We start from the raw sequence: 57,671 nt of genomic DNA, 5'->3' as shown, positions 1-57,671 counted from the left end.
AAGGTTTGCTGCCAAAGAATCCTCTATGTGCAGCAAGCGGACTCGGATGCGGAGAGGCGATCACTAAATGTTTATCTGTATCGATCAGCTTCGTTTTTGCCTGGGCAGGTTTCCCCCATAAAATAAACACAATCGGCTCATCCCGTTCGCCAAGCAGCCGGATGGCTTCATCTGTTACACGCTCCCAACCTTCGCTGCGGTGCGAGTGCGCCTGTCCCTCTTTCACCGTTAACACGGTATTGAGCAGCAATACACCTTCATCCGCCCACTTTGTTAAATCACCGGACTTTGGCGGCTCAATCCCTACATCTTCTTTTAATTCCTTGAAAATATTTTGCAGTGAAGGAGGAATCTTTGTACCTTGCTGAACGGAAAAGCTTAATCCGTGCGCCTGCCCCTCACCGTGATAAGGATCCTGTCCGAGAATAACTGCTTTCACGTCATGAAAAGGCGTGCGTTTGAATGCTTCAAATATATCATTCATTGGCGGAAATACTTTTCCTGCGCCATATTCTTTTTTGAGAAATTCCCTCAGACGCTTATACTCCGGTTCATCAAAGACCGGCTGAAGCAGTTCCTGCCAATCGTTTTGAATATTGACACCCATCAGTGATCACTCCTCACTCAAAAGTAATATCCGCCTCATATCCTGCATACTCGAAGAACTCTGTCAGTGCGCTCACCGCATTTTCCTCAGCCTGTACAAGAACGCCTTGCTCAACTGCCTCTTGTTCCATCAACGCCTGTGCTTCAGCAGCAATTTCAAAGCCTTCTTCCCAGTTCACATTGCTTCTGAAGATGCCTTCTACTGAAAAGGCCTCAACTTCATCCATTCTGAGGGCAGGCTCCTGCAGTAATTCAGCACGCGGAAGCTTCAAAGAGACTGTTCCTTCTTCTTCGTTTATCTGGATATCATCTTCTGTCAGCTGATCCAGATTCACACCTGCAAGAACTGTGCCTGGCACAACCAACAGCAATGTACGCTGTGTTCCCGGGAAATTGACGTTTATATCCTGACCGAACAGCTGATTATCTGTCTGTTCAACAATCGTTTTAATAAATGCCTGTGAAGTCGCCAGCGCGTTCATATCCTTCACCTGTTCAATGAACGTTTCAGAGTTCTGCTGCTTATTATCACCTGCTATATATTGATACCCGAAAATAACTGCCCCAACAATGACCGCTAAAATTAATAGTCCGATCAATACGCTTTTTAAGCGCCAGATCAGGAATAATGACCTTCTCATTTTATCACCACGTAACAGCCCGCAGGCCGGATTTTTCATACACCGTTCATTATACGGAAATTGTCGAAGGTTGGAAACCTGTTCCTGTTTTGAAAACGCATCAGCATATGCGCATAGACAAAATCCTGTCAAAACTACTCACTATTTCCCGGGAAATGCAGGACGTTTTCAAACATTCCCTGTGCGTGCTATGATGAAGGAAATAATCTTTGGAGGGTTTTTTATGTCTTTAAATAAAACACTTACTATAGCAGGTTCAGATACAAGCGGTGGTGCCGGTATCCAGGCTGACCTTAAAACATTTCAGGAGCACGGCACATACGGGATGACTGCTTTGACGACAGTTGTAACAATGGATCCTGCCAATCACTGGTCACACAACGTCCATCCGCTTCCGATCGATACGTTAAAAGCTCAGATTGATACTGCTTTATCTACTGGTGTTCAGGCCCTCAAAACAGGCATGCTCGGATCAGTCGAAATCATCGAAACAGCAGCACAGGCAATTGACCGCGCTGAAACGGATAAGGTGGTTATTGACCCGGTTATGGTCTGTAAAGGTGAAGACGAGGTTCTGCACCCTGAGACAGTTGGTGCCATGCAGGAACACCTGCTTCCACGCGCAATGGTGGTCACACCTAACCTGTTTGAAGCATGGCAACTGTCAGGCGTTGGTCCGATCCGTACAATTGAAGATATGAAAGCAGCGGCTGCAAAAATTGTAGAAATGGGTGCAAAGTCTGTCGTTGTAAAAGGTGGGAAGCAGCTTGAGCATGATCAGGCAGTTGACCTCTTCTACGACGGTTCAACATTCACACTGCTTGAAGCTGAGAAAGCTGACACTTCTTATAATCATGGTGCCGGCTGTACATTTGCAGCGGCTATTACAGCGAACCTTGCTAACGGTCTTGAGTTAAAAGAAGCTGTAGCGAATGCAAAAGAATTCGTTACATCTGCCATTCATCACGGATGGAAGCTGAATGAATATGTTGGTCCTGTGATGCACGGGGCTCACAGCCGCTATGGAAAGATTGAGATTAAAAAAGAAACACTCAATGCGTAATTAAAAGTTTAATTTACCTTGTTTAAGGAATATACGTAAAAAACAGGATTTCTTAAATGAGGTGAAAACATGATTAACTTTATCGTTGCAATCGCAGTCGCTCTTGGCGCCTTTGGCGGTTTTTATCTGATCACCGGCTCGCTTGGTACAGCCGCAATTGCCGGTCTGATCGGCGGAATCATTGCTGCAGTCGCTGCCGGTTTCTATACCGGTCAACGAAAGCAGGAAATCAAGAAAAACAATGAAGCCCCTCTTCACACAGAACGTACACCTGAAAGAGAAAATAACTCAGGGTATAATCCTGACAGTGATAACGAGCGTAAAATAAAAGATCCAACAAATTAATGAGAGCAAACAATTTGTTAATATTTCGCAGTCAAAAGAAAGATTGAGGTGAACGGAGCGTAAGGCGGTGACTCCAGCAGGAGAAGCCGGTTAGCTGAGATCCCACAGAGCGCAGCTCGAGGAGGCTCAGCGCCGGCCCTGCGGAAAGCTTCCGCCTGAAGCGTAGTGAACCGGTTTACAGCTAAGACATCTGTCTTAGCTTTTTTTATTGTAGGAATCAAAACAGCCTTTTCGCAATCCTGAACAATTTGAAGTAAAATAGAACAAGATGATTATAGGCAAGGAGGAGCACTATGGAGCCTGTCAAAATTGAAGCAGTACAAGAATTGATTAACCGTTTTGCAAATAAAGAAGTGTATATCCATTTAGAAACAACAAACGGATCATACGCATCCCATTTTGATGAAAAGTTTTTTAATGCCGGCGCATTCATCAGAAATGCAAAAGTAGAATATGAACTTGGAAAGATTATCGGGGATCCCCCTTCAAGAGTTGGCCTGAAGCTTGGCAGCCTTGGCTGGATCTACGCTCAGGGTATCACTCACTATGAACTCGACGATCATGGCCGCCTGTTGATGGCGGGACACGATCACCAGGGTAAGCTGGCTGTATCACTACAGATCAGCGAAACGCCTTTTGAGTAAGAGAAAGGAGAAAAACATATGATTGAAAAAGAAAGCCATGTTTTAGTCGTATTCCCTCATCCGGATGATGAAGCGTTTGGTGTCTCCGGAACGATTGCATCACATATTAAAAGCGGTACAGGTGTGACTTATGCCTGCCTGACACTTGGACAGATGGGCAGAAACCTTGGTAATCCACCGTTCGCTACAAGAGAATCATTGCCTGAGATCCGTAAGAAAGAATTAAAAGCAGCAGCAAACGCGATGGGACTCACTGACCTCAGAATGATGGGTCTGCGCGATAAGACCGTTGAATTCGAAGATGATGAGAAAATGGTTGAAATGATGCAGTCACTGATTACGGAAACGAATCCTTCACTTGTGATCACATTTTATCCGGACTATTGTGTTCATCCCGACCATGAAGCGACAGCACGTGCTGTTGTAAGAGCTGTTCACCGCATGGATGAAAGCACCCGTCCAAAGCTTCACTGTGTTGCTTTTGCAAATAATACAGGCGAAGGTCTTGGCGAGCCTGATGTGATCAATGATGTGAAGGAAGTAATGGATATCAAGTTAAATGCAATGCGTGCACATATTTCACAAACTGCATGGATTCTTGAAGACCTTGAGAAAAGACTCGGTGAAAATGACCCGGAAGCCATCCAGTGGGTGACGCAAGAACGGTTTTTTAAATACCGATTTGACCAAGGGTATGAATAAACTGATACGAGAAAATGATTTTTTCCACAAAAAAGCCCATTTGGTAAATGACCTTAAGTCGTTCACCAAACGGGCTTTTTATTATGACCTTTTCAATTCCTCAATTGTCGGCAGTGCTGTCATGGCACCTTTAACAGAGGCTGCCAGTGCACCTGAGCGGCTGGCAAGCTTCACCATATCAACAGCCTTTTCAAGCTTCACATCGCGCACTTCCCCTTCATACTCATGAAGTGAATACAGCATACCGGATACAAAAGCATCTCCTGCGCCGGTTGTATCGACTGCCTGTACTATAATAGCAGGAACGTGCTGCGCCCCGTCTTGAGTAAACACCCAGCTTCCTTCCGCTCCCATGGTAATCAGCAGCAAAGGAATGCCAAACTGCTTCATCACTTCCGCACCTTTTTGAATATCTTCAGTACCTGTTAAAAATTCCAGCTCTTCTTCTGAAATTTTCACAACATCTGCCTGATCAAGCATGGAAGAAATCGTTCTGCGGGCTTCTTCTTCATTAGACCAGAGTGACATGCGCAGATTCGGATCATAGGAAATGATCATGCCCTTTTCACGGGCAATTTCTGCAGCTTTCTTCGTGGCTGATTTCGCCGGTTCACTGATCATAGAGATAGAACCGAAGTGAAGGATTCTTGCTTCTTCAAAAAGCGCTTCATTCAGTTCTTCTGCTTTATAAAATCTGTCTGCGCTCGGGTCTATGTAAAAGTCAAAGCTCCTTTCCCCCTGATCAAGCGTGACAAATACAACACCTGTGCGGTGATCATGGTCAAAATGCATATATTCAGTGTTCACACCATATTGCTTTAACGTACGTTCAAGGAACCTTCCAAGTACATCTTCACCGACTTTTCCCGCAAAATAAGACGGCAGCCCTAGACGCGCCACCCCAACAGCCACATTAGCCGGCGCACCGCCTGGACTTTTGTAGTAAAAATCATTTGTTTCATCAGTCGGGATAAAATCGATTAAAGCTTCCCCTAAAGAAATAACACCTTTTTTCATGTGAGCTCCTCCTGTGACGATATAATAGTTAAAAGTTTATCATATAAAATCAAAACAAGCCGCTCCTAATAATATAGGATACGGCTTAACTAAGAAAAGTGGATGGCGCTCGTTCAGCTCCGACAGGCATAAGACGTGGAGCGGAAAACGGGTGGTTTTCCCCGTTTACCGATGCGCGGCTTATGACCCGAGGAGCTAGCGCCTGGAGCTGGATCATAAGAAAAGCGGAAGCAGGCGTTCAGGTCCGACAAGCATAAGACGCAAAGTGAAAAAGGGCGAACTTTCCCTTTAGCACTTTGTGGCTTATGACTCGAGGACCTGCCTGCTGGAGCTGGACAACTTTACACTTTCGCTTCTGTCTCAGTCAGCTTACGAATCGCTTTTGCCACGCCTTCTTCACGGTTCGTTGATGTGACGTGACGGCAGATTTCCTGAATGTCTTTAGGGGCATTCCCCATAGCAACTGACCAGCCGGCAAGCTTCATCATAGAAACATCATTATAATTATCTCCAATAGCCATCACATCTTCTGCATCGATCCCGCGCTGATTAATAAACCATTCAAGCGCGATTCCTTTTTGTGCATCAACACTTGTGATTTCAAGATTTTCTTTACCTGATGAACTGATTGCAAGTCCGCCGAGGTTATTTAACACCTCTTTTGCTTTTTCCAGCTTTTCAGGTTTGGATGAGAAAGCAAGAAACTTATAGACCGTTTCTGATGAAGAAAATACTGCATGATAATCATCCACTACATGAACGTGGCCTTCATCATACCGGTTTTCTGCTTCTTCTTTTACGTGTGGAAGCGGTGTATCGGGATTGGACGTTAAAAAGATGTCAATCAAGAGTTGAATCCCATGTTCCCTATGATTTGTATACGTACCTTCTTCAGTATAAATTTCAAAGTAAATATCAAGCTGTTCAAGTGCATCAGCTGCTTCGTTAGCCTTTTGTGTGCTAAGACCTTCCTGGTAGAGCTGTTCACCCTTTTCATTGCGGATTTCAGCTCCATTGACAACAATGACCGGAAGTGAGAGACCGGCATTTTTGAGCGGAACGACTGCTTCTTTATAGGATCTGCCTGTTGCGATAATGACTTCAATTCCGGCATCTTTTGCTTCTTTGATTGCCTGAACGGTTTCTTTTCCGACTTCATGGCTGCCATTGAGCAGCGTACCATCCATATCGGAAGCAATTAGTTTAATCATTTTTTCACCTACTTGTTATTGATTGGACTATTGTATCATAGTGGATTTTCTGGAAGGGGTTACACTGCTCAGAATTTACAAATATCATACAAAATAAAAAACAGCAGACACCTGCTGTTATGAGCACATCTGGGCGCGGAGGCCTCTTTTTTCTACTTCTTCTTCAAGCAATTGTATAAAATCTTTTTCAAGGTTCTGCTTTTTCGCAGATTTCAGTGCTTCTAATAATTTCTCATCTGATAAATGATCAAGTGTATTCATCCAGCCCCACCTCATTATTCTTTTTTTATAAAGTTATTTTTCCCAGGCTTCACATTAAATAAACCTGCTTATAAGGGTTCAGTTCATAAATTCTACCTCTTAAAATCATGCTGTATTTGATTGTACAGCTTAAAAATGGTTAAATGAAATTGAAAGCGCTTACTGATATTTTTCAAACTAAATCATTGATTTCACTGGAGGTGTGAATTAAAATTAAGTCTGTCTTATTTTTATTCATTATTATTGAATAAAGTTCAGTCCAAAGGAGAAAAAATATGAATACTTTTACAGCAAAAGACTATTTGCGCTTTATTATCCCTTCAATTATCGGGATATTTCTATTTATGATGCCGATTCCTACTGAAGAGGCTGTTACCATTCCAATCGCTATTCTATCTGATTGGCTGCAGTTATTAATCGGCAGTGCAATTCCTGCGCTTATGACATTGCTAATCATCATTGCTGCAGTTGTTTCATTGACTGCACGTGTAGCAAAGCCTGATTTTATTACAAATTATGAATTCAGAAATAATTTATTTATGGTTTCATGGTTCTGGGTGATTGTCAGAATCCTTGCTGCTGTCTTTGCAGTGATTACACTTTTTCAGCTTGGCGGCAGTTCAACAGAGCTGATCTGGTCTGAATACACGGGCGGACTTCTGCTCGGTGAAGGCGGATTGATTACGCTATTATTCTCTTTATTCCTATTTGCAGGACTATTTCTTCCGTTGCTGCTTAACTTCGGGCTCCTGGAGTGGTTTGGTACACTGATGGCAAAAATTATGCGTCCATTATTCAGATTACCAGGCCGTGCTTCAATTGATTCTCTCGCTTCATGGCTCGGTGACGGAACAATCGGCGTTATGCTGACAAATAAGCAGTATGAAGAAGGTCATTATTCAAAACGTGAAGCTGCAGTTATCGGGACAACGTTCTCAATCGTTTCTATCACTTTCAGTATTGTCATTATAAAAGAAGTAGATCTCGAAGCTTACTTTATTCCATTTTATCTGACAATTGCATTAGCCGGATTTATCGCTGCGATTATTATGCCGCGAATTCCGCCATTATCGCTGAAGAAAAAGACGTATATTTCTGAAGCAGAGGAAGAAGAATCACTTGAGGATGTTCCTGATGGTAAATCACGCATTCAGCACGGGACCGAAATGGCGATTGAAGCTGCGAAGAAAAACAATAGCGTCAGTCACTTCTTCAAGAGCGGTATGAAAAATGTATTAGATATGTGGTTAGGCGTAGCACCAGTGGTTATGGCTTTTGGTACGATTGCGCTGATTCTCGCTGAAGAAACAAGCTTCTTCGTTATTCTTGGTACACCGTTTGTACCGATCCTTGAACTTCTTCAACTCCCAAATGCTGCTGATGCCGCTCAGACAATGGTTGTCGGTTTTGCTGATATGTTCCTGCCGGCTATCATTGGTGCTGATATCCCGTCTGAAATGACGCGCTTTGTCATTGCAGCTGTATCGGTTACTCAGCTGATCTATATGTCTGAGGTTGGTGGCGTACTGCTCGGTTCTAAGGTGCCGGTTAATTTCCTGGACCTTGTGTTAATTTTCTTACTTCGTACGATTATCACGCTGCCGATTATTGCCGGTGTCGCGCATTTACTGTTTTAGCTCTGATATAGCGGGCTATTACATAGTAAAAGTTTAATAGACAAACAAAAGACACTTACGTTTTTGTAAGTGTCTTTTCCTGTTTGTAGACTGGTAATTTGACGATGGCGTTTGTTCCGCCTTCAGAAAGGTTTTCAAAGGTTAGGGTCCCTCCGTGCGCCTGAACGATTCTATGACAGATCGTCAGCCCGAGGCCCATACCTTTTTCTTTGGTTGTGTAAAACGGTTCAGAGATTTTCTCAAACATTTCTTCTGGGATACCCGGTCCGGAATCACAGATTTCAATCTGGATCATTTTGTTTTCAATCACAGGCTTGATCAGGATTTCACCTTCACTCTCAATGGCTTCGATACTGTTTTTAATCAAGTTGATAAAAACCTGTACGATCTGGTTACGATCCCCGTATACATAACGGTCTTTCGCCTGCAGTCGATTTACTTCGATTTTAATATCTTTCGCAGCTGCCTGATGCTTCATAAAGTTAATGACGTATTCAACAGAATCACAGATTGAAAACTGTTCATGCTTTTTAATCTCCGGCTTTGACAGCACCAATAGTTCCTCTGTGATTGACTGAATACGGTCAATTTCTGAAGCCATCAGTTCCACACGTTCATCGGATAATGGTCCATTTTCTTTCATCAGCTGAACGTATCCCTTCAGACTGGTCAGTGGATTTTTAATTTCATGGGCAATGCCGGATGCAAGTTCGCCGGCAACAGAGAGCTTTTCACGTCTCAGCAACTGTTCTTCAGCTGCTTTCTGCTGAGAAATATCACGTCCGATTGTAATCAGTGCCTTTCTGCTTCCATCCTTATGAAAAATCGGTACTTTGATCACATCAAATGACTTGTATTCACCCGATTCCACATAGAAGGATTCCTCACTGCGGTCAGTCGTCCCTTTTTGCCAGGTCTGTTCATCGGTCAATACGCAGTAATCAAATGCTTCTTTAAAAAATGGATTAACCTCTCCAAGTTCCCCGTCAGTCTTTCCGATATAATGTTTTCCTTTCAGCCCGTATAGCTCCAGACCAAAATCATTTGTTCTGATCCATCTTCCCTGGCCGTCTTTAAAGCACACAAAATCCGGCATTGACTGAATCATCGCTGACATTTTAAATTCTTCCTCTTCCATCTCTTTAAAAAGATTTCTGAGAGATTGTGCCCGTTTGTAAATCATAATGCCCAGCCAAAACAGTGTTATGGCAACAATCATTTCAATCAATATATAGGTCGTTGTTGAAAACCAGGAATTCAACCCTGACACGATAAAAACAATTTGAACGAAAAATACGATCGCAATAATACCGATCAGGCCCTTTATTTGTGAAAATGTATAGGATTGCAGCATTTTCTCACCTGCCAATCATTCTATTTTTATATGTATTTACTACCCTTATGAAAGCGTCAATCAATACTATTATCATACCATGTCGATTTTTGAAGGAAAAGGTCGAACTCTTATAAATAAGGTAAAATTTATCCAAAATAGAAAAAAGCTGTTTCAAAACCCTTTAATCAGGCTCAAAACAGCTTTAGTATGAATTAGTTTGTTATGGTTGTACGGAGTTTCGTCAGCATATCTTTTGTCATAGATGCCAGATCATGCTGCGCTTTAAAGCCCCACTCCTGCTTTGCTGCTGATGCATCAATCGCATCCGGCCAGCTGTCAGCGATTGCCTGACGTACAGGATCCGGCTGATAGTTCATGTCAAAAGAAGGTATATGCTTTTTGATTTCAGCAGCGACCATTTCCGGCTCAATGCTCATTGCAGTCACATTAAACGCATTACGATGCTTCAGCTTTGCAGGATCCGCTTCCATCAGGTCCACAATGGCCTGAAGCGCATCCGGCATATACATCATATCCATATACGTACCTTTATCAATATAAGAAGTATAGCTCCCTGATCTTAATGCTTCATAATAAACTTCCACTGCATAATCAGTCGTACCGCCTCCTGGTGGCGTTACATACGAGATCAGACCCGGGAAGCGTACGCCACGGGTATCAACGCCAAAGCGTTTGAAATAATAATCACATAGCAGCTCACCTGACACTTTGTTCACACCGTACATCGTTGTCGGACGCTGAATTGTATCCTGCGGTGTATGTGTTTTCGGTGTATCAGGACCAAAAGCCCCAATAGAACTTGGCGTAAAAAATTGCAGGTTATGCTCACGGGCTGTTTCAAGACCGTTCATCAGTCCGCCCATATTCAGATGCCACGCAAGCTGAGGAGATTCCTCTGCTTTGGCTGAAAGCAGTGCAGCCATATGCATCATTGTATCTACATTGTATTTTGACACGAGCTCATTCATCTTTGCGCCGTCTGTGACATCAAGGATTTCAAATGGACCTCCAGTCACAGCTTCTGTGTCTGCTGTACGGATATCAGATGCGATGACGTTGTCCGCCCCGTATTCAGCACGAAGTTTTGTAATTAATTCCGATCCAATCTGACCAAGCGCTCCAGTGACTAATATACGTTTCATATGAAACCCTCCATTGCATGTTATATTTAAAAGAACAAATGTCCATTTCAGGAATACAATTATTGTTATCAAATAGTTATTTCTCTATTAATTTAACATATATCAATTAAAATGTTTATACTGGAAGGACATATTTTATAAATAAGTTTATTATGATTAATTATTTCAGGAGAAGGTTGGTGGAATCATAGCTGTTTGCGATAAATTGTGCTATTTATAACATCATATGGTTTGTCTATAAAATCATCCTGCTGGTTTACGAAATGCTTTCGTCAGCGGTCGCTTGTCATTCTCACCTGAATACATTAAAAAAACCAGCCATCACGGCTGGTTTTTTCATACAAGTCATATTAAAAAGTTTTTTTCATTTCCTGCATTTCTTTTTCTGAACAATAAACAAAGTGTCCAGGTTTCACTTCACGCATTTTCACGTCATCACTGTCAGTGTACTGATGGCTTTTCGGATCGTAAGTTTTACGTACTCTTTGACGCTCATAATCAGGATCCGGGAATGGGATAGAAGATAAAAGTGATTGTGTATAAGGATGTAATGGATTTTTGTATAATTCTTCACTCGTTGTCAGTTCAACCAGCTTTCCAAAATACATGACACCGATACGGTCACTGATATACTTTACCATTGATAGATCATGGGCAATGAATAGATACGTTAAGCCCTTATCTTTCTGAAGTTTTCTCATCAGGTTAACGACCTGTGCCTGAATCGATACGTCCAGTGCTGAGATCGGCTCATCGGCGATAATGAATTCAGGGTCCACAGCCAGTGCGCGGGCAATTCCGATACGCTGGCGCTGTCCGCCTGAGAATTCATGAGGATATCTGCCAGCGTGATCACGATTCAGACCAACAATTTCTAAAAGCTCATGAACTTTTTCTTCACGTTCTTTCTTAGAAGAAGCAAGCCCATGAAGGTCAATTCCTTCAGCAATAATATCCACTACTTTCATTCTCGGGTTCAGAGATGCATAGGGATCCTGAAAGATCATTTGCATACGGCGGTTGAATTCCAGCGTTTTCTCTTTGTTTTTCACATCATGGACATTCTCACCGCGATAGTTTACTTCCCCGTCAGTAGCGTTATAAAGGCGGATCAGTGTACGGCCTGTTGTTGACTTACCGCAGCCCGATTCTCCTACGAGACCAAGTGTCTCACCTTTATAGATATCAAAGCTGATATCGTTAACAGCTTTTACTTCATTTTTTTTACCTTCATTGAAAAATAACTTTAGATTTTTTACTTCAATTAACTTTTCAGCCATTTTCTCAGTCATTTATTTCTCCCCCTTAGTTACATTTCCAGGGAATTGCTTTCTTCTTCTTTGCACAGCTTCCGGCGGCTCGATTACCGGTGCATCCGGATGCAATAACCAGGTTGCTGCATAATGTGTATCTGAAACTTTAAACATCGGTGGTTCTTCACTCTGATCAATTGCCATCGCATAGCGGTTACGCGCTGCAAAAGCATCCCCTTTTGGAGGATTTAATAGATCCGGCGGAGACCCTGGGATCACAAACAATTCGTCGTCTTCTGTATCAATGCTTGGCATTGAACTGATCAGCCCCCATGTGTATGGGTGCTGTGAATTATAAAAGATTTCATCTACTGTTCCTACCTCTACAATTTTACCGCCGTACATAACAGCTACACGGTCAGCTACACTCGCTACTACGCCGAGGTCATGTGTAATGAAAATAATAGATGTATCAATTTTATTCTGAAGATCTTTCATCAGGTCCAGAATCTGAGCCTGGATCGTCACGTCAAGTGCAGTAGTCGGCTCATCTGCGATCAAAACTTTTGGATTACAGGCAAGTGCAACGGCAATAACGATTCTTTGACGCTGTCCTCCTGAAAATTGGTGAGGATACTGATTAATTCTGATTTCAGGATTAGGCAGTCCTACAAGTTCCAGCAGTTCAAGCGCTCTTTGCTTTGCCTGTGATTTTGAAAAGTTCTGGTGCTTAATTAATGGCTCTGCAATCTGTTTGCCAATTTTCATTGTCGGATTCAATGAAGTCATTGGATCCTGAAAAATCATCGAAATATCTTTTCCTCTGATTTTTTCCATTGCTTTATCTGACAGTTCAGCAAGGTTTTTGCCATCAAATAAAATCTGGCTTCCCTGCTTAATCTCTGAATTTGATTTTGGAAGAAGTCTCATAATAGATTTAGTGGTTACAGATTTCCCTGAACCTGATTCCCCAACAATCGCAAGCGTTTCTCCCTTTCTCAATTCAAAGTTCACACCTCTGATCGCCTGAACTTCTCCGGCATAAGTGTGAAAAGAAATATTTAAATCTTTTACTTCTAAAATATTATTCACGATTATTCACCAGCCTCAGTCTCTCATTTTTGGATCGAATGCATCACGCAATCCATCAGCCATTAGGTTGAACGTAATCATCAGAATACTAATCACGATTGATGGAATAATTAACTGGGATGGATACAGAAGCATAACCTTGAACCCATCTTCAATCAGTGTTCCAAGTGAAGCATCAGGTGGCTGCAGTCCGAGTCCAATAAAGCTTAAGAATGCTTCAAAGAAAATCGCATTCGGAATTGTAAACATTGTATTGATGATAATAACACCGACCATATTTGGCATCAGGTGCTTAAAGATAATACGGAAATCAGTGGCACCAAGTGTCTTAGAGGCAAGCGCAAACTCCTGATTTTTTAATTTCAGAACCTGTCCACGTACAACACGCGCCATGGTTGTCCAGCCGGTTATGGCCAGGGCAAGTGTAATGGACAGTATACCAGGCTCGAGGACCAGGATTAATAGAATAACAATAACCAGGTTAGGAATACCTGTCAGAATCTCAATGATACGCTGCATGATATTATCAACTCTGCCTCCGAAATAACCGGAAATGGCACCATATGATACACCGATGATCATATCAATAGCCGTTGCAAGAACTGCAATTAATAATGAAATCTGAACACCTTCCCATAAGCGGGTAAACAGGTCACGTCCAAATTTATCCGTTCCAAACCAGTATGATTCTTCAATACCGCGTTCTTCGTACGGGTAAAGCGTATTTCCATTTCGATCTTCCCACGTACCTTCAAATGGAAGCCAGCTGACATCTGCCAGTGCATCAATTCTCGGCGGAAGGTTAGAATGGGCAGCATTTTGAGTTTCGCTGTCATAACCATTAATATATGGACCTACAAATGTCACAATAACCAGTAGCATTAAGATGATGAAACTGATAATTGCGGCCTTATTTTTTCTGACTCTTAAAAAAGCATCCTGCCAAAAGTTCAAACTTGGCTTTTCAATTTTTTCTGCCAGCGCTTCATCTACCTGGGCAGGTTCGAACATCGCTTTTGGAAAGCGCTTATCGGAATGATTTGCCATTAGTTATTTCCCCCTGACAATCTGATACGAGGATCAATAATACTATAAAGAATATCTACTACAAACACTGTGAAAATAAATAGCGACGCAAATAGTATTGTTGTACCCATAATAACAGAGTAATCTAGTACGTTAATTGATGTAACGAATTGTTCACCGAGTCCAGGAATTGCAAATACCCGTTCTACTACCAGAGAACCTGTAATTAAACTTACAGTTAATGGTCCTAAAACTGTTACAACCGGAATCAGCGCATTTCTCATTGCATGTTTAAAGGCAATTTCATAACCTGAAGCACCTTTTGCTTTTGCAAGAGTAATATAATCCGAACCTAGAACATCAATCATTTCTGTTCTCATAAATCTGGCAGCAATCGAGATGGGGAATATGGACAATGCAATCGTAGGAAGGATGGAATACTCAAACCCACGCCAAAATGCTACAGGTAACCAGCCTAACTGAACACCAATAATATATTGAAGCATTGCAGCAAATACAAATGACGGGATTGATTTACCAAGAACGGCAACAAACGTGGAACCATAATCAAGCCATGTATTCTGTCTGAGAGCCGCAATGATTCCAAGTAAGATTCCGAAAATTGTACCGAAAATCATTGCCTGCAATCCTAAGGATAAAGAAGGACCAATTCTCCCTGCAATTAATTCAGTGACAGGCGTGTTACTGAATTGAAAAGATACACCGAGATCTCCCTGAAGCACATTACCCATATACATTGCATACTGTACCGGCAAAGGCTGATCGAGTCCGTATTTTGCATTCATAATTGCCAGTTGTGAGTCTGAGAGCTTAGCAGCAGTGGAAAAAGGTGAACCAGGTATTAACTGCATCAGGAAAAACGTTAAAGAGATTACGATAAATAAGGTTAACGCCATATAAAATATGCGTTGCAAGACATATTTACCCAATCTTCACACCTCCATTTTGTGCGAATATAAAATATTTTTAGAATACTTTTTGACACTGAAAGAGAGAGTATAAAATCATACTCTCTCTTCCAGGTCATCATATCATTTTAATTCTTACGATTTAATTATTCACCCATAGAAATTGGATAGAAGCTGTACTCAGGTCCTACGAAATGATAAGTAAAGTCATTTACATTCTCATTTACAAGGATATTAGACTGACGCTGGTAGATTGGAACAATCGCAGCATCTTCTTCTAATAGTACTCTTTCAGCTTCCTGAAGTGTTTCCCAACGCTTAACAGGATCGTTAGCATAAGTTGTTTCAGCTTCTTTTAGAAGTCTGTCATACTCTTCACTTGAGTAAGCCATGTTGTTGTTACCGCCATCTGTAATCCAAAGATCAGAGAAAGAAATTGGATCCAGGTAGTCAGGTCCCCAACCAGCCATTTGAAGGTCATAATCAAGAGCAGTATCTCTTTCAAGACGTACACTGAAAGGTACGCTTTCAAGTGTAATTGTTAATCCTTCAAGATTTGTTTCAAGCTGATCTTTGATGAACTCATCTGAAGTCTTAGCAGCTTCAGAGTCACCACCAAGGTAGCGAAGTTCAAGAGAATCTACACCAAGCTCTTCAAGACCCTGCTGCCAGAACTTTTGAGCTTCTTCAACATTGTAAGTCAGCATATCGCCGTTTGCTTCACGGAAATCTGCTCCTGTTTCAGGATGCTGAACAAATTCTTTTGGTACAGCATAGTTTGCAGGAATAGAACCGTTGTTAAAGATATTGTCAGTTAGAGACTGCTTATCAATTGCCATTGCAAGTGCTCTTCTGATGTTTTCGTTTTGTAGAGCTTCATTCGTCTGGTTCATCTTGATCCAGAATACTGTTGGCTCTAACCATGAAACCATGTTTTCATCACCCTCATACTGAGGTACAAGTTCTGATGAAAGCTTAGTTGTAATATCAGCTTCACCTGATTCATAAGCATTTACAGCTGTTTGTGAATCTTTTACTTCATTAAATGTAATCTTATCAAGGGCTACATTATCTGCATCCCAGTAGTCTTCATTTTTAGCGTAAACCCATTCTCCATCAGTACTGCCGTCCCAGTTTTCAAGAACGAAAGGTCCATTGTAAAGAATTGTATCTGCACTAGTTGCATAATCTTCTCCCTGTTCTTCAACAAAAGCCTGGTTTTGTGGGAAGAACGTTGGGAATGCCATTAGAGAGTTGAAGTAAGAAATTGGCTTAACAAGTGTTACTTCAAGTGTTTTTTCATCGATTGCCTTAGCACCAAGTGTACTTGGGTCTGCACCATCGTTGAATACTTCTGACGCTCCAGCAATTTTACCTTCCATTAGGTAAGGTCCGTAGCTTGAACCGCTGTCCGGATCAAGAGCGCGCTGCCATGCATATACGAAGTCGTTAGCAGTTACAGGATCCCCATTAGACCATACTGCATCTTCGCGGATTTTGAACGTGTAGACTTTACCGTCTTCACTTACTTCAGGCTCACCCTCAGCTAATGCCGGAACTTCTTGCTGATCAGCATTAATACGGTAAAGACCTTCCATAACGTTGTTCATAGTTGTGAAACTTACTGTATCAGACGCCATGATTGTGTCCATTACAGGAATTGCAGATGACTCCATTACACGTAGTTCCTGACCTGCTGTCTCAGAACCAGCATCATCAGAACCAGCATCGTCTGAACCAGCGTCATCAGAGCCGTTGTCGCCACCATAACAAGCTGCTAAAAAGATGCTTGCTACTAGCGTAAGTACAAGTAGAAAAGAAAACTTTCTCATTCTTAAGTGACCTCCCTTTATTTATATCTAAAATTGATACATTCACAATTATACAATTTTTTTGACTATTGTACACACATTACAAAGAATTATTTTTTTAATTTCCTGTGTTACAATAGTATTAGTCATAAAATGATAATAATATTGGTTTAATTTTACTTTTGTAACACTTTAGCGATTAAAAGCGTCACCTTGTTGATTTGTCATTGTAACTTTAACACAGGAGTGAAGATCAGGCATGAAATATACCGTTTTATTTGTTTTCCTAGGATATCTTTTTTATGGAATAGTTTTACTGTCAGGCAACGCTGAGCCGGGGCTGGAAAGCTTCATTGATGCCTCTTTTTATATCAGTTTTATCTACTTATTTATAGCAGTTACATTCTATATACTCAGTACAGGTTTTTTTGATATTACAACGGACAGTCTTAGAAAAGTGCTGATGATTGGCAAAAAAATGACCAAAGAAGAAGTGGAGGATATGAGATCTCTTTCTGACGCTGCGTCATATTTTAATACAAAGCCGCTTTTATTCGCAGGTATTATTACATTCATGTTAATGGGGATTGGGCTTTTCCTGTATTATTAATGTAATGCAGGTCAAGCATATGACAATCTGATTAAGGGGCTTCTATTATAATGAAGTCTCTTTTTATCATCTGAAAACAATTTTCAGAATAAAATTCAATACGCCATTTATCGTATCTAATATTAAACCGTGGTTTTTACTCTTCATTCTCCGATGATATTCATCCTTCTCCAAAACCGGGTACTCTTTCTTCAAATCTTTCATTTAAGTACACTCCCTTCTTATTTATATATACTTTTTGTCCCTTACATTCTCACCACTAAAATATATCATATTTTCTTTATTTTGTAAGTCTATCGTTACATATAAGAAACGCACAGATTTTATCTCTGTGCGTTTCGAATTAGACATTTATACGGTTTTTAGATAATCCCTAATTCTTTACCTACTTTTTCATATACTTTAACTGCTTCATCAAGCTGTTCTTTAGTATGGGCTGCTGTAGGCATATTTCTTACACGCCCTGTGCCGCGGGGGACGGTTGGGAAGACGATTGATTTTGCGTATACGCCTTCTTCAAATAAACGTTTACTGAACTTTTGAGTAAGCTTTTCTTCACCAATGATGACCGGTGTAATCGGTGTTTCACTTTCACCAATATCAAAACCGAGTTTCTTCAGACCGGCTTTCAGGTAGTCACCGTTATCCCACAGCTTATCGTGAAGTTCAGTGCTATCAAGTAAGATCTGCAGCGCTTCTGTAATGGCAACTGTATCTCCAGGTGTCAGTGCTGTCGAGAACAGGAATGGGCGTGAACGGACTTTCAGCAGGTCGATCAGATCCTGTGTACCTGCTACGTATCCACCGACTACACCAATTGCTTTTGAAAGTGTACCCATCTGGAAGTCCACATCTTTTTCAAGGCCAAAGTGCTTAACTGTTCCTTTTCCTTTACCCATTACACCAGATCCGTGTGCGTCATCCACATATGTGATCAGATCGAATTCTTTCGCGATTTCAACGATTTCAGGAAGCTTCGCAACGTCTCCATCCATTGAAAATACGCCATCAGTAATCACCATGACTTTGTTATAAAGACCTGATTCTGTTGCTTCTTTCGCTTTTGCACGCAGATCATCCATATCTGAGTGTTTCACACGGATGATTTTTGCTTTTGACAGACGGCAGCCATCGATAATAGAAGCATGATTCAGTTCATCAGAAAGAATTGCGTCGTTTTTATCCATAACAGCTGAGATCGCAGCCATATTACAGTTGAAACCTGACTGGTAGGCAATCGCTGCTTCTGTTCCTTTGAATTCAGCAAGCTTTTCTTCAAGCTTAACGTGGACATCAAGGGTTCCGTTGATTGTACGTACTGCCCCTGCGCCTACTCCGTAATGATCAATGGCTTTTTTAGCCACTTCTTTTAAGTGATCGTTTGTTGCAAGCCCAAGATAGTTATTAGAAGAAAGGTTGATCAGCTCCTGGCCGCCGATTGTAATCATCGCGCCATTCGGACCTTCAACCGGATCAATTTCATTATATAGTCCCTTATCTTTTAAATCGTTCAGATTATCCTGTAAAAACTGATGAAGTACTTTAGACATTTTATTTCCTCCTCGTTTACATTTGTCCTTCTGAAAAGAACATTTTTTGTTGTTTTGAAAGTATTTAACACAATATTTATTTTAACATGTTTATGTATTACGGACAAAGCAATGCGTATGCATTATGTATTTCTCTGTGAAAATTGGCTGGCGATAAACTTTGCTATACCATAACTTATATAATACCCATAATATGTTTTATTTACCCACAAAAAGAGCACCCTGTGAGGAGTGCTCTTTTCATGCTGGTTATCTGTTATTCTTGTTGGCTTTCGTTAATAGTTCATACGTAAAGTCAACAGGGCTTGTAATACCTTCCGGCGCTGCAAATGTTGTGATCATTTTAACATTTCCGTTTTTAAACAACTGGTTCAGTTGCAGTGCGTCTTCATCATTGATTGTAAATGGATCGACGTGCCATACTTTCGGATGCGCGTTTCCTTTTCCGCGTTCCTGAATGAAGGTAACTGTGTACTCAAGGAATTCTTCATTCATTTCAGCAAGTGAATTGAATGGTTCAACTGATGAGCCGTCAGATTCAAAGCCTGCTGCTTCTACCTGAACGTTATCGATGTACCATCCCTCATGGCTGGAAGCCCAGTCTTCCATGTAGCGGAATGAGACAAGGACTTCCTGACCTGCGTACGCGCTCAGGTCGAATGATTCGCTTGTCCACTCGTCTACTTTACCTGTGAAGCCTGGTACGTTTTCAATAATTGTAGGATATCCACCATCTGCTACTTCTGTACGTGTATTTTCGTTCTCAAGCGATGTCCATGTTTTGCCGTTATCAGTCGACACCTGAACAATGCCGTAATCCCAAGTTTCTTCAATGTCGTACAGGTGGTCAAATGTAAGTGTTGCTGAATCTTTGCCTGTCAGGTCAGCTTCCAAGATCAGCTCGCTGTCAGATTCAGTTCCATTTTGGCTGTAAAGCACCTGGTTATCAGGATTTAATGGATCTTCAACTGACGTCCATTGCTGAAGGAAGTCGATTCCATTAAACTTAAAATCTTTTACTTTGTTCGAGAAGTCGATTGATTTGAAGTCTCCGCCCCATGCAGGTACGCCTTCTTTTTCAACTTCAAGTGCGTTTTCATAGCTGACTGTTGTGCCGCGCTTTGTACCCTCATTATCAACTGGCAGGTCACGCAGATTGATGCTGTCAAATTCATATACGCCCTGGTTACCTTTGCCGTCATCAAGTGCAAGTGCTGTCATAAAGTTCTGATAGACTTCTTTAAATGTCATATCAATTCCATTAGAAGCAAATACTTCGTCTACTGAAGCAATTCCCTGTGTTTCAGCTGTAGCAAGTTCACGGATAAATTCCTGACCATATTTGTCATACAGATAAAGTGTAAACAGATATACTTGTCCATAGTCTGCGATCGTTTCTGGACCAGTTGAAGCATTTTTGTGGTCATCCCAGTTTACTAACGAATTCTCGGGATGATCCAGGAAGAAATTAATTGACCCTTCACCATGACCATATCCGCCAAGGTATTCAGAGAACGTTGACATCCCTTCATTCAGCCAAGTTTCTTCTGCTGCGTCGTTATCAGCATGAATTAAGTGCTGAAGTTCATGAATCGTCGTTGCGTAGAATGTTGATTCAAGACGCTCTTCCCAATTATTTGTATCAATTGTAATGATATTACGGTCCATATAATTTTCAAGCGTCTGCCAGAAGAATCCTGCTACAAAGAATGGATATTCCGGATCATAGTACGCATCATCTTTTACGTTATCAATCATCATGATCACTTTATCGCTGCCTTCATAATAATCGTCAGGCAGACCAACCATTCCGGGAACCGTAGCATTTGATCCGTCAAGCTGGTCTGGTGTACCGAAGAAGTCTGTTGCGACCGGATACATATTCGAATCAAACTCAGCCGTCAACTGATCAACTTGCTCCTGTGTGACAACGTCCGCTGCGCGAGGGTCACCTTCAGGGTAACTCAAATCATTTGCGACCCAGACCTCTACGTTCTCTCCTACACTCCGCAGGGTGAATTCTTTAAATGCTAAGTTGCGGTCTAAAAACAGCTTGGTACCACCATCATAAGTAAAATGCTCTTCACCTGCTGCATCAGGCTCTGATGACTCTTCATCATCCTGCAGTTGTCCGGCCTGCGCTTTGATTTTCTTTTCAGCCTGCTTCAGGAAATCCTCATCTTCACTCAGACTCTGAAGATATGTATCTATGTCCTGACGATCCCCGTAGCGTTCAGTATCCCAGTTTGGCGTGTCTGCAGGTGCAGCTGATGCTGTGCCCGGGACTATAGCAGCCGGAGCTAATAGTGAAAGTGCCAGTGCACTTGAAGATAGTACTTTTAATACCGGTTTCTTTTTCATCTTATTTCCCCTTTCGAACTACGTTTTGTCATGCTTTTACAGCTTAACATGCGAAATTTTCAGAATAAAGTGAAATTTAACACGGTTAATTTCTCCCAAAAAGGGGTAAATATATCACTTATATTTTATTTCGAGTACCAAATAAACTTTAGTCCTGGTTCATAAGTCTTCATTCGTATGCTTAAAAGTATGATATAATAAACCTGAATCTGAGAGGAGGAACGAGAATGTTGAATCAAACCTTTTACTTAAAAGACAAAGCTCAATCCATAACCGCCCTGACGCCAGTCCGTCTGGCTATTCACGTTCCGTGTACGATCCTTGAAGCCCAAGATAAGCACGACTTTTTATATCACCTATATTTTAAAGATCAGCAATTCCTTGCCGCTAAAAAAGTGAGCCGTTCTAAAAGACGCAGCTACACTGAAGAAGCGTTCACGCAGGGAATTGTTTTTTTATGTCCCCATCCGCTGGCAGATCAACTGGCCGCCCAGGGAGAAACGATACAAAACCAGTCGCTGACAACACTGATGAAAAAACTGCAGACGGATCCCTTGCAGACCGTTGACATCTTCAGCTGCTTTGACGGTCTGATCAGAGAAGAAAAACTGTTTAAAGTACTAAGGGAGCATTACTACACATATAAGCGGGAAGGGAAGTTCAAGAAAGCAGAATTGGTTTTTCAGCGGATTAAATCTATTTACCCTGAACATGAGTGGGTAAAGTCGACACGCTCTGAAAAGGTCGATCTGTCAGATGATCAGCGACAGCTTTGGCAAAAAAGAAATCTGGTTAACGGCTTCTCTATCCAGCACCAGCTCGCTGCAGCGGAAGAAGAGTACAGACTAACGCCGGGACCGGGTACTTTTAAAACCCTGCTCGCGTTTACAAGCACTCATTATTCCCCTGTTCAGCAGCAGACGCTTTACGAAAGGTTGCTATCGGACGGTTATGATGAACCTGCAAGACATTCATTCAGAGAATTTGTCAGAAATGAACAGCCGGCTGAAGCTGTCAGATTACTGATCACCACCCCTTTTAAATTGAAAGCTGCAGATGTCAGAGATTTAAGGGCACTGCTGCAGAATCAGGATAATCTTGAAGGCATTTCATTTGCAGACCTTTGCAGTAAGCTTTCGCCTATGCTTGCTGAACACCCGATGGAACTGAACCAGATGATTCTCAACTCGCTTGGGAAATCACCGGACCATCATATTGATACACTTTTACATCAACTGGAATGTGTCTCTCACCTGCCCGTCTATCAGCTGGTCAGACAGCTTGCAGAAATAGCGGAAGATCCTGAACAGCAGACTGCTGCTGGAGAACTCTATGAAAAAATCGGATTCTACAATGAAGCAATTGACTGTTATACGTATGAAATGGAGCTTAATCCGGGTGCCAGGGAACCGGTTGAGCGTCTTTCTAAAACGTATCTTGCTGCTGGACAGGCTGATGAGGCGAAAGCGTATCAGGAATTGTTGAAGACGATGATTTCATAATAAAAGGACATTCCAATGCGGAATGTCCTTTCTCATATTTCCCCTCTATCCGTAATTCTCTCAACTGCCTGCAGCTTCTGATTAATCCATTCACGGTCCATTGCAGGCATCTGCGCGAGTGACGCTTCTTCAATGACATATGATGCAATATCTCTTAAGTCTTTCAGGTGCTGACGGGGTGCGTTTTCCCCGGCAAATGCGATTGACTCAAGCATAGCAGTCAGCACGGAGACATCCTCTTTTCCATAATGTCTTAATTGAAAAAAGGTCTTATATAATATGTCTCTGAAAGTTGGCAGTGTGATTTTAACAATTCCCTGGCCCTGTTGATCTGTCATCAGAATCGGGCGTACAGGGAACTGTGACATATTCCCGAGCAGTCTGCCGATATGTCTGATACTGTCATTTGCAGTATTCGGATCATTAATCCCCGGAGAAATTGCACGCAGCGCAATTTCAACCATTTTCTGAATCGCGAAAACCGGATCCTGACGTACATCACGTTCATTTCCAATGAGAAAACTGTCAGTAAGCGGCAGATCTCTTACCTCTGGCAGCCTTTCCGGCCTGACATAAACAGTCAACAGCGGAGTCGCTTTATGCACGTATTCGCCCAGTGGCACATTCAACTCAATTTTCACTTCATGTTCAGCTGCTTTTTTAGCCAGCTGATCAAGATCAACATATTGAACGTATCCATAACGATGGGCAGGCACCTGATAAAACGTTTCACCAGGATGCCAGTTTTCACCTGTATGCTCTAAAGAAACATTTTCTTTTTGCATAAATTGAAAATAGTATTCTGTCACTTCATCTGTATCATTAGCCAGACGCTCTACAAGCCGGCTGGCCTGAATTTCTGTAGCTACGTGATGAATAAAGATTGCAAAGAAAATCAGACAAATAATCGCAATCAGTACACCAACTACCCCGGCAATAACGGGGTCCTCAGAAAAACTGTCCCGCATAAATAGCATAGACAGCGTAGAATAAATGAATCCTCCCATAAACACACCAAGTACCCTGAGTGTCAGAGGATCAGTAATAAAATTTTTAATTGTTTTCGGAGAATATTGTGAAGCATACGTCGTCAGCACAACCATAATTGTAGAGAAAGTAAAAGTTGTCATCGTTAATAGTGCTGTAATTAATGCAGTTAAAATCGATTGTGCCAGATCGATTTCAGTATAAAAGATCGCAGGCATATCGCGAATGGTACCCCCATAATAAATATCAAAATATCCTACAGCAGCTGCAAGTCCTACTGCGAGAAGACTGTACATGGCCGGTCTGAGCCAGACTTTATCCTTCAGACTGATCCACCATTTTTTCATGCTGACTCCCCCTCTTTTTACTGTATAATTTCCCTGAATAAGCTGATTATAAGCTTCTCAGGAATTTATTTTATTAAAACGCTTGCATGTTTTTTAACTTGTATATACAATATTCTACATGAACGAATGGTGCAAACGGTTGCATTAAGTAGTACATATAAATAATTTCCATACATAGGACCTTGGAGGGTTTGTGATGAAAAAGATTTTTGGCTCTTTTGATTTCTGGCAGAAGTTCGGTAAAGCATTGCTTGTTGTGGTAGCAGTTATGCCAGCTGCCGGTATTATGATTTCACTTGGGAAACTGCTTGCGATGATGACTGGTGACATCATGTTAATGCAAACGATTGCACGAGTCATGGAAGACATCGGTTGGGCGATTATTACGAATCTGCATATTTTATTCGCCGTCGCTATTGGTGGCTCATGGGCAAAAGACCGCGCTGGCGGTGCATTTGCTGCATTAATTGCATTTCTGTTGATTAACCGCGTTACAGGGGCCGTATTCGGTGTAAATGCCGATATGCTGGCTGACCCTGCTGCAACAGTGACTTCCCTTCTAGGATCGGAACTCATTGTCGCTGATTACTTTATTTCTGTACTTGGTGCACCTGCTCTGAATATGGGTGTATTCGTCGGGATCATCTCAGGTTTCCTTGGCGCTGCACTCTATAACAAATTTTATAACTTCAGCAGTCTGCCAGAGGCACTGTCTTTCTTTAACGGAAAACGTTTTGTTCCGTTTGTTGTGATTGCAGGTTCTGTTGTAGTGGCTCTCATTATGTCTCTTGTATGGCCATTTATTCAGGGACTGCTGAATGATTTTGGACAGTGGATTGCAAATTCACGTAACTCTGCGCCAGTTATTGCACCATTTATTTTTGGAACACTTGAGCGTCTATTGCTGCCGTTTGGCCTTCACCATATGCTGACTGTTCCGATTAACTATACAGAGCTTGGCGGTACTTATGTGATTCAGACTGGCGCAAGTGCCGGCAGCACCGTGTCAGGTCAGGATCCCCTTTGGCTTGCATGGGTGACAGATCTGTACAACATGCTTCAGCAGGGTAATACTGCTGGCTACAATCAGCTGACTGAAGAAGTCGTGCCTGCCCGCTTTAAAGTCGGCCAGTTCATCGCTTCATCTGCTGCACTGATTGGACTTGCACTGGCAATGTATCTGAATGTAGATAAAGATAAGCGAGCTAAATATAAATCAATGTTCCTTTCAGCAGGATTGGCTGTATTTTTAACTGGTGTCACTGAACCAATCGAATTTATGTTCATGTTTGCCGCACCACTGCTTTATATTGTGTATGCAGTGCTAACCGGGGTTTCATTTGCGCTTGCGGATCTGATTGACCTTCGGATTCACGCATTTGGCTTTATTGAATTCCTGACAAGAACACCATTGATTGTAAATGCGGGACTGGTTGGCGATCTGATTAATCTGATTCTGGTTGCTGTACTGATGTTTGCTGTGAACTTTGGTGCAGCTTACTTCCTGATCAAACGCTTCAACTTCCCTACTCCTGGACGTGCAGGGAACTATATTGAGGAAACAACTGAAGAAAAGATTACAGCTAAAACAACTGACAGCAATAAAGATTCTCAGGCTGTTGCCATTATCGGACTTTTAGGCGGAGAAGAAAACATTGAAGATGTTGATGCATGTATGACGCGTCTTCGCGTTACGGTAAAAGATACCGGTCTTGTAGCTGACGAAAGAATCTGGAAACAAAACGGTGCACTTGGTCTTGTCCTTCGCGACAGAGGTGTACAGGCGATCTACGGTCCAAAAGCTGACGTGTTAAAATCAGATATTCAGGATGAGTTAGGAGCTTAATGTATGAAACTGCTAACGCTGAACTGTCATTCCTGGCAGGAGGATCAGCAGCTTGAAAAACTTGATATCCTTGCACAGACAATTGTTGAACGCGACTACGATATTATCGCCCTGCAGGAAGTAAGTCAGCTGACTGACGCGCCTGCAGAAGGCGCTTATAAAAAAGGACACTTCGGACTTGAGCTGCTGAAGCGTCTGAATTCACTGGGCAGAACAGATGACCGGATGCACTGGTCTTTCTGTCATTATGGATATGACGTGTATGAAGAAGGCGTCGCGCTGATCTCGCGCCTTCCTGTTATGGAAACAGATTCTTTTTTCATTAGTGAATCTGAGGATCCGGCTCATTGGAAAACCCGTGCTGTTCCCCGCATCACAGTTGATGCAGGCGGTCAACTGATTGATTTTTATTCCTGCCACCTCGGCTGGTGGGGTGATGAAGAAGAACCATACACACATCAGGTTGAACAGCTGCTGCACAGGCAACGTACTGACCGGCTATCATTTTATATGGGTGACTTTAATAACCACGCCGGATTGAAGAATGAAGGCTATGATTTACTGAAAGCAAAAGGACTTCATGACACATACACACTTGCTGAAACGAAAGACAGCGGTGTAACAGTATTCGGTCAGATTGCCGGCTGGGAAGGTAACGCACAGCCGCTGCGTATTGATTATATATTTGCTTCAGTGCCTGTACGCGTAAAGTCATCCCAGGTTATTTTCAACGGTGCGCATAAGCCTGTTGTGTCGGATCATTTTGGAGTGGAAGTGGAGATTGAGATCTAGTGTTTTCTGCTTTTTAGCGGGTTGTGGTCGCATTACCGCCCGGTGTGGTCATATAACTGCCCCATTGTGGTCGCGAACCCACTCTTTTTGGTCGCGTTAACTCGCTCAGTGGTCACGAACCCGCCAATTAATGGCAGTAAAATCAAACATTCATTCGAACACTTGACCCGTATGCTGATGCAGGCGGGTTTTTCATAAGCTATAATGTTTCATATAGCACGATTCAGGAGGAAAAAATGGATATTTTTGATATAGCAAAACTCGCAGGCGTTTCGAGGAAAACGGTGCAGCGGGTGTTAAATGACTCCCCACAGGTAAAGAAAGAAACGCGTGAACATATCCTTCAGATCATGAATGAGCACAACTATCACCCTAACGTCTCTGCAAGACGACTGACGAAAAAGAAAACGCAGACGCTTGGTTTATTTATCATTCAGGATCCTGACAAACATAATATTTACGCGGATGATCTCTTTTACAGTACCGTGATCAGCAGTATGATCAGCTCATGCGCTGACCGCGGTTATAATGTGCTTGTTACGACATCAACTGTTAATGACACCTCCCCTATTTTAAAACTGTACAGAGAAAAAAGTATTGATGCCGGCATGATCATCAGCTGGTCAAGTGTGCAAAAGATAGCAGATGAGATTATAGAGGCCGGTTTTTTAGTCGGCGTTTTTGACCAGAATAACCTTGATGCCACTCAGCAGGACATTCCTGTGCCTGTCCTGTTAAACCATGAATCTGCCATTCATGCAACAGAACATCTCATTCAGCTTGGTCACAGGAAAATTGGCATCATTACAGGTGAACTCGAAAACCGGGCTGCCGTTGAGCGTCTTTCAGGCTACCAACAGGCACTTCAGCAGGCAAACCTTAAGGAAGGTCCGGTCTTTAAAGGCAGCTTCGTCGAACAGTCAGGCTACAATGCGATTTGCGAGTGGATCGAACAAGGCACCCTTCCCACTGCCGTTTTCTGTTCAAATGATCTGATTGCAATCGGTGCATTGAAAGCTTTAAGTGAACACAACATATCCGTCCCGCAGCAGATTTCGTTAATAGGCTTTGATAATGTCAGGCTTACTGAATATACGAACCCTTCTCTCACCACTATGCACCTTCCGAGAGTTGAAATGGCAGAATATCTGGTCATACAGTTAATCAGCCGGGTCGAAGAAGGAGAGCCGGCACCTTACCAGCCTTTTTATGCCCGGCTGATCGAACGGCAATCCTGCGCATCCCCTACCAACTGACATATAGATGGTAAAAAACTGAATCTAAGATCATATAAAGCATTCATTATTGTAAAAAAATGTTGTCTTTTTACTTGAATGCTTTATAGTAATAATCAAATGTCCCACGTAGGACAAAATAAAAGGAGGCAATTGAATGTTAAAAAAGAGCAGTGCAATATTGTTAGCCTTTACACTGTCTATGTCCAGCTTTGCAGGCACAGGTGTTGCGAAGAAAAACACCGTTAACCTGAAAAATGATGTGCTAAGCCATGAGGTCATTAAAGGAGATCTTCTCATTACGCCAGCTGCCGGAAAGAAAATTACACTCGACAACGTCACAGTTGAAGGTACAGTCTACATAAAGGGAAAAGCACCTGAGAGTCTAGTAATCAATAACTCTTCCCTGCAAACACTCTCTGTTAAAACTTCTTCCCATGAATCATCATTTACAGTGTCCGGTGATTCGGTTATTGAGGAAACATTATTTGACGGGAACGGCTCTCTTACAGAACTTGAGCTGACAGCAGAAGGATTTAAAGACGTTTCCCTGCTGAATGGTTCATCACTTGATTTATCAGGAGAATTCACATCTGTTCTCACTGAAGGGAAAAACAAAGGACAATCCGAAAAGCTGAATCAGCTGGCAATTGAAGGCGTCATTGATTCCTTATTTTTGAATGCGCTTACAGATATTGATCATGCGGTTGACAGTCTGATTAAATCCCTCCACGTGTCAACACTTGCAGCCGGCTCTTCTTTAAATGGCGACGGTGTCATTGAAGCTGCTGAGCTTGAAACGGAGCTTCAGCTGAATGGCGTACCTACACAAAACCCGGATGACTTTGTGTCACCGTGGTCACTCGTATGGCATGACGAATTCAACGGGACGGAAATCGACCGCTCTAAATGGATGTTTGAGATCGGAAACGGGTTTACTGATGCAAATGGAACATTCGTCTCCGGATGGGGAAATAACGAAAAGCAATATTACACTGACCGTCCTGAAAATGCACGAACGGAAGACGGACAACTGGTCATCACTGCGCTTGAAGAAGAGTATGAAGGATTTTCATATACCTCTGCACGCCTGAAGACAAAAGGACTTTTCGCAAAAACGTACGGAAAATTTGAAATGAAAGCCTCTCTTCCAACAGGAAAAGGCTATTGGCCTGCATTCTGGATGCTGCCTGAAGAAGATCGTTACGGCGGCTGGGCAGCTTCAGGGGAAATTGATATTTTAGAAGCAAAAGGCAGTCAGCCTCACCATGCAATCGGCACCATTCACTATGGTGAAACGTGGCCGAACAACAAATACACAGGAGCTGAATACACATTCCCGGACGGTTCCACCATTGCAGATGAGCACGTCTACGCTGTTGAATGGGAGCCCGGTGAGATCCGCTGGTATGTAGATGGCGTATTGACCCAGACACAGAACAACTGGTACAGCAAAGAGCAAAATGCTGCAGCAAACCATACGTATCCTGCACCATTCGATCAGCCATTCCATATGCTGCTGAACCTTGCGATCGGCGGAAACTTTGATGGCGATCCGACAGAAGAAACCATGTTCCCGCAGTCAATGAACGTCGATTATGTGCGTGTTTATGACCTGACCGGACGTGCCTATCAGACGCCGGAACTGCCAGTCGTTGAAGCTGAACCGCTTCCTGAAGGCGCAAAGCTGCCACTTGAAGACGGTAACCTTGTCTATAACAATGACTTTACTGAAGACACGGGCACTGTAAAAGGTGTGGAAGGCCTTCCTGGAACTGATCACTGGTACTTCCTTGCCCTGCCTGACTTTGGTGGACAGGCCTCCCTTTCACTTGATGAGCTGAATGGACAGACATTTGCCAAAGCCGATATTCAAAACGGAGGCAGCCAGCCTTATGCTGTGCAGCTGATCCAGGACGTAACAATCGGAAAAGGCCGTTATTACAAGGTAAGCTTTGATGCAAAATCAACAGCTAATCGTGATATTAATGTAAAAGTAAGCGGAGACGCTGACAGAGATTACGCCACCTATTCAAGCAGCGAATCATTTTCACTGACAGATGACGTCCAGTCTTATGAGATGACCTTCCAGATGACTGAAGAAACTGACATAAAAGCACGCCTGGAATTCAACCTTGGCCTTTCAACGCTTCCTGCATGGATTGGCAAAGTAAGAGTCGAAGAAACAACTGCACCTGAAATCGATCCGGATGCTTCAAAATCACCGCTTAAAAACGGCAACCTGATCTATAACGGCACATTTGATCAGGGCTTTCCGGACAGACTTTTGTTCTGGCACACAGACGAAGATAGTGTCTCAGTTGACCCGGATCAGCGCGTACTGAAGGTAAACGGTCCAGGTGAGCTTGTCCAAAAAGGCATTCAGTTGTTAAGCGAAAGCCCTTATGAACTGGCGCTTGATGTAAAAGCAGATCAGCAAAGCGACATGCAGATCGAACTGGTGAGCGAAGATGGTTCAACCGTGTATGCAAGTGAAACCGTTACAGCAGATACTGAATGGTCAACGCAGAATGTATCATTCACAATGCCTGATGTGACTGACCTGAATGCACAATTCGTTATTTCATTTAACGGAGAAGGCAATGTAGAGCTTGATAACCTTTCACTGAAAAGAGTTGGCGGACCTGCAAGCGATGCGCCAATTCAAAACGGAACATTTGATGGTAGTCTGGAGCCATGGGTGACATATTCACACTTTGATACAGATGCAACTGTGCAGCATGCTGATGACCAGGCACTGATTCAGATCGGCCAGCAGAGTGCAGAGCCTTGGGGCGTTCAATTATACCAGGATAACCTGTCACTGCTTCCTGGCAAAACGTATACGCTGAAGTTTGATGCGCGTTCTACTGTTGACCGGAAGATTGAAGTGACGCTTGAAGATGCTGCTTACGCAAGGTCACTATCTGAAATCGTCGAGCTTACAGGCGAACAGCAAACTTATGAATTCACTTTTACTGCAGCTACACAGGAATCACTCAGCCTGAAGTTCCTTATGGGGACAGTTGCCGGTGAAGCAAACGAAGCGCATGAGATTAAGATTGATAATGTAACATTGGAATAAGAAAAAAGCCGAGATTCGGGAGATTGTCCCTGGTCTCGGCTTTTTGGTGTGCGGTGTTCGGTGTTCGGTGTGCGGTGTTCGAATAAATCTAAAGGTGATAGAATTAATGCTGTAGATCATAGAATGATGGCAACTGGTGATAGAATTCCATCTTTCGAGACAGCTGGACGTTGAATTAACCTAAAAGATGATGGAATTAACTGAAAAGAAGATAGATATATTTCAATTGCTGATTCAATTAATCCTGCATCCTCTCATCCACCATCTGCTTCCCAAACTGCCCCTTCACCATATCTTCCATCGGCGGATTATGAAGTCCCATCCGCACATCGCGATAATAGCGCTGCATCGGGCTTTTTGCCGACATGCTCTGTGGACCGACAATTCTCATCGCTTTTTCTACAATGTCAATTGCGGCATTGGTTACATGCACTTTTGACGAACTGAGCAGTGCGCGCACGTCCTCTTTATTATCAGCACGTTCATAGGCTTCTGCTGTATGATACATTACCTGTCTTGCACTGAGCAGCTTTACCTGCAGATCGCCTAGCTTTTCCTGTATATTCGGCAGGCTCCCAATTGGTTCACCGAGTGAGGCAGGTTCATAGGAAGACGCAAACGCTGAGGCATCTTCAAGTGCAGCCGCTGCAATACCGATATAGCATGCCGGAATATGAAGCAGCCAGCTCATTGGTGGTTTCGCACCTGCTTCTTTTCCATCCTTGAGCATATACATGTCAGGAACCTCTACCTTTTCAAGAACAAGATCGTGACTCGCAGTCCCGTGCATCCCTATGCTGTCCCAGGATTCACGGATCGATACCCCTGTTGCATCCGCCGGAATGATAAACGTTGCCACCTGCTCCGTTCCTTCAATCACTGCTGTGACAAATATATAGTCAAGCATCGGCGCAAGAGACGTATATGACTTCTCCCCTGTGATTTCAAAACCGTCAGCCGTCTTCACTGCTGTGGTTTTTGGCAGTGCACCTCTCGCAGGACTGCCCGCTCCTTTTTCAGTAGCAGCTGTATTAACAATGGCGCCATTACTGATTTTTTCTAAAATAAAGTCAGCTGCTTCTTTTTTCCAGTGCCGTCTTTCGCTGAATTCAAGCAGCGTGCCTGTATGCCAGCCGATCGACAGGGCTGTTGCGCCGCTCCCTTTTGCAATCGCTTCCTGGCCAAGCACGAGTTCATAAAGTCCTTTACCCTGACCGCCAAATTCTTCAGGGAGCGTCAGTTTTGAATAACCAGTATGAATCAGTTCATTTATATTCTCTTTCGGATAAGCATTTGGTTCATCAAGTAAGTGTTCGCGCTTTTTAAATGAAGGAATGAGTCTGTTCAATTCAGCCAGCATTCTCTTTTGCGCATCTGTTTTTGTAAAATCGTACACAAACATCACTCCTGCGTTTTCGTATAAGTTTACAGGACACTGTTTCTATAACCAACCGATCTGCTCGGGGAAATGGGACGGATGTGTTGTCAGCGTAGAAGCAGGTCTGACCCGCCTCTACGCGTGATGAGCAGCCGCTTTCGATTCTCTGTTCAGCATTTTCTGCAATGTCATACGGCTTTGCGGAAGTGACAGATTCACGATCGTTCCTGTGAAAAAGGCAATCAGGATGGTGCCGATTCCAACCGGTCCTCCAAGCAGCCAGCCGATGACCAGCGCAACTAATTCGATGCTGCGGCGCACCTTGGACAAATTCCAGCCCGTTTTTCTGACAATCATCATCATAATGGTGTCACGCGGTCCTTCACCAAGATCTGCAGATACATAAATGCCCACACCATAGCCCATTACAACAATCCCTGCGAGTAAAATGGCAATTGCGCCCGGCAGCGACTGTGGATCAGGAATCAGCCAGTTGAAGAAATCAATGAATACTCCGATTAACAGCATATTCAAAATGGCTCCGATGCGTGGCGGCTTTTTCGTCACAGCAACAGTACATGCGATAATGAACGCACCGACTAAGATCGCCCATGTTCCGACTGTCAGCCCGAGCTGCTGGAACAAACCAACATGCAGGACATCCCACGGACCAATGCCGAGCCGCTGCCCTTTAATTGTCATTGATATGCCCAGTCCAAGCACGACAAGCCCAATGAGGAAGAAACTCCAGCGCAGCGTTTTTTCTCTCTTATTCATTCAGATCCTTCTTTCTATATGACGGGTAAAACCCGTTACGGTATTTTCACTTAGACTACTTTAACATATTTGGTGGGGGTTTTGGGATGGGGTGTTTGGGCTGGGTTCGGGTTGGTTTGACGAAAAAGTGGGGATGTTCGGAGTAAACATGCTGGTGTACGGCATAAAACCTGCAAGGTTCCACGCATAATGTAAATAGACTTACGCCTACACCCAACCACCATTCAATCCACAAAAAAATCCGCCCTGCTAAGAGGACGGATTTCCATTCGTTTTTATAATGTAAAGCCTGCCGGTGCGTCTTTTACAACAACAATGACTTTACCTTCATCCAGTTTTTCTTCTAACGCTTCAGCTTCTGAGGCCGTGAATCCAAGATGCTGGAACTGATCACGAAGCTCATCGCCTTTTTTGTTAAAAATGTTTTTAGCTTTTGATGCAAATCCGCCAGGTGTATTTGCGTCGGCGTTATCTGCGATTCGTTTTGTGCGGTCATCATCATGTGTCACGACATAGATCGTATCTTCGTTAACACCTTTTGCTTTAATGGAGCCAATTGCATTTACTACTTCCTCATCATTTGTGAACTCTTTGTAAAATAGACTCATGCTTATCTCCTCCTGGTTATTTGCTGTAAATTGCTCTACAGAACAATTCTACCCGGCTTCAGAAACAGTTAAACGTTTGAAAGTTTTTTAAGTCAGGTCTGCAAACGTTCCACCCGTGATCTGACAAAGGTCATGCGGGTTTATTTCAATTTGTTTACCAATCTGCCCTGCGCTCACGAGAATCGTTTTCCGCTCTTCTGCTGAACGGTCAATAAATGTTGGAAACTGTTTTTTCATACCGATCGGAGAGCACCCCCCTTTTATGTAACCGGTGATCTGCTGAAGACTTTTCATCGGGATCATTTCAATCTTTTTTTCACCGGCTGCAGAAGCGGCTTTTTTCAGATTCAATTCCCGGTGAACGGGTATAACAAAAACAAAATATTGTTTTGAAATGCCTTGTGCTACCAGCGTTTTGAATACTTCTTCCTGTTCGCGGCCGATTTTCTCAGCTACTGACACTCCATCAGTCAGACCATCCTTCACGTTATATTCAGTCGTATTATGGAAAATACCTGCTGCTTCTAGCATTCGCATCGCATTTGTCTTACCTTTAGCCAACTTTACACACTCCTTTTGCGTTTTCTGATTATTTTTATTTTACACGAATTCAGCTAAACTGTTTTACAATATTCAATTCAGGCTCTATGATTATTTTGGATAGCGAAATATTTATTATAAAGTAGAACCGGGTCTGCCCCCCCTCTACCTCGACCAGTATCTACTTTCACAAAATAAAAGAAACAATGAGGTTATAACATGACAGATATAAAAGAAGTTCCAGACAGTCAGAAGAAAAAGCTGACTTTTTTAATTTGTTTGATCCTGGCGTTTACAGTGATGAATGGGACAATGTTCAATGTGGCGGTTCCGGATATTGCTGCGGATTTTGAATTATCTCCTTCTCAGGTGAGCTGGGTGCTGACGGGTTACATTCTCGTTTTTGCGATTGGCTCGCTGATGTATGGGAAGCTTGCTGATTTATTTGCGATCCGGACGTTGTTTACGATCGGGATTTCATTATTTGCGATTGGTTCATTAATTGGTTTCTTATCACCTAACTTTCCGACGCTGATTGTCGCGAGAATATTCCAGGCAATGGGTGGTGCGAGTATTCCGGCGCTGTCATTTATTATTCCAGCGAGGTTTATGCCATCAAGCCGCGGTAAGGTATTTGGGTATGTGGCATCAACTGTTGCATTTGCTTCGGGTGTAGGACCAATTGTTGGCGGTCTGATCGGAGGCGTGCTGGATTGGCGCTTTTTATTCATTTTATCCATGATGTCCGCTTTATCGATCCCGCTTTTCAGAAGATGGCTGCCTGAGGAAGAACGCCGCCAGGGCAGTATTGATATTCCCGGGGCAATTTTAATTGCGATTACAGTTGCCAGCCTGCTGTTTGTCATTACGACTTATACGCTGTGGGTGCTTGGTGTGACAGCTGTTGCGGGTGGATTGTTTGTCTGGTGGACGCTGAAGGCGAAAAATCCGTTTATTCAGCCCGCTATCTTGAAAAACAAACGTTACACAGTCACTGTATTGACGAGCTTCTTCGGGACGTCATGCCTTTTCGGACTGATTTTCATTATTCCGATTATGCTGCGTGACCTGAATGCACTTTCGACAATCGGAATTGGACTTGTACTGTTTCCCGGTGCGATTATTTCAGGGTTTCTCGGTCAGGTTGGCGGACGCGTGATTGATAAGCGCGGCGGGGTGCCTGTAGTCATCACTGCACTGCTTTTAATTGCAGGCGGATGTCTGCTGATTTCAACTTTTGCCGGCAGTCAGGCATGGATCATTTCAGTCTGTATGCTCGTTGCTTACCTTGGCTTCCCGCTCGTTCAGAGTTCTACTGCTGATATCCTTTCTTCAACGCTCAGCCGCGAGGAAAATGGTGTTGGGATCGGACTGTTTAACCTGCTGAACTTTATGGGTGGTGCGTTTGCGAGTGCGATCTTTGGCGCGGTGCTTGAGATTCAGGGCGTGACACTACGTCTGAACCCGTTCTCTGCAGGCGGAGAGAACATTATTTACAGCAACCTGTTTCTGGTGCTGACACTGCTTGCGACTGCAAGTGTTGTATTCTTTACGATTTTTTATAAAAGGGCTTCTGCTAAGCATGTGGAAGTGAGTTAAATATTAGTTAGGCGGTACAGTTAACTCCGTTCTTACTCAAAAAGCGTTTCCCTCCACTCACGGAGAGAAACGCTTTTTCTTATAGTTTCAGGTTCTTCAGTGCATCAGCAAGTGCTGTATTCACTGGTTCGTCCTGATCCTGCTTTTTCATATATTTCTTTACATCCTGCTTACCTGCTTTATTTTTCTGATTTTCCTTGCGGCGTTTCTGGAAGGCATCCATCTTTTCACGGTAGCCGCAGACGCAGCTGAATGTCTGCGCATCACCTTCACCGCGAAGGTCCATCTTCTTTTTACATTTCGGGCAGCGGGCATTCGTTTTTTTGGCTACGTTTTTACGATGGCCGCATTCACGATCCTGACAGACGAGCATTTTACCCTTTTTACCGTTTACTTCAAGCATCAGCTTACCACAGTCAGGGCAATGCGTGCCGGTCATATTGTCGTGCTTATATTGCGCTTTGCTGTTTTTAATGGAACGTACTACATCTTTAGAGAACTGGGTCATTTCAGTCATAAATGCTTGCTGCTTCAACTTGCCATCTGCAATTGCAGACAGTTTCTGCTCCCATTCTGCTGTCAGTGCAGGTGACCGCAGTTCCTCAGGGACCAGGTCAAGCAGCTGGCGTCCCTTTGACGTGAGGAAAATATCATTGCCGCGCTTTTCGATTAAAAAGCTGTTGAATAACTTTTCAATAATGTCAGCGCGTGTCGCAACGGTTCCAAGTCCTCCTGTTTCACCGAGCTTTTCAATCAGCTCTTTTTTCTCCCCCTGCATATAGGCTTTCGGATTTTCCATGGCTGACAGAAGTGTAGCCTCGTTAAACCTTGCCGGCGGCTGCGTTTCGCCTGTTGTAACGCTCACATGCTGAACGTTCAGACGGCTGCCTTTTTCTACATCTGGAAGCGCAGCATGCTGCTCTTCTTCACTCTGTTCAAGCTCTTTAAAGCCGATTTTTATTGGAATATTCCCTTTTGCAGTGAATGTTTCCCCGCCAATCTCAGCTGTTACAACTGTCTGCTCATATTCGTATGGCGGCATCAGTACAGCCATGAAGCGCTCTGCGATCAGGTTATAGATCTTCCATTCTTTATCATTCAGTTTTTCTGTCCTGAGCGTTTCTTCAGTCGGAATAATCGCATGGTGGTCTGACACCTTTGCATCATTAATAAAGCTGCCTGCTTTGACCGGTTTTCTCAGAAGCTTCACCACGTGCTGGGCATAAGGCGGCACCTTCATACCTTTTAGGCGGTCAGAGAGCGTTTCAGTCATATCAGATGTCAGAAAGCGTGAGTCTGTTCTCGGATATGTCACAAGCTTATGCTGCTCATACAGCTTTTGCAGCACTGAGAGTGTTTCTTTTGCTGAAAAGCTGAAGCGTTTATGTGCGTCCCGCTGCAATTCAGTGAGATCATACAGCGGCTTTGGATACGTCTTTTTCGGCGTTTTCTTTACTTCTTTAATCACTGCATCATGGCCTTTTATTTTCGTTAAAAGGCTGTCTGCTTTTTGCTGATCAAACGTTTGATTGGTTTTTCCATCTGTCCATTTCAGCGTCAACCCGTCTGCTTTTGCCTGCAGTCCGTAAAACTTTTTCGGCTTAAACTGATTAATCTCCTCTTCACGCATGGCGATCATGGCAATCGTCGGCGTCTGTACGCGGCCTGATGAAAGCTGTGCGTTGAATTTGGTTGTCAGCGCACGTGTCGCATTGATTCCGACGATCCAGTCAGCTTCAGCACGGGCAACAGCTGAATGATAAAGCGGCTCATAGCGCTTACCGTCTTTCAGATTCTTAAAGCCCTCACGGATGGCTTTGTCTGTGACAGATGAGATCCAGAGGCGTTTGACCGGCTTATTCACTTTCGCTTTTTCAAGAATCCAGCGGGCAACCAATTCACCTTCACGCCCCGCATCTGTAGCGATGACAATCTCTCCGACGTCACCTCTCGTCAGCTGGCTTTTCACTGACTGAAATTGCTTGCCTGTCTTCTTGATCACAACAAGCTTCATTTTTTCAGGAAGTATCGGCAGATCTTCAAGGTTCCATGATTGATACTGGTCACCATAATGATCAGGGTCTGCATGAGTCACTAAATGACCGAGCGCCCACGTGACAATATAGTTGTCCCCTTCAAGATAACCGTTTCCTTTTTTGTGACAGTTCAGCACGCGTGCAATATCGCGGCCAACTGAAGGCTTTTCAGCCAGTACGACTGTTTTTTTCATGATTAAATCCGTCCTTTATTAGTTTCATTCTGTAGGTGAGTATAACATATCCTAGCGTCCTGAGTGACTGCTCACGCTGCCCCAGTGGTTGTGTGATGGATTGCGACTGTTGTATCTCCGCTCCCGACGGCACGATACACCCGGATTGAAGGTCGTATCCGCGCAGCCTGAGGTCATGTCCAGCCTCACGATGGTCTCTTACCTGCACAATCGCACCACCAAAAAAATCCGGAAAGCGCTCATACACGCTTCCCGGATTCCATCAGTTATTTCTCGTTTTGTTTCTGCTTTGCTTTTTCTGCTTCTTTCGTTGAAGATGTCAGTCTGATCAGCGTATCTCCGGGATTAATCACTTCTTCCCAGTCTTTAACGAACGGTTCAAAATGCCCCGTCTTATTTAATACACCGATTAACAGATCATCACCGTTGATTTCTTCTTTATATTGTTCAAATGAATATTGTTCAGTAATTTGTGTGCGTCTGAAAACATGTCCGCTTTCAACGCGTCTGATCAGTTCCTGAAGTGTTGCTTTTTCGTCAAACAGAATGCGTCCGCCCACAGTATGACGAAGTCCTTCAAGATCAGCATCATGGTTCTTTTCCATAGAAACCTGGAACAGATGCTTACGCCCGATCGACGGCGTAAATGTTGAACAGACGAGCGCATTATATGAATCAAGAGAAGTAGCTGCAATAATCGCTTCATAAGGTGTCATATCAAGCTTATATTCTGTCTGCTCGGATAATAATTCACCGTGGAACGTCGGTACACCCCTTTGTCTTGCAGGTGCCAGGTTGCGCCAGGTTGAATCAACCAGAATCACGGGTACTTTCACTTCCTGCAGAATAGCTGAAAGCCCTCTTGTAAAGGCATTACCACCTACAATAATCATGCCAGGACGATCATCATTAGCAAGCTTCAATTTCTTTGCTACCCAGCCAATAGAGAAACCGTGTGCGACTACTGTTGAGAAGACGAGTGCAAATGTCAGTGCTGTTAAAATCTCTGCATCTTCAAAACCAGTTTCAAGCAGGACAGAGGCGAAATATCCTGATACTGTCAGGGCCACAATACCACGTGGCGCAATCCATCCAACAAGTGTCCTCTCCTGCCAGGACAAGTCTGTCCCGATTGTGGAAAGCCAGATTGAGAGAGGTCTTACGATCAGCAGCATCAACACGACATAACCGATAATTCTCGGATTAAAGATCTCAAGCAGCGTTTCCACCTGAAGGGACGCTGTCAGCATGATAAATATGGTTGAGATCAGCAATACTGAGATATTTTCTTTAAAATGACGCATATCGCTGATTGACGAGATGTGCATATTTGCCATCGTCATCCCCATCGCTGTAACAGATAACAGACCCGTTTCGTGCATGACTTCATCTGCTATGCTGAAACAGAATAATACAACTGCAAACAGAACAGGTGACTTCAGAAATTCAGGGATATATCCTTTTTCAAACATCCAGCCCATTCCGCGGCCGAGGACCCACCCGAGCACAGTGGCAAACGCCGCTGCTCCAAAGAATAATAACAGATTCGTAAATGTAACTGCTTCATCTACAAAGAACAGAATAATCTGGAATGCAAACAGTGCAATCAAGACGCCAAACGGATCAACAATGATCCCTTCCCACTTCAGAATTTTGGCGGGTCTCGGCTTCAGTTTTGCCTGCCTGAGCAGCGGCAAAATAACTGTAGGTCCTGTCACAATAAAGAGTCCCCCGATGACAAATGCTACAGGCAGTGACAGACCTGCTATGTAGTGCGCTGTCAGAGAGCCGAGAATCCAGGCAAGAAACGCACCGAATGTGACGATTCTGAATACAGGCCTTCCGAGATCTCTGATTTCACGGAAATCGAGCTGCAGGCTTCCTTCAAAAAGAATAATGGCAACAGCCATTGAAATAATAGGGCCGTACAGATCACCGAATTCCTGTTCCGGATTAATAAACCCGAGTACAGGTCCCACGATAATTCCTGCCACCGACATTACAACGATTGCAGGCATACGGATTCTCCATGATAACCACTGGGACAGAATACCGAGAAAGACGACCAGCATCGCCGTAAATAATAAGGAATTAAACAACTCCGTGACACCACCTTTTAGCTTCAGACTAATATGCATATACTTTACCAGTATTTTTGTTTTTTAAGAAGAATTAAGTCTCTGATTCTCCTCTTTTTGTATTCTCAATTACACCTGATTTGTAAATGGCTACTTTTGGAGAATAGCTGTTCAGTGCTTTTTCAGTCATCGCCAGTGCCAGCTGTGAAGCTCTGATCCCTTTATAAGTTTTAAAGGGCCCCATCATCGCCCAACCAGCGAATGCAATAAATTTTGAAGCAGCCGATTCTTTTACACGAAACTCATCCGGGTCAGTCAGCAGAATGGATGGACGGAAAAGGTGCAGGGAAGGAAGGTTAAGCTTTTTAAGCTGCATTTCATAAACACCGTAAAGCCTGTTCAGCTTTAAGATCGAGCGGGGGTTCGCTCCCATTGAAGAAAGTGCAAGATATTGCGAGACATTGCTTTTTTTAGCTGCTGCTGCCGTTTTCAGCGGGTCAAACCAGCTGTCATGTCTGTCAGGCTGCACACAGCAGAACACATCATCCACGAGGCCGAAATGACCTGCCTCAATATATCTGAAATCTATCAGTCGCTCGGATATTTTTTCATGATTAAATGTCATTCTTCTTTCAGAAAGGACAATGACTTCATTATATACGCTGCGTGAGCATAATTCCTTAATCAGTTCACGGCCTGTTGCCGTGTGTGAACCGATCACTGCCGCAGTGCGGGTCTTCATCTCAATCACCGCCTTTCTTAGTATATCGACATCTGAGAAGACATCTAAACTAATTCAGGCAGGTTGAATGTGCTATATATAAGCTCTGTTAAAGCCGGCCGTTGATTTCCGCTTCAGGGGGAACGCTTTCCGCAGGGCGTGCGGTGAGCCTCCTCGACGCTGCGCGTCTGCGGGGTCTCACCTGTCACGCTTCTCCTGCTGGAGTCGTCCCCCTTCCGCTCCAATCAACAGCTGTGCTAAAACAATATCGGCCCTTAACATAGCCTCATATAAGCGTTCACTCAGATGAAGAAGGTCTTGTGCAGTTGATTTGTACACAAGACCTTCTTCTCTTTTACATTTATTGATCCAGCAATTTAACACTTACCTTTACATCAAGCTCCTGTTCACCGCCGCGGTACACGCCCTGTAGGGGACTTACATCCGCATAGTCACGGCCCACGCCGATCCGGATATGGTTTTCCAGCGCTTCGACATTATTAGTCGGATCAAGTCCTACCCAGCCAATTCCCGGTACCATGACCTCCACCCACGCGTGAGTGGCAGCGTCCCCGACAAGGGCTGAATCTTCCCCGACGTACAGATAGCCGCTGATATAGCGGGCCGGAATACTGCGGGCTCTCAGAATACCAATCATGACATGGGCATAATCCTGACAGACGCCCTTTCTGCCTACGATTGATTCTGTTGCTTTTGTATTCACATCTGTCGCTACCGGATCATATGAGAAAAGGTCATAAACATATTTCATCACGTCGAGTGAAAAACGGACCGGGTTTTCAGTGTTTCCAATCTGATTGACCACTTCATTCACCTGGTCTTCTGTTACATAGGTGTAGGCAGTCTGGTTCAGAAACGGTAAATACTGTTGTCTGAAAATATTTGAATGAAAAATTGATTTCATTTCAGGTGAATAATCAATTCTTTCTATAAAAGGACTACGCTGAATACTGATGGTTGAAATCGTCTTTACTTCAAGCGCCTGGTGAATTTCCGCGATAAAAAATGATTCTACATTGTTGCCCCAGATATCCTGATATTCCTTTGTAAGTGCAGTAGGTGTCAGCTCTGTTCTGTAAGCCAGCAGCCTCTGACACTCATCTGTTCTCGGCTTCAGGCGGATCTCATTCATACTCTGGTCAACTTTTGTAGCATAATTAAACGTGTTTGTATGAGTAATTTCATACTTCATAGGACTTCCGCTCCCTCGTGTTGTCAGTTTCTCTTTTTCAGCCTTACCCTTTCAAGTTGTTTTGGAAGGCTCGACAAGATAGTAAGTCTCAGAAAAAATCCGTCCGATATCATTACATTTGTTCTGGAAGTCATCTAAAAATGCACTGATGCCTTCATCTTTCAGCGAACTGATCTTACGTTCGTCAAATTCATCAATCATTAAATCAAGCGCTGCATATATTCTCCATGAATAATGTGAGACACGTCCGCCTTCAAGTGAAATCACAGATTCTCTGATATGGTCCATACAATATTGTATGGATCTCGGGAATGAAAAGTCCGAAATCAGGAATGTAAGAATGTCTTTTTCATTCATTCTTGGCGGATACTGCTTCAGATATTCTTCATAACCGTTGACGAGCTGCAGCGCTGAACGCCAGTAATAATAATTCGTGCCGTCAGCTTTTTCTCTGTCAGCAGTTGAGCGGTCGTTGAGCACGTTCAGAATGCGCGCTGTTTTCTCACCGCGCTCAAGCCATTTTGCAACATTGAAAAACCTGTAAGGCACGCCTCTAGTCATCATGGAATCGACAATCCCATGCGAAGTCAGTGCTGCAATTTTGACTCTGTTTAAAAATTGCTGAATATCTCTCAGCGAACCTTCTGATATTCTCATTTCAGTCGTTTCAAGGTAAAGGTTGTTCCATACTTCAAAAAGATCGTTCGGAATACTGTCTCGTGTCGTACGTGCATTTTCACGAGCATATTTAATACAGCTCAGAATGGAATTTGGATTATTTTCAGCAAATGCAAGATAATCAATCAGATGATTCGTGCTCATCTTCGGGTACATCCGGTTGAAATCCTCTACGGACCCGCAAATTTCAAGTACCGTTTCCCAGTCATGACGGGCGAGTGTTTCTTCGGAAGAGGCTTCAAGCATCTGAATCAGCTGAACCCCAAGCACCCGCGCATTATTTTCTGCCCGCTCAATGTTTCGTGACATCCAGTAAAGTGAATCAGCTACTCTGCTCAGCATGATTGTCTTCGCCTCCTTTCAATACCCATGTATCTTTACCGCCGCCGCCCTGTGATGAATTCACGACAAGCGATCCTTCCTTCAGTGCTACACGCGACAGTCCGCCAGGTAAGACATGCGTTTTCTTGCCCCGCATGACAAATACGCGGAGGTCTACATGGCATGGATAAAAACGTCCATCCTGAAAAGCAGGTGCGCGTGAAAGTTGAATCGTCGGCTGTGCAATATATTGATGTGGCTCCTCTTCAATTTTCTTTCTGAACCGGTCAATTTCTTCATTCGTCGCATGCGGTCCAATCAGCATATCGTAACCGCCTGATGCACCTACGTTTTTTACGACAAGCTGATCCAGATTTTCAAGCGCCCATTTACGCTGTTCAATATTTCTCATAAAATACGTATCTACATTCGGGATAATCGGATCTTCCTTCAGATAATAACGGATCATTTCAGGGACAAATGCATACATCGCTTTGTCATCTGCTACTCCATTTCCAACACCATTCAGGATTGATACATTACCTTTTTTATAAGCACTCATCAGTCCCGGAACACCCAATGCTGAATCCTTATTGAACACCTGGGGGTCAAGGAATTCATCGTCAATGCGGCGGTAGATAATATCAACCCGCTGCATTCCTCTGATTGTTTTAACATACACAATATTGTCTCTGACATGAAGATCGCGCCCTTCTACAAGCTCGATCCCCATCTGCTGCGCGAGAAATACGTGATCGTAATAAGCGGAATTATACATCCCGGGCGTCAGCAGCACAGCACGCGGCTCATGCAGACAGTTGATTGGGCAGTGGTCAAGCACGGCTTCATGCATGTGCGACAGCTGATGTTCGAGTGAATGTATGCTGTGACGGTTGAAAAACTCCGGGTAGACCTGTCGCATCACATAACGGTTCTGATAGACGTAAGACATGCCTGAAGGATTTCTCAGGTTGTCTTCGAGCACGCGGTATGTACCCTCCTGATCACGGATCAGATCAATTCCCGCAAGAAATATATGATTTTTCAAAGGCACATCGATGCCAGTGACCTGCTTTTTAAGATAATACGGATTCTGTTCAACGAATTCTCTCGGAACCACACCGTCTTTTACGATTTCAGCATTATGATAGATATCATCAAGAAACATGTTCAGTGCCTCAACGCGTTGCTTCATCCCTTTTTCAATCATCGTCCACGTCTCAGGCGGCATAATAATAGGAATGAAATCAAACGGCATTGTACGTTCAGTGCCAACATTATCGTTATAGACAGTGAAAGTGATTCCCTGCCTTAAAAAACTGAGCTGGGCTGTTTCATGCTTTTCTCTCAGTTCCGCTTCACTGAACTGGTCCATTACTTTATGAAAATCCTGATAGTGAGCCCTGGTGGATCCGTCGTTTTCGAGCATTTCATCAAAGTTCCGGTCTGACTGATATGGCTTAAACATTGCCCTGTCCCCCTTTTTATGATCATTCTTAAACATCTCTATGAAACTTTTTCAACATTTGAAGATTAAATTCCTCTAAATTTTCAGAAAATACTTTAATCTTTACCCTTCTTTTGTCACAGGTAAGCATTGTGCAGTCAGGTTTTGGAGAATAAGATGGAGATTTGTTAAAATAAGTGAACGGAGGGATGAGTAAATGACACAAAATGAAATCAAGAATAGAATTGCAGAGTTAAAAATGGAATATATCCGTGCACAGGATGACCTTGAAAAGCTTGAATCAGTAGGCCGTGACGGCGAATTCGCTCAAAAGAGACTGACTGGCATTGAAGAGGAATTATCAGAACTGAGAAAGCTTGAGGAAGAATAAAAAATTCCGGATACATTGGATTGTATCCGGAATTTTTTCAGGCATGAGCGCCTGACTCCCGCAGTTTTGCAGGCGGTGTTTTCTGAAACAGACTGACCCGGTCTTTCCAGACGAAAAAGAGTGACAGCAGGAATGCCAGTCCATCAGCAATCGGAAAGGCAAGCCAGACACCGGTTAATCCTAAGAAGGTCGGGAGGAGTAATACAAGTGGAATCAGGAAAATGAGCTGCCTTGCCATGGAAAGCACAAAGGAGATTTTCGCTTTACCAAGTGCCTGATACAGTCCACCTGTTACCATTTGGAACCCGATAATCGGTACAATCAGGAAGATAAACCGCATTGCTTCTTCCCCGCCTGAAATCACTTCAGGATCTGTTGAAAATACAGACATCATTGCACCAGGGAATAACATCGTTACAGCCCAGACAAAGATCGCCATGACAGTTGAAATCCCAATACCGAGTTTGAGCGTTTCACTCACTCTATAGTGCAGCTTCGCACCATAGTTATATCCGATGATCGGCTGCATACCCTGTACAATGCCAAACATCGGCATAATCGCAAACATCATAATCCGGTTGATAATCCCGAAAATAGCCACTGCAGATTCGCCGCCATAGATAACAAGCATCCAGTTCACTGCAATAAACATTAAACTCCCTGCAGTCTGGCGTACAAAAGTTGCGGAGCCGATCTGTGTAATCTCACGCACCACACGCCAATCCGGAAGCAGGCCGATCCATCTTAACTCCAGCGAACTTTTTCCTGCACGGAAGTATAAATACAGCCAGATCGCTCCGACAGCCTGAGAAATGACTGTCGCAATCGCGGCACCCGCCATTCCCATATCGAGTGCAAAGATAAAGATTGGATCCAGCACGATGTTCAGGCCTGCTGAGATCACCATCGTCAGCATCGCCATTTTGGCATTCCCTTCAGAACGGACGACGTTATTCATCGACATCGCAAACGCCTGGAAGATTGCGCCGTATAAAATGATTGATAAATATTCCGCTGCATAAGGGAGAATATCTGCCGTTGCACCAAATGCAATCAGAATAGGTTCAAGAAATACCAGTGCAGCGATCACCATAATCACACTTAAAAAGCCTACAAGCCAAATTACATTCCCGAAAATCTTATTCGCTTCATCCATCCTGTTTTCACCGAGCCGCCTCGAAATAATGGATGCTCCACCAATCCCAATCGCTGCTGCAAAAGCAGTAATGATCATCTGCAGCGGGAAGGCAATAGAAAGTGCCGCTACTCCGACTGTACCGATCCCTCTTGCAATAAAAAATGTATCAGCAATATTATAAAAAGCCATGACGAACATACCGATGAACGCCGGCACAGAAAATCTGATCATTAATGAAGGGATTTTTTCTGTTCCAAGTCTTTCACTCTGCTGTTTCATTTGATTTCACCTCTTCCATACTTTCAACCTCTTTAACCGCGTTACCTGCCATACGTTTCAGCAGTTCAATCGCAGTCTGTCTTTCTTCATCACTGAATCCATGAGTCAGCGTCTCGGTCCAGTGCGTCATTTCTTTTTTAATAACCGATTCGATGCCTTTTGCTTTATCAGTCAGGAAAATTAAATTCGCTCTTCTGTCTGATTCATGCGGTTTCCTGATCACATAGCCTTCTGTTTCAAGCTTGCGGATTGCACGGGCCACAGTTGCTTTGTCAATGTTCAGCTCCCCTGCCATGTGCTCCTGTGTGACGCCATCCTGCTCAAACAGGATCATTAGAAACTTAATTTGCCCCTGACCAATTCCGTATTCGGCAAATGTTTTACTTAAAAAAATATAACTGTACCGGTGGACTGTAGACAGCCAGCGACCGGCAATATGTGCTTGTTGCATATTCTCATCTCATTTCGTTTTTAATCACTGAGAAAGATTATAATCAATTTTAGTTGCATACGCAACCTTTCAGCTTACGAAATTAATTACACTGGCAGGAAGAGGTTACATCCTTTATGATGGAGGAAGACTTTTATTTTGGAGGAATACGATGAGCGTATTAACAGTAAGCAAGCTGTCCCATTCATTTGGTGACCGCACGCTTTTTAAAGACGTTTCTTTCCGGTTATTAGCCGGTGAACATATTGGACTTGTCGGTGCAAACGGTGTTGGTAAATCAACGCTGATGAATATATTAACGGGTGAACTGATCCATGATGAAGGCAAAGTGGAATGGCTGCCCGGCACACATTACGGCTATCTGGATCAGCATACACAGCTGACGCCCGGCCGTACGATGCGCGAAACATTAGGAGATGCCTACCTTCCCCTTTTCAAAAAGGAAGAAGAACTGAATGAAATTACTGGTAAAATGGCCGATGCTTCTCCCGAGGAGCTCGAAACACTTCTTGAGGAAATGGCTGAAATTCAGGATGCACTTGATGCAGGTGATTTCTATACACTTGATATTAAAATCGAAGAAGTGGCACGCGGCCTGGGACTGGATGCAATCGGCCTTGACCGTGACGTTGCTGCCTTAAGCGGCGGTCAACGTACAAAAGTGCTACTCGCTAAGCTGCTTTTGGAAAAGCCGAAAGTACTGTTGCTGGATGAGCCGACGAACTACCTTGACGTTGAGCATATCCGCTGGCTGTCGATGTATCTGAAGGACTACCCGAATGCTTTTCTATTGATCTCTCATGATACGAACTTTATGAATGATACAGTTGATATTATTCTTCATCTGGAGTTTGCCCGTATGAACCGCTATACGGCAAGCTATGATAAATTCATTGAGCTGGCTGAGCTTCATAAGAATCAGCACCTGCAGGCGTACGAAAAGCAGCAGGAATTTATCAAAAAACAGGAAGACTTTATCGCTAAAAACAAAGCACGATACTCAACAACAGGACGCGCAAAAAGCCGTCAGAAGCAGCTTGATAGAATCGAGCGGATTGACCGTCCTGAAACAGCAGCCAAGCCAACTTTTGAGTTCAAGGAATCCCGCGGAAGCAGTCGTTATGTCGTGGAAGCTGAGAACCTTGAAATCGGTTATGATGAGCCGCTGCTGCCGAAAATGACGCTTGAAATCGAGCGCGGTGAAAAAATTGCCGTCGTCGGTTGCAACGGTGTTGGTAAATCCACACTATTGAAAACGATTATGGGCAAGCTTGATCCTCTGGGCGGAAAAGTCATTCACGGTGACTTCCTGTACCCGTCTTATTTCGAACAGGAAATGAAGCCAAAAGCAATTACACCGATTGAAGACGTGTGGAGCGAGTTCCCTGGAATGGATCAGCATCAGGTGCGTGCAGCGCTGGCAAGATGTGGACTGAAGAATGAGCATATTTCACGTCAAATGAATCAATTATCCGGCGGTGAGCAGGCGAAAGTGCGCCTGTGTAAGCTGATGATGCATGAAAGTAACTGGCTGCTGTTTGATGAGCCGACAAACCATCTGGACGTAACGGCAAAAGAAGAGCTGAAGCGTGCGATGAAGGCATATAACGGGACGATTGTACTAGTGTGTCACGAACCTGACTTTTATGAGGATTGGGCAACGAGAACGTGGAATGTGGAAGAGTGGAGCGAGAAGGTGAACGCTTAAGGGGGGCTCTGGAGATCGCTGATGATTTCCGGGCAGGACTGCGCTTTCCTGCTTGAGGCCGAGAGGGACGGAAGAATTCTGTCACCTTTTGAGATTTATCTATCAGCTTTTGGATTATTGCATCAGGTATTCAGTTATTTAAATGTGTGGGCAGTGGCCAGGCATTTTATCTATGACCATTTGAATTAATTGTATCACCCATGTGATTAATTCCATCACCTCTAAATAGGATTCGGCCCTCCCCACTCCCAGAGTAAGAAAAAATAAGCAGAGCCGCGGCTCTGCTTATTTTTTCTGTCCTAATTCTTTTACTCTGGCTGTACAGCTTTCCATCGCTTCCAAAATAGAACCTCTGAAACGGTGCTTCTCAAGCGCTTCTGTCGCAGCGATCGTGGCGCCGCCGGGTGAAGTCACCTGGTCTTTTAGTTCACCGGGGTGCTTGCCTGTTTCTAACACCATTTTTGCTGCACCAAGAACAGCCTGGGCTGCGAGGCGGTAAGCCTGATCACGTGGTAAGCCCTGCCGCACTCCGCCGTCTGCCATTGCTTCGATCATCATATAGACATAAGCCGGTGATGAGCCGCTGATCGCAGGGATCGAGTCCATCAGATCTTCAGAAATCACTTCAGCTTTGCCGAATGAACGGAAAAGCTTGAGGACAGTATGAAGTTCTTCATCAGTCACTTCTCCATTTGTGCTGATCGCTGACATGCCTTCTCCTGCAAGTGACGGTGTGTTTGGCATCGACCGGACGACTTTCAGTTTCTTTTCAGCAAAAGCTGAAATATCTGCTGTTGTCAGGCCTGCTGCAATCGTGACCACGACCGTTTCTTCTGTTAAATGAGCTTTGACTTCCTGCAGAATCTGACGATGAAGTCCCGGTGCAATCCCCAGGAACAACAGATCTGCTTCTGCTGCAACTTTACTATTGTCTCCAGTTACTTCAATACCGAACTGATCTGATACTTTTACTCTCGTTTCTTTCGTGGTTGCACTCGCAATAATTAAAGACGGATTGACTGTTTTTGAACGGATCATTCCACCAATCATTGCCTGTGCCATTTTGCCACATCCGATAAAACCGATTTGTGTCATATTGTCCTCCTACTTTTTCTTTCTCGAGCTGATATATAAAATGCCTGCCGTAACGACTGCAATTGTGACAACTATTAAAATCAGCGATGTGCTGAATAACGGAAACCCTTCCATTGTCCATCTCCCTTTCGTTCGTGACTCGTTTTGTTTACTATCTCATATTTTCCCTGAAACCTCTATCTGAAACGCGGCCTTATTTGAGAGAAAGACAGTTGTAAGCTTCATTGCAGGTATGACTTTCATAACCTGCCATATAAAATTTACAAACAAAATACCATCACACTCTTGCGCATATAAGCATATGCCTATATACTAATCAGCGGATAGAAAACAGGGAGGTGTGAGCCATGCTCGCAAAAGAAGCAATGTCGATTGATAAAGCCTCTACAGCTTTAAAGCTGATGGGTGATAAAACGCGTCTGACTATGCTGCGCATTCTTGCTGATCATGATTGCTGCGTATGTGAATTCGTAGAAATCTTTCAAATGAGTCAGCCTTCAGTCAGTCAGCATGTCCGGAAAATGAAGGATATCGGCATGATCAAGGAGCAGCGAAAAGGACAATGGATTGTGTATTCGCTGAATGATTCCTTTGAAGGCTATGATATGATCCACAGTATTTTAGAACAGCTGCCGGCGCAGGATCATCACCTGAAACAGCTGATCGAAAAAGGCAAGCGCGTTTCCTGCAACTAATTTCAAAGGAGCTTCTCAATGGATATATTTTTAGCAATATTGATCTTTCTTATTACATTAACACTCGTGATCTGGCAGCCTAAAGGCCTTGGCATCGGCTACTCCGCCATGGGTGGTGCTGTGATCGCCCTGATTTTAGGCGTTGTGTCCATGCAGGACGTTGCTGATGTAACAGCGATCGTCTGGAACGCCACATTGACTTTCGTCGCACTCATCATTATTTCATTGATTTTAGACGAAATCGGTTTTTTCGAATGGTCTGCGCTGCATATGGCACGTTTTGCAAAAGGCAGCGGGATCAGAATGTTTATTTATGTGACATTACTCGGCGCACTGGTTGCAGCCTTCTTCGCAAATGATGGCGCTGCCCTGATTTTAACGCCAATTGTACTTGCCATGGTGCGAAATCTTAATTTTAAAGAAACAATGATTTTACCATTCATTATGGCCAGCGGATTTATTGCGGATACAGCTTCCCTGCCGCTGATCGTCAGTAACCTTGTGAATATCGTTTCAGCTGACGTGTTCGGCATCGGTTTTGCAGAGTACGCAAGCCGGATGATCATCCCGAACTTCTTCAGTATCGGGGCAAGTATTTTAGTACTCTGGCTGTTTTTCCGTAAAAGCATTCCGGAAAATTATGATTTATCTCAGCTCCGTAAACCACAGGAGGCGCTGAAGGATCCTAAAATGTTCCGTCTGTCGTGGGGCGTACTGGCGATCTTGCTTGCAGGCTACTTTACAAGTGAGTTTGCGGAGATTCCGGTTTCCATTATCGCCGGTATCATCGCGATTATCTTCTTGCTGATTGCAAGGAAAAGCCCTGCTGTGAATACGACCACTGTTGTAAAAGACGCACCCTGGGCAATTGTGTTCTTCTCTATCGGTATGTATGTTGTCGTGTACGGACTACGTAATGTTGGACTGACGAGCCTGCTTGCTGATGTTCTTGATGCAACAGCTGACCACGGACTGCTCGCTGCCACAATGGGAATGGGCTTTATCGCAGCCTTCCTGTCTTCGATCATGAACAATATGCCAACTGTGATGATCGACGCGCTTGCGATTCAGGAAACAGCTACAAGTGGCGCAGTAAGAGAAGCATTGATCTATGCAAATGTCATCGGTTCTGACCTTGGACCAAAGATTACACCAATCGGATCACTGGCAACGTTATTATGGCTGCATGTGCTGAGCAAAAAAGGCTTTAACATCAGCTGGGGCTACTACTTTAAAGTTGGTATCATCCTTACCATTCCGACGTTGTTTATTACGTTGTTTGGGTTGTATGTATGGCTGCTGATTATTTTGTAATAAACGCATGGTAGTAGCGGTATCACTTTTTCTCTAAAACCGACTGTGTGTACATTTCGCAGGTTTACTCACTGTATATTGAGTGAATTTCAGCTGTTCCTCGTAGTGGAGGGCGGAGACTCCCGCCCCAGGAAGGGACAGGTGAGACCCCGCAGAGCGCAGCTCGAGGAGGCTCACCGCCCGGGGGCAGGAAAGCGCAGCCCTCCACGGAGAGGGACAGCGATCTTAACACATCACAAAATTTAAGGAGTGTTTCTCATGTCTAAAAAAACATTATATTTTCTATGTACAGGTAACTCTTGCAGAAGTCAAATGGCTGAAGGCTGGGGTAAAAAATATTTAAGCGATGAATGGAACGTATTGAGCGCAGGCCTTGAAGCGCACGGATTAAACCCGAATGCTGTGAAGGCAATGAATGAAGCCGGAATTGATATTTCAAACCAGACTTCTGACACAATCGACCCTGACATTCTGAACAACGCAGATCTTGTCGTTACACTTTGCGGACATGCTGCTGACCACTGTCCGGTCACTCCACCACACGTAACACGTGAACACTGGGGCTTCGATGATCCGGCTAAAGCAGAAGGCACCGAAGAAGAGAAATGGGCTTTCTTCCAGCGTGTACGTGATGAGATCGGTTCAAGAATCAAGACATTCGCTGAAACAGGCAAATAATACACTGGATATCAATCCCATCAAACAGCATGACACTTGCGTTTCCCGGCTTTTTCTTACATGATGAATGTATAAGCAAAATGAGAAAGGAAGACATTCATGATTATTACAGATGAAGCAAAGGAAGCATTTAAAACGTTATTTCACCAGTATGAATCTGAAAATATCCGCGTTTATTTTGCAGGACAGGGAGAAGGCAGTCCTGAAATCGGGTTATCGTTTGATGTACCTGAAGATAATGATGTCATTCAGACCATTAACAGCATCAAGGTAGCGATTGATCCACAGATTTTATTTGTTGCAGAAGAATTGACACTTGATGTTCAGGATACGCCTGAAGGCCGGGGCATTGTGATTACCGGAGGGCCTGAACAGATTATGTAATATAAGTTAGTCAGAAAATCATCCGGGACACATGTGCTCCGGATGATTTTTCAATTTCATTATTTCTCTTCTTTCATCTCTACAATCTTTACATTGCAGCAACTTTCTTCTCAGGCTTGATGATTGAAATGAATTTTTTCAACATGATATACCACCCCCTTTAAATGAAGTAAAAGATAAATCCTGATACAGAAGCCATTGTTAAAACAGATAAGATAAATACAGCAACAAGCTGGATATTAAATATAGATTTCAGCAATACGACTTCCGGAAGGCTCGCTCCTGCTGAACTGATCAACAGTGCCATAATCGGCCCGAGCGCCATACCCTTTAACAACAATACCTGTGAAATCGGGATCATACTTGAAAGCCTGATGTACAGCGGGATTCCAAGCAATGCAGCGAGTGGGATGAGCCACCATGCCTGATGCCCAAAATGCTCAGCAATCCATTCAGCCGGTACCAACCCGTGAATACCTGCACCAATCGCAGCGCCAATGATCAAAAACGGAAAAACCGACTTCATCATCTGACCTGTTTCACTGAGCGCCTTCTTTACATCCCATTTTTTATGGGTTGATTGATAACCTTCTACCATGACCGGCTTCACATACTTTTCAAAACCAAGACATTCAAGTGTAAAGCCTAAAACCACTGAGAAAATAGCTGTTACTGCTGTATAGATGGCAGCGGTTTCCCATCCGAGTATGACACCCATCAACGTCAGAATGGTTGGATCAAGCAGCGGTGACGCAAACAGAAACACCATTGTCAAACCGAATGGTACTTTATTCCGGAGCATGTTAACTACAACCGGAATTGTTGAACACGAACAAAATGGTGTGATAAATGCAAACACAATCGCAAACGCCCCCGCTTTCCATTTAGACCTTGTTCTCAGATAGTGTTCTACTTTCTCATATGGAATAAATGACTGAAGTAATGAAAGAACAAATGAAATAACAACGAACAAAACAGTAAGTTCAAGTGCAATCCATAAAAATGATTCAAACAATATTCTCACTCCTTATATCAACTTTTTTTGATAAATAAATCAATTTTATTTGATGTATTGATTAAACCGAAGCATTTATCTGCTCCGATTATTCACAGCACTGCTCATCGTTTCTGAATAAACAGCATAATGAGGGTGACAGCACTTCATTGATTCCCTCATCTTTTATAGAGTAATAATTCCATGTACCTTTCTTCTCTACATTCAAAAAACCTGCATCAAGCAGCTGCTTTAAGTGATAGGAGAGCTTTGACTGGGACATATCAATGTGTTCTGCCAGATCACAAACACATAGCGAGCCGTGCTGCTGAATCAGATGAAGGATCTCAAGTCTTTTGTGGTCAGCTAAGGCTTTAAATTTCTTTTCATATTTTACAAACGTTTCTTCAGTCGGGACAGGAATTTGAGTAGTCATTGAAAAACTCCTTTACATCAAATTTATTTGATATTTAAATCATATGCTCGGTAAATTCTTTTGTCAATCATTAAATCAAATTTTTTTGATCATTAAACTGTAAGTAACTGGTTTGTCATAAAAAACTTCGGGTATAAAACCTTTATCTGAATACAGGAGGTTTTATGATGTCACATCGCATTGAAGTTGAAAAAGGGGTATCACTATTTGTAGAAGATATCGGAGAAGGTCAGCCGGTTATTTTCATTCACGGGTGGCCTGTGAATCACCGTATGTTTGAATATCAAATCAATGAAATCGTGAATCTCGGATACCGCTTTATCGGAATTGATCTGCGTGGATACGGACAGTCTGATAAACCGTGGAGCGGCTATGACTATAATCGGAAAGCCGACGATGTAAAAGCAGTCATCGATCATCTGGGACTTGAAAATGCAGTATTAGCAGGCTTTTCTATGGGTGGCCCCGTTGCTCTCAGATATATGGCGCGTCACCAGCAACACGGGATTTCCAAGCTGATGCTTCTTGCACCTGCTGCACCGCGTTTTACAAAAACAGAGGATTTCCCGTATGGTATTGAAGCCAAGGAAATTGACGGGATGATTGAAAGTATTCAAAAAGACCGCCCGGCATTTTTAGAGGAGTTCGGTGGTATGTTCTTCCACCAGGAGCAATCAGACGCTTTCAAACACTGGTTTGGCACACTCGGTCTGCAGGCATCTGCCCATGGAACCATTCATTCTGCTGAAGCCTTACGGGATGAAGATGGCCGCGATGATATTGGGCATGTAACCGTACCTGTCCTGCTGTTGCATGGTACTAACGATGAGATCTGCCCGATTGATTTCTCTGAATACCTGCAATCTCACCTGAAGGATGCACAATTAGTGAAGTTCGAAGAGAGCGGTCACGGACTGGTCTTTGAGGAAACTGAAAAGCTGAACGGAGAGATCCTCCAGTTTTTACGAGGATAATCAAAAAAAGCCCTGCCTGCGCAGGGCTTTTTAACATGTATTAAGCTTCCACAACTGAATATTCACGCTCCAGTTTCTTCTTCAGAAATTTCGCAAGCTCGAGCATGCCATAGGTGCCATGCGCTGCTTCAGCATCTGCATTGTAATTCGTGTTTGTATTAATGTCATATACATAAATCTCACTGTCAGCATCCTTAATAAATTCAATACCTGCTACGGCAATATCATTTTTAGATAAAAAGTATTCAAGCTGTGTAATCAGTAAAGGTTCATTGAAATCTTTTACCACCTGAAACTTCGGCTTCTCTTCTACTTCTTCACCAACCGGGCAGAATAGATCATTAATCTGGCACGCATCCGCCGGGCAAAGCTCAAAGCCTTCAGAAGTGTCCACACGAACTGCATAGACAAACCTTCCACCTACAAACTCACAGCGTGTAATGTATGATTCAGGCGATTCAATATATTCCTGAATGAGCGTAATGCCGTCAACCGGCAGCTCAAAATCATCACTGTGCACATATTGCTTCAGCGCATCAATCGAGTGAAACAGCTGAACACCCAGTCCTTTACCGGCGCGGTTGTGCTTTGTAATGAATGAAGGCTTATCAAGCTTCTCTGCCGCTTCAATAATCTGCTCACGGCCAACTGCTGCAATCGTATCAGGGGTTTTAATCCCGTTTAGCTGAAGGGCTGTATACTGGTTAACCTTACTGACCTCAAGACGCAGCGCACGGGAACCGTTCAATACCGTTCTTCCGTGCTGTTCCAGCCAGGCAATCACTGACTCAGTCAATTCCGGTGCAAAGCGGTGACCGCGCGTGTGGGATGAAGCACTCATTCTGCTGTAAAAAATCCCTTCAGGCGGCTCCTCTGTCAGATCAACAATGCCCTGATCCAGATGCCAGACTTCATAAGGCACATTCAGTTCATCCAAACGCTTCGTTAAATGAATCGTCCACTCATCGTTTTCATGCAGTACATACGCTTTACTCATGCTGTTTTCCCCCTAAATGTTGATTTCCTGCTGAATCTTTCGCTTTTTTTCTACCAGTGGCATCACTTTTTCAGAGAAACGCTTCATCTCTTCAAGCTGTGGTGAGAATTGAAGCAGTAACAGGTCCAGTCCGGCATTTTCAAATGCAACAATCCGGTCGGCAATCTGTTCAGGTGTGCCGATTAGATTCGGTCTGAGTCCGCGGTTGGATACGGAGTAGTCCATCAGCTTTACCTGCTGTTCAAGCTGTGACTTGCTGACAAAATCGTTGTAACCTGCATAGCCACTTACATCTTTTACATCCGTAATGCGCTCTAGCTCAGCCTGCACCTCTTCTTCAGTGTCACGGCAAATAATAAAGGCTGCCATTCCAAATGAACCAAAAGGATCTTTCCCGGCTGCTGCGCGGCGCGTTTTCATATCGGAAATCTTCGTTTCAATCTCTTCAAGCGTACCGCCGTGCATCACATATGAATCACAGTGTTCAACGATTGACTGCTTACCACGCGGGCTCTCTCCGCCTGCATACAAGATCGGGTTCGGACGCTGAACCGGCTTTGGCTCAAGCTTTGTATTTTCAATATCATAATATTTCCCTTTGAAGCTGAACGTTTCTTCAGACCATAACCCTTTTAAAATTGTCAGAAACTCATCCGTACGTTCATAGCGCTCATCGTGTTCTGTAAAAGCGCCGCCGTACTGCTTTGCTTCCTCAGCCCACCACGCAGATACAACATTCAGCGTAAAGCGGCCATTTGAAATATGATCAATATTTGAAGCCATTTTTGCAGCAACAGCAGGATTATGGAATCCCGGGCGGATAGCTGTCATGATTTCAATTTTTTCAGTGACAGCTGCAAGTGCGGCTGCAGTGGACCAGGCTTCAATGGAATCCCGTTCAGGCCCTTTTATATCGTTCAGGTACAGTTCAGCAATCAGTGTGGTATCGTACCCCCACATTTCTGCTGACTGTATCACTTTTTTCGCATAGTCAAATGTTGGCGGCATGTTTTCATCTTCTACATTGCGCAGCCATCCGCCAAAGATCGGAAGCCAGAAACCATATTTCATCTTGATCCACTCTCCTTATGTGCTGGTTAAAATAAAAAAACTCCCTCTGCGACAGACAGAAGAAGAACCTTTTTACTCCTGTCTTATCTTTCAGGCGACTTCACCTGATGGATGTAGCACCTTTCTGACTAAGTCAGCGGTTGCCGGGCTTCACAGGGCCATATCCCTCCACCACTCTCGATAAGAGCTATTCACTTTAATACGCTAATCCTATAACATCACTTGGATTTAGTCAATACTTAATGTGTGAATTTTCTAATCTATTCTATAGACGAAATATAATGAACCGTTACGCTGCGCTTCGGGCGGATGCTTTCCGGACGGAGGTTGCTGAGCCTCCTGATATGAACAAAACTGTCAAGAGTGCTGCTCCCAACCCGGTTTGGATCTTTTTTAGTCCGCCCTTAAGAAACGAAGCTTTTTC

53 protein-coding genes and 1 riboswitch (1 of these 54 running past the window's edge) are annotated in these 57,671 nt (G+C 43.6%); of the genes, 20 read left to right on the top strand and 33 right to left on the bottom strand.

Features of this window, described 5'->3' with window-relative positions; translation table 11 throughout:
• Window positions 1-607: the 5' portion of a uracil-DNA glycosylase gene (locus JOD21_RS14740; RefSeq protein ID WP_204730356.1), read on the bottom strand. The gene continues 65 nt to the left of window position 1, outside the view; only the first 607 of its 672 coding nucleotides appear in the window; its start codon is at window positions 605-607; its stop codon lies beyond the left edge, outside the window.
• A gap of 13 nt (window positions 608-620) precedes the next feature.
• Window positions 621-1,247, bottom strand: a complete 627-nt coding sequence (locus tag JOD21_RS14735; protein ID WP_204730355.1) for a DUF4230 domain-containing protein — start codon at window positions 1,245-1,247, stop codon at window positions 621-623.
• Between the two features lie 223 nt (window positions 1,248-1,470).
• On the opposite strand from JOD21_RS14735, the gene pdxK reads away from it, so the two are divergent.
• The 4 genes from pdxK (at window position 1,471) to bshB2 (ending at window position 4,001) form a co-directional block, all read left to right on the top strand.
• Window positions 1,471-2,310, top strand: coding sequence for a pyridoxine/pyridoxal/pyridoxamine kinase (gene pdxK / locus JOD21_RS14730; protein ID WP_204730354.1), 840 nt, complete (start codon window positions 1,471-1,473; stop codon window positions 2,308-2,310).
• A 69-nt stretch (window positions 2,311-2,379) separates the two neighbouring features.
• On the top strand, window positions 2,380-2,655 hold the full coding sequence (locus tag JOD21_RS14725) for an AtpZ/AtpI family protein (protein ID WP_204730353.1): 276 nt from the start codon (window positions 2,380-2,382) through the stop codon (window positions 2,653-2,655).
• Between the two features lie 293 nt (window positions 2,656-2,948).
• Window positions 2,949-3,299, top strand: a complete 351-nt coding sequence (locus JOD21_RS14720) for a YojF family protein (RefSeq protein ID WP_204730352.1) — start codon at window positions 2,949-2,951, stop codon at window positions 3,297-3,299.
• Between the two features lie 18 nt (window positions 3,300-3,317).
• Window positions 3,318-4,001: a bacillithiol biosynthesis deacetylase BshB2 gene (bshB2, locus tag JOD21_RS14715; RefSeq protein WP_204730351.1), complete on the top strand. Its 684-nt coding sequence runs from the start codon at window positions 3,318-3,320 to the stop codon at window positions 3,999-4,001.
• 81 nt (window positions 4,002-4,082) lie between these two features.
• Here bshB2 and JOD21_RS14710 read toward each other — a convergent pair whose 3' ends face one another.
• The 3 genes from JOD21_RS14710 to sda form a co-directional block, all read right to left on the bottom strand.
• Window positions 4,083-5,018: an aminoimidazole riboside kinase gene (locus JOD21_RS14710; protein WP_204730350.1), complete on the bottom strand. Its 936-nt coding sequence runs from the start codon at window positions 5,016-5,018 to the stop codon at window positions 4,083-4,085.
• A 341-nt stretch (window positions 5,019-5,359) separates the two neighbouring features.
• Entirely contained in the window at window positions 5,360-6,229 is an 870-nt protein-coding gene (locus JOD21_RS14705) for a Cof-type HAD-IIB family hydrolase (protein ID WP_204730349.1), read from the bottom strand.
• 117 nt (window positions 6,230-6,346) lie between these two features.
• Window positions 6,347-6,490 carry a sporulation histidine kinase inhibitor Sda gene (sda, locus tag JOD21_RS14700; protein WP_204730348.1) on the bottom strand — a complete coding sequence of 48 codons (144 nt, stop codon included), beginning with the start codon at window positions 6,488-6,490 and terminating at the stop codon, window positions 6,347-6,349.
• A 275-nt stretch (window positions 6,491-6,765) separates the two neighbouring features.
• On the opposite strand from sda, the gene JOD21_RS14695 reads away from it, so the two are divergent.
• A complete protein-coding gene (locus tag JOD21_RS14695; protein WP_204730347.1) occupies window positions 6,766-8,127 on the top strand; it encodes a YjiH family protein in 1,362 nt (453 codons plus the stop codon).
• Window positions 8,128-8,182: 55 nt separating this feature from the next.
• Here the strand turns inward: JOD21_RS14695 and JOD21_RS14690 are convergent, their stop codons facing one another.
• The 7 genes from JOD21_RS14690 to JOD21_RS14660 form a co-directional block, all read right to left on the bottom strand.
• The gene (locus JOD21_RS14690) at window positions 8,183-9,481 is read right to left on the bottom strand and encodes an ATP-binding protein (RefSeq protein WP_204730346.1); all 1,299 of its coding nucleotides are present in this window, start codon (window positions 9,479-9,481) and stop codon (window positions 8,183-8,185) included.
• Between the two features lie 194 nt (window positions 9,482-9,675).
• Window positions 9,676-10,626 (bottom strand): L-threonine 3-dehydrogenase, encoded by a 951-nt coding sequence (locus JOD21_RS14685; protein WP_204730345.1) that lies wholly within the window; start codon window positions 10,624-10,626, stop codon window positions 9,676-9,678.
• Between the two features lie 350 nt (window positions 10,627-10,976).
• Window positions 10,977-11,906, bottom strand: a complete 930-nt coding sequence (locus JOD21_RS14680) for an ABC transporter ATP-binding protein (protein WP_204730384.1) — start codon at window positions 11,904-11,906, stop codon at window positions 10,977-10,979.
• A gap of 12 nt (window positions 11,907-11,918) precedes the next feature.
• A complete protein-coding gene (locus JOD21_RS14675) occupies window positions 11,919-12,971 on the bottom strand; it encodes an oligopeptide/dipeptide ABC transporter ATP-binding protein (RefSeq protein ID WP_204730344.1) in 1,053 nt (350 codons plus the stop codon).
• A 15-nt stretch (window positions 12,972-12,986) separates the two neighbouring features.
• Window positions 12,987-14,018 (bottom strand): oligopeptide ABC transporter permease, encoded by a 1,032-nt coding sequence (opp3C, locus tag JOD21_RS14670; RefSeq protein WP_204730343.1) that lies wholly within the window; start codon window positions 14,016-14,018, stop codon window positions 12,987-12,989.
• Window positions 14,018-14,947: an oligopeptide ABC transporter permease gene (gene opp3b / locus JOD21_RS14665; RefSeq protein ID WP_041123560.1), complete on the bottom strand. Its 930-nt coding sequence runs from the start codon at window positions 14,945-14,947 to the stop codon at window positions 14,018-14,020. Before opp3b ends, opp3C begins: the two co-directional genes overlap by 1 nt.
• Before the next feature lie 125 nt (window positions 14,948-15,072).
• Window positions 15,073-16,758: a peptide ABC transporter substrate-binding protein gene (locus tag JOD21_RS14660; protein WP_204730342.1), complete on the bottom strand. Its 1,686-nt coding sequence runs from the start codon at window positions 16,756-16,758 to the stop codon at window positions 15,073-15,075.
• Window positions 16,759-16,996: 238 nt separating this feature from the next.
• On the opposite strand from JOD21_RS14660, the gene JOD21_RS14655 reads away from it, so the two are divergent.
• Entirely contained in the window at window positions 16,997-17,347 is a 351-nt protein-coding gene (locus JOD21_RS14655) for a DUF3899 domain-containing protein (RefSeq protein ID WP_204730341.1), read from the top strand.
• A gap of 66 nt (window positions 17,348-17,413) precedes the next feature.
• Here the strand turns inward: JOD21_RS14655 and JOD21_RS14650 are convergent, their stop codons facing one another.
• From JOD21_RS14650 to JOD21_RS14640, 3 genes are all read right to left on the bottom strand, one after another.
• Window positions 17,414-17,551, bottom strand: coding sequence for a hypothetical protein (locus JOD21_RS14650; protein ID WP_204730340.1), 138 nt, complete (start codon window positions 17,549-17,551; stop codon window positions 17,414-17,416).
• 158 nt (window positions 17,552-17,709) lie between these two features.
• A complete protein-coding gene (locus JOD21_RS14645) occupies window positions 17,710-18,897 on the bottom strand; it encodes a glycine C-acetyltransferase (RefSeq protein ID WP_204730339.1) in 1,188 nt (395 codons plus the stop codon).
• 249 nt (window positions 18,898-19,146) lie between these two features.
• Window positions 19,147-21,258, bottom strand: a complete 2,112-nt coding sequence (locus tag JOD21_RS14640; RefSeq protein WP_204730338.1) for a choice-of-anchor J domain-containing protein — start codon at window positions 21,256-21,258, stop codon at window positions 19,147-19,149.
• A 227-nt stretch (window positions 21,259-21,485) separates the two neighbouring features.
• On the opposite strand from JOD21_RS14640, the gene JOD21_RS14635 reads away from it, so the two are divergent.
• On the top strand, window positions 21,486-22,760 hold the full coding sequence (locus tag JOD21_RS14635; RefSeq protein WP_204730337.1) for a tetratricopeptide repeat protein: 1,275 nt from the start codon (window positions 21,486-21,488) through the stop codon (window positions 22,758-22,760).
• A 32-nt stretch (window positions 22,761-22,792) separates the two neighbouring features.
• Here the strand turns inward: JOD21_RS14635 and JOD21_RS14630 are convergent, their stop codons facing one another.
• The gene (locus JOD21_RS14630; protein WP_204730336.1) at window positions 22,793-24,094 is read right to left on the bottom strand and encodes a DUF2254 domain-containing protein; all 1,302 of its coding nucleotides are present in this window, start codon (window positions 24,092-24,094) and stop codon (window positions 22,793-22,795) included.
• A gap of 196 nt (window positions 24,095-24,290) precedes the next feature.
• On the opposite strand from JOD21_RS14630, the gene JOD21_RS14625 reads away from it, so the two are divergent.
• The 4 genes from JOD21_RS14625 to JOD21_RS14610 all read left to right on the top strand — a co-directional run bounded on the left by JOD21_RS14625 (window position 24,291) and on the right by JOD21_RS14610 (window position 31,052).
• Window positions 24,291-25,940 carry a PTS transporter subunit IIBC gene (locus JOD21_RS14625; RefSeq protein ID WP_204730335.1) on the top strand — a complete coding sequence of 550 codons (1,650 nt, stop codon included), beginning with the start codon at window positions 24,291-24,293 and terminating at the stop codon, window positions 25,938-25,940.
• 3 nt (window positions 25,941-25,943) lie between these two features.
• Entirely contained in the window at window positions 25,944-26,732 is a 789-nt protein-coding gene (locus JOD21_RS14620; RefSeq protein WP_204730334.1) for an endonuclease/exonuclease/phosphatase family protein, read from the top strand.
• A 236-nt stretch (window positions 26,733-26,968) separates the two neighbouring features.
• Entirely contained in the window at window positions 26,969-27,988 is a 1,020-nt protein-coding gene (locus JOD21_RS14615) for a LacI family DNA-binding transcriptional regulator (RefSeq protein WP_204730333.1), read from the top strand.
• A gap of 136 nt (window positions 27,989-28,124) precedes the next feature.
• Window positions 28,125-31,052 (top strand): carbohydrate binding domain-containing protein, encoded by a 2,928-nt coding sequence (locus tag JOD21_RS14610; protein ID WP_204730332.1) that lies wholly within the window; start codon window positions 28,125-28,127, stop codon window positions 31,050-31,052.
• 238 nt (window positions 31,053-31,290) lie between these two features.
• On the opposite strand, the gene JOD21_RS14605 is transcribed toward JOD21_RS14610, so the two are convergent.
• The 4 genes from JOD21_RS14605 to ybaK form a co-directional block, all read right to left on the bottom strand.
• Window positions 31,291-32,412, bottom strand: coding sequence for an acyl-CoA dehydrogenase family protein (locus JOD21_RS14605; protein ID WP_239581625.1), 1,122 nt, complete (start codon window positions 32,410-32,412; stop codon window positions 31,291-31,293).
• A gap of 153 nt (window positions 32,413-32,565) precedes the next feature.
• The gene (locus tag JOD21_RS14600; RefSeq protein ID WP_204730330.1) at window positions 32,566-33,207 is read right to left on the bottom strand and encodes a YczE/YyaS/YitT family protein; all 642 of its coding nucleotides are present in this window, start codon (window positions 33,205-33,207) and stop codon (window positions 32,566-32,568) included.
• A 275-nt stretch (window positions 33,208-33,482) separates the two neighbouring features.
• The gene (locus JOD21_RS14595) at window positions 33,483-33,815 is read right to left on the bottom strand and encodes a YflT domain-containing protein (RefSeq protein WP_204730329.1); all 333 of its coding nucleotides are present in this window, start codon (window positions 33,813-33,815) and stop codon (window positions 33,483-33,485) included.
• A gap of 87 nt (window positions 33,816-33,902) precedes the next feature.
• Window positions 33,903-34,376, bottom strand: coding sequence for a Cys-tRNA(Pro) deacylase (gene ybaK, locus JOD21_RS14590; RefSeq protein WP_204730328.1), 474 nt, complete (start codon window positions 34,374-34,376; stop codon window positions 33,903-33,905).
• A 198-nt stretch (window positions 34,377-34,574) separates the two neighbouring features.
• On the opposite strand from ybaK, the gene JOD21_RS14585 reads away from it, so the two are divergent.
• A complete protein-coding gene (locus tag JOD21_RS14585) occupies window positions 34,575-35,954 on the top strand; it encodes an MFS transporter (RefSeq protein ID WP_204730327.1) in 1,380 nt (459 codons plus the stop codon).
• A 79-nt stretch (window positions 35,955-36,033) separates the two neighbouring features.
• Here JOD21_RS14585 and JOD21_RS14580 read toward each other — a convergent pair whose 3' ends face one another.
• The 6 genes from JOD21_RS14580 to JOD21_RS14555 form a co-directional block, all read right to left on the bottom strand.
• Entirely contained in the window at window positions 36,034-38,184 is a 2,151-nt protein-coding gene (locus JOD21_RS14580) for a DNA topoisomerase III (RefSeq protein WP_204730326.1), read from the bottom strand.
• A gap of 266 nt (window positions 38,185-38,450) precedes the next feature.
• Window positions 38,451-40,283 carry a cation:proton antiporter gene (locus JOD21_RS14575; protein WP_204730325.1) on the bottom strand — a complete coding sequence of 611 codons (1,833 nt, stop codon included), beginning with the start codon at window positions 40,281-40,283 and terminating at the stop codon, window positions 38,451-38,453.
• Between the two features lie 73 nt (window positions 40,284-40,356).
• Window positions 40,357-41,004 carry a Rossmann-fold NAD(P)-binding domain-containing protein gene (locus tag JOD21_RS14570; protein WP_204730324.1) on the bottom strand — a complete coding sequence of 216 codons (648 nt, stop codon included), beginning with the start codon at window positions 41,002-41,004 and terminating at the stop codon, window positions 40,357-40,359.
• A gap of 340 nt (window positions 41,005-41,344) precedes the next feature.
• Window positions 41,345-42,196, bottom strand: coding sequence for a transglutaminase family protein (locus JOD21_RS14565; protein ID WP_204730323.1), 852 nt, complete (start codon window positions 42,194-42,196; stop codon window positions 41,345-41,347).
• A 51-nt stretch (window positions 42,197-42,247) separates the two neighbouring features.
• Window positions 42,248-43,216 (bottom strand): alpha-E domain-containing protein, encoded by a 969-nt coding sequence (locus tag JOD21_RS14560; RefSeq protein ID WP_204730322.1) that lies wholly within the window; start codon window positions 43,214-43,216, stop codon window positions 42,248-42,250.
• Window positions 43,197-44,663: a circularly permuted type 2 ATP-grasp protein gene (locus JOD21_RS14555; RefSeq protein WP_204730321.1), complete on the bottom strand. Its 1,467-nt coding sequence runs from the start codon at window positions 44,661-44,663 to the stop codon at window positions 43,197-43,199. The genes JOD21_RS14560 and JOD21_RS14555 overlap by 20 nt, the downstream gene beginning before the upstream one ends.
• A gap of 196 nt (window positions 44,664-44,859) precedes the next feature.
• Between JOD21_RS14555 and JOD21_RS14550 the strand changes: the two genes are divergently transcribed.
• Window positions 44,860-45,033, top strand: coding sequence for an SE1832 family protein (locus JOD21_RS14550; RefSeq protein ID WP_204730320.1), 174 nt, complete (start codon window positions 44,860-44,862; stop codon window positions 45,031-45,033).
• Between the two features lie 37 nt (window positions 45,034-45,070).
• On the opposite strand, the gene JOD21_RS14545 is transcribed toward JOD21_RS14550, so the two are convergent.
• Complete coding sequence (locus JOD21_RS14545; protein ID WP_204730319.1) at window positions 45,071-46,450, bottom strand: MATE family efflux transporter; 1,380 nt, start codon at window positions 46,448-46,450, stop codon at window positions 45,071-45,073.
• A complete protein-coding gene (locus JOD21_RS14540; RefSeq protein WP_204730318.1) occupies window positions 46,434-46,901 on the bottom strand; it encodes a MarR family winged helix-turn-helix transcriptional regulator in 468 nt (155 codons plus the stop codon). The genes JOD21_RS14545 and JOD21_RS14540 overlap by 17 nt, the downstream gene beginning before the upstream one ends.
• 151 nt (window positions 46,902-47,052) lie before the next feature.
• Here JOD21_RS14540 and JOD21_RS14535 point away from each other — a divergent pair, with 151 nt between their 5' ends.
• Together JOD21_RS14535 and JOD21_RS14530 are read left to right on the top strand one after the other, a co-directional pair.
• Window positions 47,053-48,609 (top strand): ABC-F family ATP-binding cassette domain-containing protein, encoded by a 1,557-nt coding sequence (locus tag JOD21_RS14535; protein ID WP_204730317.1) that lies wholly within the window; start codon window positions 47,053-47,055, stop codon window positions 48,607-48,609.
• A 21-nt stretch (window positions 48,610-48,630) separates the two neighbouring features.
• Entirely contained in the window at window positions 48,631-48,798 is a 168-nt protein-coding gene (locus tag JOD21_RS14530) for a hypothetical protein (protein ID WP_204730316.1), read from the top strand.
• A gap of 96 nt (window positions 48,799-48,894) precedes the next feature.
• Here the strand turns inward: JOD21_RS14530 and proC are convergent, their stop codons facing one another.
• On the bottom strand, window positions 48,895-49,704 hold the full coding sequence (gene proC / locus JOD21_RS14525) for a pyrroline-5-carboxylate reductase (protein WP_204730315.1): 810 nt from the start codon (window positions 49,702-49,704) through the stop codon (window positions 48,895-48,897).
• Window positions 49,705-50,051: 347 nt separating this feature from the next.
• Between proC and JOD21_RS14520 the strand changes: the two genes are divergently transcribed.
• The 4 genes from JOD21_RS14520 (at window position 50,052) to JOD21_RS14505 (ending at window position 52,775) form a co-directional block, all read left to right on the top strand.
• On the top strand, window positions 50,052-50,399 hold the full coding sequence (locus JOD21_RS14520) for an ArsR/SmtB family transcription factor (RefSeq protein WP_204730314.1): 348 nt from the start codon (window positions 50,052-50,054) through the stop codon (window positions 50,397-50,399).
• An 18-nt stretch (window positions 50,400-50,417) separates the two neighbouring features.
• Window positions 50,418-51,713 carry an arsenic transporter gene (locus JOD21_RS14515; protein WP_239581621.1) on the top strand — a complete coding sequence of 432 codons (1,296 nt, stop codon included), beginning with the start codon at window positions 50,418-50,420 and terminating at the stop codon, window positions 51,711-51,713.
• Between the two features lie 258 nt (window positions 51,714-51,971).
• Window positions 51,972-52,391, top strand: a complete 420-nt coding sequence (gene arsC / locus JOD21_RS14510) for an arsenate reductase (thioredoxin) (protein WP_204730313.1) — start codon at window positions 51,972-51,974, stop codon at window positions 52,389-52,391.
• Window positions 52,392-52,490: 99 nt separating this feature from the next.
• A complete protein-coding gene (locus JOD21_RS14505; RefSeq protein WP_204730312.1) occupies window positions 52,491-52,775 on the top strand; it encodes an iron-sulfur cluster assembly accessory protein in 285 nt (94 codons plus the stop codon).
• A 160-nt stretch (window positions 52,776-52,935) separates the two neighbouring features.
• Here the strand turns inward: JOD21_RS14505 and JOD21_RS14500 are convergent, their stop codons facing one another.
• Both JOD21_RS14500 and JOD21_RS14495 read right to left on the bottom strand, forming a co-directional pair.
• Window positions 52,936-53,790 (bottom strand): permease, encoded by an 855-nt coding sequence (locus JOD21_RS14500; protein WP_239581620.1) that lies wholly within the window; start codon window positions 53,788-53,790, stop codon window positions 52,936-52,938.
• Between the two features lie 88 nt (window positions 53,791-53,878).
• On the bottom strand, window positions 53,879-54,205 hold the full coding sequence (locus JOD21_RS14495) for an ArsR/SmtB family transcription factor (RefSeq protein WP_204730310.1): 327 nt from the start codon (window positions 54,203-54,205) through the stop codon (window positions 53,879-53,881).
• A gap of 167 nt (window positions 54,206-54,372) precedes the next feature.
• Here JOD21_RS14495 and JOD21_RS14490 point away from each other — a divergent pair, with 167 nt between their 5' ends.
• A complete protein-coding gene (locus JOD21_RS14490; RefSeq protein ID WP_204730309.1) occupies window positions 54,373-55,179 on the top strand; it encodes an alpha/beta fold hydrolase in 807 nt (268 codons plus the stop codon).
• 40 nt (window positions 55,180-55,219) lie between these two features.
• Here JOD21_RS14490 and JOD21_RS14485 read toward each other — a convergent pair whose 3' ends face one another.
• Both JOD21_RS14485 and JOD21_RS14480 read right to left on the bottom strand, forming a co-directional pair.
• Complete coding sequence (locus tag JOD21_RS14485) at window positions 55,220-56,176, bottom strand: ATP-grasp domain-containing protein (protein ID WP_204730308.1); 957 nt, start codon at window positions 56,174-56,176, stop codon at window positions 55,220-55,222.
• A 12-nt stretch (window positions 56,177-56,188) separates the two neighbouring features.
• Window positions 56,189-57,247 (bottom strand): LLM class flavin-dependent oxidoreductase, encoded by a 1,059-nt coding sequence (locus JOD21_RS14480; RefSeq protein WP_204730307.1) that lies wholly within the window; start codon window positions 57,245-57,247, stop codon window positions 56,189-56,191.
• A gap of 80 nt (window positions 57,248-57,327) precedes the next feature.
• A riboswitch (SAM riboswitch) is annotated at window positions 57,328-57,434 on the bottom strand.
• Window positions 57,435-57,671 lie beyond the last annotated feature (237 nt).

The organism is Jeotgalibacillus terrae, assembly GCF_016908195.1.
Taxonomy (GTDB): Bacteria; Bacillota; Bacilli; order Bacillales; family Jeotgalibacillaceae; genus Jeotgalibacillus; species Jeotgalibacillus terrae.
The sequence above is the reverse complement of the archived record's forward strand: the minus strand, read 5'-3'. Positions and strand labels throughout refer to the sequence as shown.

What these genes read in the sequence shown, in the direction of transcription:
- JOD21_RS14690 (WP_204730346.1), bottom strand. Translation starts at nt 9,481, where the DNA reads ATGCTGCAATCCTATACATTTTCACAAATAAAGGGCCTGATCGGTATT.
- JOD21_RS14630 (WP_204730336.1), bottom strand. Translation starts at nt 24,094, where the DNA reads ATGAAAAAATGGTGGATCAGTCTGAAGGATAAAGTCTGGCTCAGACCG.
- JOD21_RS14490 (WP_204730309.1), top strand. Translation starts at nt 54,373, where the DNA reads ATGTCACATCGCATTGAAGTTGAAAAAGGGGTATCACTATTTGTAGAA.
- JOD21_RS14650 (WP_204730340.1), bottom strand. Translation starts at nt 17,551, where the DNA reads ATGAAAGATTTGAAGAAAGAGTACCCGGTTTTGGAGAAGGATGAATAT.
- JOD21_RS14505 (WP_204730312.1), top strand. Translation starts at nt 52,491, where the DNA reads ATGATTATTACAGATGAAGCAAAGGAAGCATTTAAAACGTTATTTCAC.
- JOD21_RS14540 (WP_204730318.1), bottom strand. Translation starts at nt 46,901, where the DNA reads ATGCAACAAGCACATATTGCCGGTCGCTGGCTGTCTACAGTCCACCGG.
- JOD21_RS14720 (WP_204730352.1), top strand. Translation starts at nt 2,949, where the DNA reads ATGGAGCCTGTCAAAATTGAAGCAGTACAAGAATTGATTAACCGTTTT.
- JOD21_RS14635 (WP_204730337.1), top strand. Translation starts at nt 21,486, where the DNA reads ATGTTGAATCAAACCTTTTACTTAAAAGACAAAGCTCAATCCATAACC.
- pdxK (WP_204730354.1), top strand. Translation starts at nt 1,471, where the DNA reads ATGTCTTTAAATAAAACACTTACTATAGCAGGTTCAGATACAAGCGGT.
- JOD21_RS14655 (WP_204730341.1), top strand. Translation starts at nt 16,997, where the DNA reads ATGAAATATACCGTTTTATTTGTTTTCCTAGGATATCTTTTTTATGGA.
- JOD21_RS14660 (WP_204730342.1), bottom strand. Translation starts at nt 16,758, where the DNA reads ATGAGAAAGTTTTCTTTTCTACTTGTACTTACGCTAGTAGCAAGCATC.
- JOD21_RS14640 (WP_204730338.1), bottom strand. Translation starts at nt 21,258, where the DNA reads ATGAAAAAGAAACCGGTATTAAAAGTACTATCTTCAAGTGCACTGGCA.
- proC (WP_204730315.1), bottom strand. Translation starts at nt 49,704, where the DNA reads ATGACACAAATCGGTTTTATCGGATGTGGCAAAATGGCACAGGCAATG.
- JOD21_RS14515 (WP_239581621.1), top strand. Translation starts at nt 50,418, where the DNA reads ATGGATATATTTTTAGCAATATTGATCTTTCTTATTACATTAACACTC.
- JOD21_RS14605 (WP_239581625.1), bottom strand. Translation starts at nt 32,412, where the DNA reads ATGCTGGCTGAATTGAACAGACTCATTCCTTCATTTAAAAAGCGCGAA.
- JOD21_RS14480 (WP_204730307.1), bottom strand. Translation starts at nt 57,247, where the DNA reads ATGAAATATGGTTTCTGGCTTCCGATCTTTGGCGGATGGCTGCGCAAT.
- bshB2 (WP_204730351.1), top strand. Translation starts at nt 3,318, where the DNA reads ATGATTGAAAAAGAAAGCCATGTTTTAGTCGTATTCCCTCATCCGGAT.
- JOD21_RS14560 (WP_204730322.1), bottom strand. Translation starts at nt 43,216, where the DNA reads ATGCTGAGCAGAGTAGCTGATTCACTTTACTGGATGTCACGAAACATT.
- JOD21_RS14580 (WP_204730326.1), bottom strand. Translation starts at nt 38,184, where the DNA reads ATGAAAAAAACAGTCGTACTGGCTGAAAAGCCTTCAGTTGGCCGCGAT.
- JOD21_RS14695 (WP_204730347.1), top strand. Translation starts at nt 6,766, where the DNA reads ATGAATACTTTTACAGCAAAAGACTATTTGCGCTTTATTATCCCTTCA.
- JOD21_RS14520 (WP_204730314.1), top strand. Translation starts at nt 50,052, where the DNA reads ATGCTCGCAAAAGAAGCAATGTCGATTGATAAAGCCTCTACAGCTTTA.
- JOD21_RS14550 (WP_204730320.1), top strand. Translation starts at nt 44,860, where the DNA reads ATGACACAAAATGAAATCAAGAATAGAATTGCAGAGTTAAAAATGGAA.
- JOD21_RS14705 (WP_204730349.1), bottom strand. Translation starts at nt 6,229, where the DNA reads ATGATTAAACTAATTGCTTCCGATATGGATGGTACGCTGCTCAATGGC.
- JOD21_RS14585 (WP_204730327.1), top strand. Translation starts at nt 34,575, where the DNA reads ATGACAGATATAAAAGAAGTTCCAGACAGTCAGAAGAAAAAGCTGACT.
- JOD21_RS14625 (WP_204730335.1), top strand. Translation starts at nt 24,291, where the DNA reads ATGAAAAAGATTTTTGGCTCTTTTGATTTCTGGCAGAAGTTCGGTAAA.
- JOD21_RS14555 (WP_204730321.1), bottom strand. Translation starts at nt 44,663, where the DNA reads ATGTTTAAGCCATATCAGTCAGACCGGAACTTTGATGAAATGCTCGAA.
- JOD21_RS14595 (WP_204730329.1), bottom strand. Translation starts at nt 33,815, where the DNA reads ATGAGTCTATTTTACAAAGAGTTCACAAATGATGAGGAAGTAGTAAAT.
- JOD21_RS14600 (WP_204730330.1), bottom strand. Translation starts at nt 33,207, where the DNA reads ATGAATAAGAGAGAAAAAACGCTGCGCTGGAGTTTCTTCCTCATTGGG.
- JOD21_RS14735 (WP_204730355.1), bottom strand. Translation starts at nt 1,247, where the DNA reads ATGAGAAGGTCATTATTCCTGATCTGGCGCTTAAAAAGCGTATTGATC.
- JOD21_RS14680 (WP_204730384.1), bottom strand. Translation starts at nt 11,906, where the DNA reads ATGGCTGAAAAGTTAATTGAAGTAAAAAATCTAAAGTTATTTTTCAAT.
- JOD21_RS14645 (WP_204730339.1), bottom strand. Translation starts at nt 18,897, where the DNA reads ATGTCTAAAGTACTTCATCAGTTTTTACAGGATAATCTGAACGATTTA.
- JOD21_RS14610 (WP_204730332.1), top strand. Translation starts at nt 28,125, where the DNA reads ATGTTAAAAAAGAGCAGTGCAATATTGTTAGCCTTTACACTGTCTATG.
- JOD21_RS14495 (WP_204730310.1), bottom strand. Translation starts at nt 54,205, where the DNA reads ATGACTACTCAAATTCCTGTCCCGACTGAAGAAACGTTTGTAAAATAT.
- JOD21_RS14545 (WP_204730319.1), bottom strand. Translation starts at nt 46,450, where the DNA reads ATGAAACAGCAGAGTGAAAGACTTGGAACAGAAAAAATCCCTTCATTA.
- sda (WP_204730348.1), bottom strand. Translation starts at nt 6,490, where the DNA reads ATGAATACACTTGATCATTTATCAGATGAGAAATTATTAGAAGCACTG.
- JOD21_RS14710 (WP_204730350.1), bottom strand. Translation starts at nt 5,018, where the DNA reads ATGAAAAAAGGTGTTATTTCTTTAGGGGAAGCTTTAATCGATTTTATC.
- opp3C (WP_204730343.1), bottom strand. Translation starts at nt 14,018, where the DNA reads ATGGCAAATCATTCCGATAAGCGCTTTCCAAAAGCGATGTTCGAACCT.
- JOD21_RS14620 (WP_204730334.1), top strand. Translation starts at nt 25,944, where the DNA reads ATGAAACTGCTAACGCTGAACTGTCATTCCTGGCAGGAGGATCAGCAG.
- JOD21_RS14570 (WP_204730324.1), bottom strand. Translation starts at nt 41,004, where the DNA reads ATGAAGACCCGCACTGCGGCAGTGATCGGTTCACACACGGCAACAGGC.
- arsC (WP_204730313.1), top strand. Translation starts at nt 51,972, where the DNA reads ATGTCTAAAAAAACATTATATTTTCTATGTACAGGTAACTCTTGCAGA.
- JOD21_RS14725 (WP_204730353.1), top strand. Translation starts at nt 2,380, where the DNA reads ATGATTAACTTTATCGTTGCAATCGCAGTCGCTCTTGGCGCCTTTGGC.
- JOD21_RS14615 (WP_204730333.1), top strand. Translation starts at nt 26,969, where the DNA reads ATGGATATTTTTGATATAGCAAAACTCGCAGGCGTTTCGAGGAAAACG.
- JOD21_RS14485 (WP_204730308.1), bottom strand. Translation starts at nt 56,176, where the DNA reads ATGAGTAAAGCGTATGTACTGCATGAAAACGATGAGTGGACGATTCAT.
- JOD21_RS14565 (WP_204730323.1), bottom strand. Translation starts at nt 42,196, where the DNA reads ATGAAGTATGAAATTACTCATACAAACACGTTTAATTATGCTACAAAA.
- JOD21_RS14685 (WP_204730345.1), bottom strand. Translation starts at nt 10,626, where the DNA reads ATGAAACGTATATTAGTCACTGGAGCGCTTGGTCAGATTGGATCGGAA.
- JOD21_RS14530 (WP_204730316.1), top strand. Translation starts at nt 48,631, where the DNA reads ATGATTTCCGGGCAGGACTGCGCTTTCCTGCTTGAGGCCGAGAGGGAC.
- JOD21_RS14535 (WP_204730317.1), top strand. Translation starts at nt 47,053, where the DNA reads ATGAGCGTATTAACAGTAAGCAAGCTGTCCCATTCATTTGGTGACCGC.